The organism is Lacrimispora sp. 210928-DFI.3.58, from assembly GCF_020554865.1.
In the GTDB taxonomy this organism is placed as follows: domain Bacteria; phylum Bacillota; class Clostridia; order Lachnospirales; family Lachnospiraceae; genus Enterocloster.
In genome coordinates, this window is record NZ_JAJCIC010000015.1 from 1 (window position 1) to 57,671 (window position 57,671).

The 57,671-nt window shown below is 51.1% G+C and carries 56 protein-coding genes and 1 other annotated feature (1 of these 57 running past the window's edge); of the genes, 48 read left to right on the forward strand and 8 right to left on the reverse strand.

Translation table 11 applies throughout. The annotated features are described in order from the left end of the window. The first annotated feature begins 183 nt into the window (after positions 1-183). The gene (locus LIZ87_RS10760) at positions 184-615 is read left to right on the forward strand and encodes an Hsp20/alpha crystallin family protein (RefSeq protein WP_227146929.1); all 432 of its coding nucleotides are present in this window, start codon (positions 184-186) and stop codon (positions 613-615) included. A 155-nt stretch (positions 616-770) separates the two neighbouring features. On the opposite strand, the gene LIZ87_RS10765 is transcribed toward LIZ87_RS10760, so the two are convergent. After that, positions 771-1,607, reverse strand: a complete 837-nt coding sequence (locus LIZ87_RS10765; RefSeq protein WP_227146932.1) for a metallophosphoesterase — start codon at positions 1,605-1,607, stop codon at positions 771-773. Between the two features lie 267 nt (positions 1,608-1,874). On the opposite strand from LIZ87_RS10765, the gene LIZ87_RS10770 reads away from it, so the two are divergent. Further along, positions 1,875-2,294 carry a YjdF family protein gene (locus tag LIZ87_RS10770; protein ID WP_178316799.1) on the forward strand — a complete coding sequence of 140 codons (420 nt, stop codon included), beginning with the start codon at positions 1,875-1,877 and terminating at the stop codon, positions 2,292-2,294. Positions 2,295-2,402: 108 nt separating this feature from the next. On the opposite strand, the gene LIZ87_RS10775 is transcribed toward LIZ87_RS10770, so the two are convergent. Then, complete coding sequence (locus tag LIZ87_RS10775) at positions 2,403-3,893, reverse strand: alanine/glycine:cation symporter family protein (protein WP_178316798.1); 1,491 nt, start codon at positions 3,891-3,893, stop codon at positions 2,403-2,405. Between the two features lie 335 nt (positions 3,894-4,228). After that, positions 4,229-4,474, forward strand: a binding site (T-box leader). A gap of 210 nt (positions 4,475-4,684) precedes the next feature. Here LIZ87_RS10775 and LIZ87_RS10780 point away from each other — a divergent pair. From LIZ87_RS10780 to LIZ87_RS10840, 13 genes are all read left to right on the forward strand, one after another. Beyond that, positions 4,685-6,055 carry a TrpB-like pyridoxal phosphate-dependent enzyme gene (locus tag LIZ87_RS10780; protein ID WP_178316797.1) on the forward strand — a complete coding sequence of 457 codons (1,371 nt, stop codon included), beginning with the start codon at positions 4,685-4,687 and terminating at the stop codon, positions 6,053-6,055. A gap of 30 nt (positions 6,056-6,085) precedes the next feature. Continuing rightward, positions 6,086-6,532 carry a GNAT family N-acetyltransferase gene (locus LIZ87_RS10785; RefSeq protein ID WP_227146936.1) on the forward strand — a complete coding sequence of 149 codons (447 nt, stop codon included), beginning with the start codon at positions 6,086-6,088 and terminating at the stop codon, positions 6,530-6,532. 235 nt (positions 6,533-6,767) lie between these two features. After that, entirely contained in the window at positions 6,768-7,556 is a 789-nt protein-coding gene (locus LIZ87_RS10790) for an electron transfer flavoprotein subunit beta/FixA family protein (protein WP_178316796.1), read from the forward strand. A 12-nt stretch (positions 7,557-7,568) separates the two neighbouring features. Then, on the forward strand, positions 7,569-8,756 hold the full coding sequence (locus tag LIZ87_RS10795) for an electron transfer flavoprotein subunit alpha (protein ID WP_178316795.1): 1,188 nt from the start codon (positions 7,569-7,571) through the stop codon (positions 8,754-8,756). A gap of 22 nt (positions 8,757-8,778) precedes the next feature. Continuing rightward, on the forward strand, positions 8,779-10,179 hold the full coding sequence (locus LIZ87_RS10800) for an FAD-binding oxidoreductase (protein WP_227146939.1): 1,401 nt from the start codon (positions 8,779-8,781) through the stop codon (positions 10,177-10,179). An 8-nt stretch (positions 10,180-10,187) separates the two neighbouring features. Next, positions 10,188-10,490, forward strand: coding sequence for a hypothetical protein (locus LIZ87_RS10805; RefSeq protein WP_227146942.1), 303 nt, complete (start codon positions 10,188-10,190; stop codon positions 10,488-10,490). 294 nt (positions 10,491-10,784) lie between these two features. Further along, on the forward strand, positions 10,785-11,153 hold the full coding sequence (locus tag LIZ87_RS10810) for a hypothetical protein (protein ID WP_178316791.1): 369 nt from the start codon (positions 10,785-10,787) through the stop codon (positions 11,151-11,153). Positions 11,154-11,312: 159 nt separating this feature from the next. Next, on the forward strand, positions 11,313-11,633 hold the full coding sequence (locus LIZ87_RS10815) for a cyclic-di-AMP receptor (protein ID WP_178316792.1): 321 nt from the start codon (positions 11,313-11,315) through the stop codon (positions 11,631-11,633). Between the two features lie 161 nt (positions 11,634-11,794). Beyond that, entirely contained in the window at positions 11,795-12,868 is a 1,074-nt protein-coding gene (locus LIZ87_RS10820; RefSeq protein WP_227146944.1) for a Gfo/Idh/MocA family protein, read from the forward strand. Beyond that, positions 12,868-13,461: a sce7726 family protein gene (locus tag LIZ87_RS10825; RefSeq protein ID WP_178316457.1), complete on the forward strand. Its 594-nt coding sequence runs from the start codon at positions 12,868-12,870 to the stop codon at positions 13,459-13,461. Before LIZ87_RS10820 ends, LIZ87_RS10825 begins: the two co-directional genes overlap by 1 nt. Before the next feature lie 75 nt (positions 13,462-13,536). Next, complete coding sequence (locus LIZ87_RS10830) at positions 13,537-14,016, forward strand: hypothetical protein (protein ID WP_178316456.1); 480 nt, start codon at positions 13,537-13,539, stop codon at positions 14,014-14,016. 205 nt (positions 14,017-14,221) lie between these two features. Next, a complete protein-coding gene (locus tag LIZ87_RS10835; RefSeq protein WP_178316455.1) occupies positions 14,222-14,464 on the forward strand; it encodes a PD-(D/E)XK nuclease domain-containing protein in 243 nt (80 codons plus the stop codon). A 15-nt stretch (positions 14,465-14,479) separates the two neighbouring features. Beyond that, positions 14,480-14,767 (forward strand): hypothetical protein, encoded by a 288-nt coding sequence (locus LIZ87_RS10840; RefSeq protein WP_227146947.1) that lies wholly within the window; start codon positions 14,480-14,482, stop codon positions 14,765-14,767. A 59-nt stretch (positions 14,768-14,826) separates the two neighbouring features. Here LIZ87_RS10840 and LIZ87_RS10845 read toward each other — a convergent pair whose 3' ends face one another. After that, entirely contained in the window at positions 14,827-15,660 is an 834-nt protein-coding gene (locus LIZ87_RS10845) for a DUF305 domain-containing protein (RefSeq protein ID WP_227146950.1), read from the reverse strand. 185 nt (positions 15,661-15,845) lie between these two features. Further along, positions 15,846-15,977, reverse strand: coding sequence for a hypothetical protein (locus LIZ87_RS22405; RefSeq protein ID WP_264467967.1), 132 nt, complete (start codon positions 15,975-15,977; stop codon positions 15,846-15,848). Between the two features lie 191 nt (positions 15,978-16,168). Between LIZ87_RS22405 and LIZ87_RS10850 the strand changes: the two genes are divergently transcribed. The 11 genes from LIZ87_RS10850 to LIZ87_RS10900 all read left to right on the forward strand — a co-directional run bounded on the left by LIZ87_RS10850 (position 16,169) and on the right by LIZ87_RS10900 (position 26,978). After that, positions 16,169-16,465 carry a 4Fe-4S dicluster domain-containing protein gene (locus LIZ87_RS10850; protein WP_330664589.1) on the forward strand — a complete coding sequence of 99 codons (297 nt, stop codon included), beginning with the start codon at positions 16,169-16,171 and terminating at the stop codon, positions 16,463-16,465. Positions 16,466-16,578: 113 nt separating this feature from the next. After that, a complete protein-coding gene (locus tag LIZ87_RS10855) occupies positions 16,579-16,905 on the forward strand; it encodes a TfoX/Sxy family protein (RefSeq protein WP_178316582.1) in 327 nt (108 codons plus the stop codon). Between the two features lie 141 nt (positions 16,906-17,046). Continuing rightward, positions 17,047-18,237 carry a coenzyme F420-0:L-glutamate ligase gene (locus LIZ87_RS10860; protein ID WP_178316583.1) on the forward strand — a complete coding sequence of 397 codons (1,191 nt, stop codon included), beginning with the start codon at positions 17,047-17,049 and terminating at the stop codon, positions 18,235-18,237. Between the two features lie 43 nt (positions 18,238-18,280). Further along, positions 18,281-19,078, forward strand: coding sequence for an aspartate dehydrogenase domain-containing protein (locus LIZ87_RS10865; protein WP_227146953.1), 798 nt, complete (start codon positions 18,281-18,283; stop codon positions 19,076-19,078). A 15-nt stretch (positions 19,079-19,093) separates the two neighbouring features. Next, positions 19,094-19,996: a D-isomer specific 2-hydroxyacid dehydrogenase family protein gene (locus tag LIZ87_RS10870; RefSeq protein WP_178316585.1), complete on the forward strand. Its 903-nt coding sequence runs from the start codon at positions 19,094-19,096 to the stop codon at positions 19,994-19,996. A 162-nt stretch (positions 19,997-20,158) separates the two neighbouring features. Next, the gene (locus LIZ87_RS10875; RefSeq protein WP_227146955.1) at positions 20,159-21,499 is read left to right on the forward strand and encodes an MATE family efflux transporter; all 1,341 of its coding nucleotides are present in this window, start codon (positions 20,159-20,161) and stop codon (positions 21,497-21,499) included. Between the two features lie 71 nt (positions 21,500-21,570). Continuing rightward, complete coding sequence (locus LIZ87_RS10880) at positions 21,571-23,850, forward strand: DNA topoisomerase III (protein ID WP_178316587.1); 2,280 nt, start codon at positions 21,571-21,573, stop codon at positions 23,848-23,850. Positions 23,851-23,868: 18 nt separating this feature from the next. After that, a complete protein-coding gene (locus LIZ87_RS22720; protein ID WP_227146957.1) occupies positions 23,869-24,675 on the forward strand; it encodes a L,D-transpeptidase family protein in 807 nt (268 codons plus the stop codon). 19 nt (positions 24,676-24,694) lie between these two features. Further along, positions 24,695-25,387, forward strand: a complete 693-nt coding sequence (locus LIZ87_RS10890) for a YkgJ family cysteine cluster protein (protein ID WP_227146960.1) — start codon at positions 24,695-24,697, stop codon at positions 25,385-25,387. A gap of 46 nt (positions 25,388-25,433) precedes the next feature. Then, entirely contained in the window at positions 25,434-25,973 is a 540-nt protein-coding gene (locus LIZ87_RS10895) for a nitroreductase family protein (RefSeq protein ID WP_227146963.1), read from the forward strand. A 60-nt stretch (positions 25,974-26,033) separates the two neighbouring features. After that, positions 26,034-26,978 carry a ketopantoate reductase family protein gene (locus LIZ87_RS10900; RefSeq protein ID WP_178316590.1) on the forward strand — a complete coding sequence of 315 codons (945 nt, stop codon included), beginning with the start codon at positions 26,034-26,036 and terminating at the stop codon, positions 26,976-26,978. 44 nt (positions 26,979-27,022) lie between these two features. Here LIZ87_RS10900 and LIZ87_RS10905 read toward each other — a convergent pair whose 3' ends face one another. After that, complete coding sequence (locus LIZ87_RS10905) at positions 27,023-27,658, reverse strand: SGNH/GDSL hydrolase family protein (protein ID WP_227146965.1); 636 nt, start codon at positions 27,656-27,658, stop codon at positions 27,023-27,025. 184 nt (positions 27,659-27,842) lie between these two features. Between LIZ87_RS10905 and LIZ87_RS10910 the strand changes: the two genes are divergently transcribed. From LIZ87_RS10910 to LIZ87_RS10935, 6 genes are all read left to right on the forward strand, one after another. After that, complete coding sequence (locus LIZ87_RS10910; RefSeq protein WP_178316592.1) at positions 27,843-28,832, forward strand: LacI family DNA-binding transcriptional regulator; 990 nt, start codon at positions 27,843-27,845, stop codon at positions 28,830-28,832. 351 nt (positions 28,833-29,183) lie between these two features. Further along, complete coding sequence (locus tag LIZ87_RS10915; RefSeq protein WP_227146968.1) at positions 29,184-30,536, forward strand: citrate transporter; 1,353 nt, start codon at positions 29,184-29,186, stop codon at positions 30,534-30,536. Positions 30,537-30,549: 13 nt separating this feature from the next. Beyond that, positions 30,550-32,676, forward strand: a complete 2,127-nt coding sequence (locus LIZ87_RS10920; protein WP_227146971.1) for a hydantoinase/oxoprolinase family protein — start codon at positions 30,550-30,552, stop codon at positions 32,674-32,676. Between the two features lie 33 nt (positions 32,677-32,709). Then, positions 32,710-33,456 (forward strand): hypothetical protein, encoded by a 747-nt coding sequence (locus LIZ87_RS10925; protein ID WP_227146973.1) that lies wholly within the window; start codon positions 32,710-32,712, stop codon positions 33,454-33,456. Positions 33,457-33,489: 33 nt separating this feature from the next. Then, a complete protein-coding gene (locus LIZ87_RS10930) occupies positions 33,490-33,948 on the forward strand; it encodes a YhcH/YjgK/YiaL family protein (RefSeq protein WP_227146975.1) in 459 nt (152 codons plus the stop codon). Positions 33,949-34,228: 280 nt separating this feature from the next. Continuing rightward, on the forward strand, positions 34,229-34,591 hold the full coding sequence (locus LIZ87_RS10935) for an arsenate reductase family protein (RefSeq protein ID WP_178313259.1): 363 nt from the start codon (positions 34,229-34,231) through the stop codon (positions 34,589-34,591). Here LIZ87_RS10935 and pdaA read toward each other — a convergent pair. Then, entirely contained in the window at positions 34,578-35,408 is an 831-nt protein-coding gene (gene pdaA, locus LIZ87_RS10940) for a delta-lactam-biosynthetic de-N-acetylase (protein WP_178313258.1), read from the reverse strand. The genes LIZ87_RS10935 and pdaA overlap by 14 nt on opposite strands. Positions 35,409-35,776: 368 nt before the next feature. On the opposite strand from pdaA, the gene recQ reads away from it, so the two are divergent. From recQ to LIZ87_RS10960, 4 genes are all read left to right on the forward strand, one after another. Then, positions 35,777-37,780, forward strand: a complete 2,004-nt coding sequence (recQ, locus tag LIZ87_RS10945; RefSeq protein WP_227146977.1) for a DNA helicase RecQ — start codon at positions 35,777-35,779, stop codon at positions 37,778-37,780. Between the two features lie 101 nt (positions 37,781-37,881). Next, complete coding sequence (locus tag LIZ87_RS10950; RefSeq protein ID WP_227146980.1) at positions 37,882-39,318, forward strand: sensor histidine kinase; 1,437 nt, start codon at positions 37,882-37,884, stop codon at positions 39,316-39,318. A 12-nt stretch (positions 39,319-39,330) separates the two neighbouring features. Next, complete coding sequence (locus LIZ87_RS10955) at positions 39,331-40,560, forward strand: response regulator (RefSeq protein ID WP_178313255.1); 1,230 nt, start codon at positions 39,331-39,333, stop codon at positions 40,558-40,560. A gap of 25 nt (positions 40,561-40,585) precedes the next feature. Next, entirely contained in the window at positions 40,586-41,605 is a 1,020-nt protein-coding gene (locus tag LIZ87_RS10960; RefSeq protein WP_227146983.1) for a TRAP transporter substrate-binding protein, read from the forward strand. A gap of 62 nt (positions 41,606-41,667) precedes the next feature. On the opposite strand, the gene LIZ87_RS10965 is transcribed toward LIZ87_RS10960, so the two are convergent. Continuing rightward, a complete protein-coding gene (locus LIZ87_RS10965) occupies positions 41,668-42,678 on the reverse strand; it encodes a LacI family DNA-binding transcriptional regulator (RefSeq protein WP_178315780.1) in 1,011 nt (336 codons plus the stop codon). Positions 42,679-42,847: 169 nt separating this feature from the next. On the opposite strand from LIZ87_RS10965, the gene rsmH reads away from it, so the two are divergent. Continuing rightward, on the forward strand, positions 42,848-43,903 hold the full coding sequence (gene rsmH / locus LIZ87_RS10970) for a 16S rRNA (cytosine(1402)-N(4))-methyltransferase RsmH (protein ID WP_178315782.1): 1,056 nt from the start codon (positions 42,848-42,850) through the stop codon (positions 43,901-43,903). Here rsmH and LIZ87_RS10975 read toward each other — a convergent pair. Continuing rightward, positions 43,900-44,910, reverse strand: a complete 1,011-nt coding sequence (locus LIZ87_RS10975; RefSeq protein ID WP_178315784.1) for an AraC family transcriptional regulator — start codon at positions 44,908-44,910, stop codon at positions 43,900-43,902. The two genes, rsmH and LIZ87_RS10975, sit on opposite strands and share 4 nt — an antisense overlap. A gap of 135 nt (positions 44,911-45,045) precedes the next feature. Between LIZ87_RS10975 and LIZ87_RS10980 the strand changes: the two genes are divergently transcribed. The 11 genes from LIZ87_RS10980 to LIZ87_RS11030 all read left to right on the forward strand — a co-directional run. After that, positions 45,046-46,467: an alpha-glucosidase/alpha-galactosidase gene (locus tag LIZ87_RS10980; RefSeq protein ID WP_178315786.1), complete on the forward strand. Its 1,422-nt coding sequence runs from the start codon at positions 45,046-45,048 to the stop codon at positions 46,465-46,467. A 125-nt stretch (positions 46,468-46,592) separates the two neighbouring features. Continuing rightward, positions 46,593-47,381, forward strand: a complete 789-nt coding sequence (locus LIZ87_RS10985) for an SIMPL domain-containing protein (protein WP_178315787.1) — start codon at positions 46,593-46,595, stop codon at positions 47,379-47,381. A 610-nt stretch (positions 47,382-47,991) separates the two neighbouring features. Then, a complete protein-coding gene (locus LIZ87_RS10990; protein WP_178315789.1) occupies positions 47,992-49,023 on the forward strand; it encodes a Gfo/Idh/MocA family protein in 1,032 nt (343 codons plus the stop codon). Positions 49,024-49,108: 85 nt separating this feature from the next. After that, positions 49,109-50,107: a LacI family DNA-binding transcriptional regulator gene (locus LIZ87_RS10995; RefSeq protein ID WP_178315791.1), complete on the forward strand. Its 999-nt coding sequence runs from the start codon at positions 49,109-49,111 to the stop codon at positions 50,105-50,107. Between the two features lie 71 nt (positions 50,108-50,178). Further along, positions 50,179-51,345, forward strand: coding sequence for a hypothetical protein (locus LIZ87_RS11000; protein ID WP_227146986.1), 1,167 nt, complete (start codon positions 50,179-50,181; stop codon positions 51,343-51,345). Positions 51,346-51,381: 36 nt separating this feature from the next. After that, complete coding sequence (locus tag LIZ87_RS11005) at positions 51,382-52,572, forward strand: M20 metallopeptidase family protein (protein WP_227146989.1); 1,191 nt, start codon at positions 51,382-51,384, stop codon at positions 52,570-52,572. Between the two features lie 73 nt (positions 52,573-52,645). Then, the gene (locus LIZ87_RS11010; protein ID WP_227146991.1) at positions 52,646-53,719 is read left to right on the forward strand and encodes a uroporphyrinogen decarboxylase family protein; all 1,074 of its coding nucleotides are present in this window, start codon (positions 52,646-52,648) and stop codon (positions 53,717-53,719) included. A gap of 222 nt (positions 53,720-53,941) precedes the next feature. Further along, on the forward strand, positions 53,942-54,634 hold the full coding sequence (locus tag LIZ87_RS11015) for an N-acetylmannosamine-6-phosphate 2-epimerase (RefSeq protein WP_227146994.1): 693 nt from the start codon (positions 53,942-53,944) through the stop codon (positions 54,632-54,634). Between the two features lie 72 nt (positions 54,635-54,706). After that, the gene (locus LIZ87_RS11020) at positions 54,707-55,588 is read left to right on the forward strand and encodes a carbohydrate ABC transporter permease (RefSeq protein ID WP_178315633.1); all 882 of its coding nucleotides are present in this window, start codon (positions 54,707-54,709) and stop codon (positions 55,586-55,588) included. Positions 55,589-55,609: 21 nt separating this feature from the next. Beyond that, on the forward strand, positions 55,610-56,440 hold the full coding sequence (locus LIZ87_RS11025) for a carbohydrate ABC transporter permease (protein WP_178315635.1): 831 nt from the start codon (positions 55,610-55,612) through the stop codon (positions 56,438-56,440). A 53-nt stretch (positions 56,441-56,493) separates the two neighbouring features. Beyond that, a protein-coding gene (locus LIZ87_RS11030; RefSeq protein WP_227146997.1) for an ABC transporter substrate-binding protein crosses the window boundary here: on the forward strand, positions 56,494-57,671 show its 5' portion. The gene runs 166 nt beyond the window's last position; only the first 1,178 of its 1,344 coding nucleotides appear in the window; the start codon lies at positions 56,494-56,496; its stop codon lies beyond the right edge, outside the window.

Genomic DNA, 57,671 nt, shown 5'->3' on the forward strand with positions numbered 1-57,671 from the left:
CGCAATAGAAGGGGCTTATTGATGGCAAAACTTGCAATTACTTTTTCATTTAACCTAAATTCTAAACTATTTATAAAATTAGCACTCAACCATTGACAGTGCTAACAATATGTGTTATATTACAGATAGAACAAAGAGAAAACAAAGATTTGTTCCATATGAATGAAAAAGGAGAGATGATATATGTTGATGCCAAGTATTTTTAGAGAGAATTTATTAGATGACTTTTTCGGATATCCATTTAAGGGATATGGCTATGAAGACAAGTTCAATGAGATGATGAAAACAGATGTAAAGGATACAGACCAGGGCTATGAGGTGGTTATGAATCTGCCTGGCGTGAAGAAGGAGGATGTGAAGGCAGAGCTGAAAGAAGGTTATCTGACCATCAGCGCTTCCTCTAATTCCGGGAATGATGAGAAGGATAAGAATGGCAAATATATCCGGAGAGAGCGCTACAGCGGTTCCTGCAGCAGAAGCTTCTATGTTGGCAAGGATGTGAAGCAGGAGGACATCAAGGCAAAGTTTGAGGATGGAACCTTAAAGCTTCTGATTCCGAAGAAGGAGGAGAAGCCAGCCGTAGAAGAAAAGAATTATATCGCGATCGAAGGCTGATGACAAGGATTGCGAATGAGAAACAGCCGGAGGCTGACGGCTGTTTAGAGCGAAGGAAGATCAGGTTGCCGGAATGCAAAAGGGCCTGTTGACAGATAAACGGAAGGGCTATTTCACCGATGAAGTTTTCGGTGTATAGCCCTTTTTTGATGCAATTATTTTGTGGGCTCCAGCCGGATCACCACCAGCTCAGGGGGATTAAAAACGCGGGGCAGGCGGTTAAGGCAGAGGCCGCGGCTGACGATCATGGATGTATGGCCCAGCGTATAGCATCCCCCGGCATAGCGGGGAAACAGGCCTTGGTGAGGGGCGAAAAGTCCGTTGCAAAGGCCTGGGATACGCACCTGTCCGCCGTGGGCATGGCCGGCAACGACCAGATCAAAGCCGCTTTTTTTGTAAAAGCCTGTAAGCTCAGGACGATGGGAGAGCAGGATAGAGTAGAGCTCCGGGCTGACACCGGCGCAGCAGGCGCTAAATTGTTTCCTCCAGCCATCACAGAGCCGGATGGCATGGTGGGAGTTTGTAAAGCGGTGGGGATCGTCTACTCCGCCCACCTGGAGAAGCTGTCCGGCGATAGTCACTGTCCTTGTAGTTCCGTCCAGCACAATGATGCCGCGGGTATGGAGCCACCGCTTCAGCGCCTCCATTTTCCCGGTCCAGTGCTCATGATTGCCGGAAACATAGAAGCAGGGATAAGCGGCTGCCAGCTGTGTGAAAAGGAGTTTCGCCCCTTCAAAGGGGACCTTGTGGTCAGCAATATCTCCGGCCAAGAGGATCAAATCCGGGCGGCATGCTTTTATGGCATCCAGAAGGATTCCCTGATCTGATCCGAACTTTGTGCTGTGCAGGTCAGTGATAAGCAGAAGACGGAGGGGAGAGGTGATCTTTGATGTTGATAGCTTGTAATGCCGTATGGCCAGCTCTCGGCTGAGGGGACTGCAGGGCATGTCCCCGCCGCCCGGAACGGAAAGATGTTGGAAGGTTTGTGCCATTGCTGCCTCCTTGAAGTTGTTAGAGTGATTATAGCATATTTGAGAGAGTTTGCGGCGGAAAAATGGGGTGTGGCGCAGAATGCGGAAACAGTCTCAAGAAAACATGCCTTGCAAAATCATTCTGTCAGGTTTAAAATAAACATACAACATGATAACGCAAAGATAAAAACACAGTCCCGGCTGGTAGTCCGGGCGCAGTAACGCATCTGTCAGTAACCTGCCTCCTCGGTTGTCCCTTCTTTGCTGCAAAAGCGAGGAGTATTTTCTATGCAGAAAAATGAGAGCAGGCTGACAGTGTTTTTTGAGGATCCCTTCTGGGTGGGGATCTATGAGCGGATCTCAGAGGGCAGGCTGGAGGCCTGTAAGATCACCTTTGGGGCAGAGCCAAAGGATTATGAGGTATATGGATTCCTTCTGAAAAATTGGGGAAAGCTGCGCTTTTCTCCGAAGGTAGAGGCCGGGGAGAGGCAGGCAGAGAAGGTGAACCCAAAGCGCATGAAGCGGATAATAAAAAAGCAGCTGGAGGGCCGGGGAGCCGGTACGAAATCTCAGCAGGCGCTGAAGCTTTTAAGGGAGGAAAATAACATCGTCCGAAGGGAAAAGAGCCGCGCGCAAAAAGAGGAAGAAAAGCAGCAGAGGTTTGAGCGGAGACAACAGAAGAAGAAGGAAAAGCACAGGGGAAGATAGGCAGGGAAAAGTCAGACATAACGGCGCCGAAAAAGGGCGGAGAACAAGCTGGATAGCATATCACAGTGTTCCGAACGCCCTTTTTTGTTGTTCTATATCACGTTTCTATCAGTCACTTTCGTCCAGATCCTTCACCTGAACCTCCTGAATATCAGGAAATGCAGAGAGCATTGGCATGGTATCCATCCTGCGGATCTTGCGGTCAACGTAGTTCTTTGTAATGCGGCAGACCACCGGGGACAGGGAGAGAACGCCGATCAGGTTGGGGATCGCCATCAGCCCGTTGAAGGTATCGGAGAGATCCCAGGCCAGATCCAGGCTCATGGTAGCGCCGCCAAGGATAAATACAATGAAGATCACGCGGTAAACAACGATCGCTCTGGAGCCAAACAGATACTCAAAAGCCTTTGTTCCATAGTGGCTCCATCCCAATACGGTGGAGAAGGCAAAGAGCAGGATGGCAACAGCGATAAATGCAGGGCCGGCAGCGCCAAAGACAGTTGCGAAGGCCTCGCCCACCAGGGCAGAGCCTTCAGCGGTGCTGATGACAGCGCCTGTGTCCAGGTCCACCAGGCCGGAGGAGAGCACTGTAAAGGCAGTCAGGCTGCACACAACGATGGTGTCGGCAAATACCTCAAAGATCCCCCACATTCCCTGACGGACAGGCTCCTTTACATTGGAACTGGAGTGGACCATAACAGAGGAGCCAAGACCAGCCTCATTGGAGAACACGCCGCGCTTCATGCCCCAGGTAAGGGCCAGCTTTACGCCGGAGCCAACGATTCCGCCGCCTACAGCCTTCATTGCAAAAGCCCCCTTGAAGATGGATGACATGGCAGGTCCCATCTGGTCAGCATTGGCAATGCATACGATCAAAGCGCCGATAATGTAGAAGATAGCCATAAAGGGGACCAGCTTTTCCGTTACAGAGGCAATGCGCTTGATGCCGCCTAAGATTACCAGGCCTGCAAGGAGCATCAGGACAATGCCGGTGGCAATGTTGGGAATGCCGAAGGCTGCCTTCATATTGCCTGCAATGGAGTTGATCTGGCTCATATTTCCGATTCCAAAGGAGGCCAGAAGGCAGAAGACGGAGAAGAGCATTGCCAAGAGAGCCCCAATCTGCTTCATGCCATGTTTGGAACCGAGGCCGTCACGGAGATAGTACATGGCGCCTCCGCACCATTCTCCCTTTATATTTTTTCTTCTATAGTAGATGCCCAGAACATTTTCCGAATAGTTGGTCATCATGCCAAAAAATGCCACGATCCACATCCAGAAGATGGAGCCTGGACCGCCGAACAGCAGTGCAGAGGCAACGCCCACAATGTTGCCAGTGCCGATAGTGGCGGCCAGCGCTGTACAGAGGGACTGGAACTGGGAAATGGACTGGTCATTCTCGTCCGTGTGCTTTGTTATGTGTTTGTCCGTGAAAATGCTGCCTAAGGTATGCTTCATCCAGTAGCCGAAGTGGGATATCTGGAATACCTTTGTCAGCATGGTCATGAGGATTCCTGTGCCCACCAACAGCACCAGCATGGGAATGCCCCAGACAAAACCATTGATCTTGCCATTAATACTTGTGATCATTTCAATCATACTCATATCTCCTTTTGTACCTGTGAAATGCTGTACAGAGGCTGATAAAAAATAGTTGAGCGCCAGAGCGCGAGCGTAATAAAAAAGATATCTGCATATAGGAAAAATACCCAATACAAAAGGAATATTTACTCCATTGCAAATATCTGTTTCATCAGCCGCCGGAATGTACACGCAGGCACATTCAGCCTCTATTCACGTTATTTTAATAAATTAACACAGTACCAAAAGCTTGTCAAGATAGAAAAAATCGTTAAATAAATAATTAAATACATTATTTTATAAATTGTATTGACATTTTTTATAAATTCGTATAACCTAAATATAGGTTTAAATGAAAACCATTGATCGGGACGAGTAACCTTTTGGAACATGCGCAGAGAGCTGCAGGCGGTGGGATTGCAGTCATGGGAAGGATGGCGAATGGACCCGTGAGGGCGACCTGAAACCACAAGGCCGGGGAGTAGGGAAGACGTGTCTGCACGTTACAGCAGGAAGTGTATGTCAGTACACGGTAATGAGAGCATTCGCGAGAATGAAGTTAGGTGGCACCGCAGAAGCACACAGCTCCTGTCCTATATAATTGTAGGACAGGGGCTTTTTTGTTACGAAGTATCCGGCAAAACACGCCAGTGACACGTTTGGCCGGATTGCATAGGAAACTCCTCCGGAGCCTCCTATATAACAAAAAGCCCGACCAGCGGGATGTACATGCCGCACGAAGGAGGCAAGCCCTGCAGAAGAACCTCTATCGTCCTTAAGGCCAAAATCAGATCAGGAGGAAGAAGAATATGGAAACAAAGATCCCGTACAAAATTTATCTGGAAGAACAGGAAATGCCAAAGCAGTGGTACAATGTGCGAGCAGACATGAAGAAAAAACCAGCTCCCATTTTAAACCCCGGCACCTTAAAGCCGGTGACGCTGGAGGAGCTGTCCGGTATTTTCTGCACAGAGCTGGCAAAGCAGGAGCTGGATGATACAACACCGTATTTTGATATCCCGGAGGAGATCAGGAACTTCTATAAGATGTACCGTCCGTCTCCCCTTGTGAGAGCCTACTGCTTAGAGGAAAAGCTGGGAACACCTGCCCATATCTACTACAAATTCGAGGGAAACAACACCTCCGGAAGCCATAAGCTGAACTCCGCCATTGCCCAGGCTTATTACGCAAAGAAGCAGGGACTGAAGGGCGTTACCACGGAGACAGGCGCAGGACAATGGGGAACGGCTCTTTCCATGGCCTGCTCCTATCTGGATCTGGACTGCCAGGTCTATATGGTAAAATGCTCCTATGAGCAGAAGCCCTTCCGCCGTGAGGTGATGCGCACCTATGGTGCAAGGGTGACCCCTTCCCCTTCCATGAACACAGAGATCGGACGGAAGATCAATGCAGAATTTCCGGGAACCACGGGAAGCTTAGGCTGTGCTATCTCAGAGGCAGTGGAGGCCGCTGTTACCCAGGAGGGCTACCGCTACGTACTGGGTTCTGTGCTGGCTCAGGTGCTCCTCCATCAGTCAGTGATCGGACTGGAGACAAAGGCTGCTCTTGACAAGTACGGCATCAAGGCAGATATGATCATAGGCTGTGCAGGCGGCGGCTCCAACCTGGGCGGGCTGATTTCACCATTTGCAGGGGAGATGCTGCGGGGAGAGGCAGAATATGAGATGATCGCTGTGGAACCGGCTTCCTGCCCAAGTCTGACAAGAGGCGTTTACGCTTACGATTTCTGCGATACAGGAAAGGTGTGTCCATTGGCAAAGATGTACACCCTGGGAAGCGGCTTTATCCCGTCTGCCAACCACGCAGGGGGCCTGCGCTACCACGGCATGAGCTCCACTGTCTCTGAGCTCTATGACCAGGGACTTCTGACTGCAAGATCCGTGGAGCAGACCGCCGTATTCCAGGCTGCCCAGACCTTTGCAAGGGTAGAGGGCATCCTTCCTGCTCCGGAGAGCAGCCACGCTATCAAGGTTGCCATTGATGAGGCATTGAAGTGTAAGGAGACAGGAGAAGCAAAGAACATCGTGTTTGGCCTGACAGGCACAGGATATTTTGATATGATCGCTTACCAGAAGTTTAATGACGGTGAGATGTCTGATTATATCCCCAGCGATGAGGAACTGGCAAGATCCTTTGCAACACTTCCAAAGACAGAGTAAGAGGCAGGTAAAAGTGCAGGAGAGAAAAGCTTGATAAAGACAATGGCAACAGAGGATTACCAGAGCCTCTTTCAAATGTGGAAGAGCACGCCTAATATGGGACTTCGCAGCTTAGATGACTCAGAGGAAGGGATATCCGCCTTTTTAAAAAGGAATCCCAAAACATGCTTTGTCTCCTATGAGGATGGACAGCTGGTGGGCGCGATCCTGTGCGGGCATGACGGAAGACGGGGATATATTTACCATACCGTTGTCCTGCCAGAATACAGAAACCGCGGGATTGCCACTTCCTTAGTGGATATGGCAGTGGAGGCGCTGAAGGAAGAGGGCATTACCAGGGTCTGCCTGAATGTAATGGAATCCAACGAAGAAGGAAAACGCTTCTGGCTGAGCAGGGGCTGGGAGAAAAAGGATTTTTTGGGATTTTACAGCAGGTCCATAACAGACAGGGAAAATCTTCCGCTGTTTAAAGCTTAATATTGTGAGATAACAGACAGGCGGCATGCAGGCCATGATGGAAGCATGCCGCCTGTTTTTGGCAGGGCTGCCCCTGAATTCTTGTATACAACATACAATTTTGAACATTTATGTGATTTCTTGTGATAAATGCAGATAAAATTTCCCCCTTTTCTGAATTTTCATATCGACTTTGCCAATTTAAAGTGCTATAATAAACATGGTTTTATGAAAAATGTAGAAAGGCAGTTGGATTATGAAGATTTTTGTATGTATGAAGCAGGTTCCGGCCACCACGAAGGTGGATATTGATCCGGAGACCGGCAACCTGAAGCGGGCTGGCTTAAGCTCCAGAACCAACCCATATGATCTGTATGCCCTGGAATGTGCGCTGCGCATAAGGGAACAGGTGGGCGGAACAGTGACGATCCTTACCATGGGCCCCTCCCAGGCAGAGGAGATGATACGTGATGCCTACAGCATGGGAGCTGACGAGGGCGTTATTATGAGCGACCGGAAATTTGCAGGCTCCGATGTCCTGGCAACCTCCTATACTCTTTCCCAGGGGATCAGGCTTTTAGGAAAGGCGGATCTGATCATATGCGGGCGCCAGACAACAGACGGAGATACGGCCCAGATCGGACCGGCTATTGCAGAGCATCTGCATATTCCACACTGTGCATGGGTAGAAGCGATCGAGGCTGTGGATGGGGAACAGATCACATTGAAGCAGAACTTTGGAAGCGTGACCCAGGTATCGAGGATGCATTATCCCTGTCTGGTGACCGTGGACAAGGATATCTGTGTGCCAAGGCTGCCCTCCTACCGCCTGATGCAGAAGACAAAGGACAAGGCTGTGCGCATTGTCACCTATGAGGATCTGCCTAAGAAGGATCTGAGCCGTTATGGTGTGGTGGGTTCCCCAACCAGGGTGGAGCGCATCTTTGCGCCGGATGTGATGGCCTCCAATGTGTATGTGGAGGGAACGCCCGCAGAGAAGGCAGGCCGGCTTGTCACAATGCTACAGGAGAGGAAATACATATAAAGGGGAGCAGCTATGGAATTTTTAAAATTTGATCCAAAGCTCTGCAGTCTTTGCGGAGAATGTATAAAGAAGTGTCCTTTCGGCGCCATTTCCATGGACAAGGAAGGCATCACCATGAATGAAAACTGCCGTATGTGCGGCATCTGTGTGCGCGAATGTCCTCACCAGGCCCTGCATTTTGAACAGAAGGCAGGCGGAGAGGATAAGAGTAAATGGAAGGGGATCCTGGTCTACGCCGAGTTAGAGCGGGGGCAGATCCATCCTGTTGTGTATGAGCTGATCGGCGAGGCGAGAAAGCTGGCTGCTAAGGTGGGCTACAGCGTGTACGGCGTTATGGTCGGTTCCGAGGGCACAAAGGAAAAGGCGAAAAGGCTTCTGGAGTACGGCGTGGATGAGGTATTTGTCTATGAGCACAAGGGCTTTGAAGGCTTTCGGGCTGACTGCTATGCGGACGCAGTGGCAGACTGCATTTCCCATTTAAAGCCCTCGGTGGTACTCATAGGAGGAACCTCCTTAGGACGTTCCCTGGCTCCCAGGCTTTCCACCCGCTTCCACACAGGACTGACGGCTGACTGTACAAAGCTGGAGATGAAGGACAATACGGATCTGGTTCAGATCCGCCCGGCATTTGGAGGCAACATTATGGCCCAGATCCTGATCACGGAGTCCAGGCCACAGTTTGCTACCGTGCGCTATAAGGTTATGGACAAGGCGGAAAAGGTGGCAAACCCCACAGGCAAGGTGACCATGTGCCCGGTGACGGATATCATGGTGAAATCCCGTATTGAGGTTCTTTCCGCCCAGGTGCTTGAGCATGTGAAATCCATTGAGGAGGAGGACGTGCTGGTGGTAGCAGGCCGCGGCGCCCAAAAGGCTGTGGAGGAGCTCTCTGAGCTGGCAGGCCTTCTGGGAGGACAGCTGTGCTTTACAAGGCCCATGGTGGAGGCCGGCTACGGCGATACGGCCCACCAGATCGGACTGTCAGGCCGTACAGTGAAGCCAAAGCTGATCCTGACCTTCGGCGTGTCGGGAGCCATCCAGTTTACCGCCTGCATGAACGGCTCTGAGTGCATCGTGGCAGTGAACCAGGATGAGGAAGCCCCCATTTTCAAGATTGCCAGCATCTGCATCAAGGATGACCTATACCAGGTGCTGCCTGCTCTGATCACAGAACTTAAGAACAGAAAGGATGGTGAGTAAAATGCCATTTCCTTATAAAAAAATGACCGAAGAGGATTTCGCATATATCCGCCAGGTAACAGCTACAGAGCGCGTCTGGATAGGAGATGCGATCGCAAAGGAATATTATCACGATGAGATGCCGGAGTACGGCGTATTTCAGCCGGAGCTCTACGTGGAGGTATTGGACAAAGAAGAAATCTGCGCTATTATGAAGTATGCCTACGAGCAGAACATCCCCGTGGTAGTGAGAGGCGCAGGCACCGGCCTGGCCGGAGGAGCAAACTGCAAATACGGCGGCATCCTGCTGTCTGTGATGAAGATGAACAAGCTGATCTGCCTGGACAAGGCCAATATGACCATCACAGTCCAGCCGGGCATGCTGCTGGCAGATGTGGCTGCGGCCGCAGCGGCAGAGGGACTGTTCTACCCGCCTGATCCGGGTGAACGGACAGCGTCCATCGGAGGAAATGTTATCACAAATGCAGGCGGCATGAGGGCTGTGCGCTACGGCCTCACGAGGGATTTCGTGCGCTGCATTGAGGCCGTTCTTCCTGACGGCTCCCTGGTGCAGTTCTCCTCCAACGTGGTGAAGAATACAACGGGCTATGATATCAAGGATCTGGTGATCGGCTCCGAGGGAACGCTCTGTATCCTGACAGAGGTGACCTTAAAGCTCCTTCCGGCTCCGAAGTTCAGCCGTACCATGGTAATGCCCTTTGAAAACCTGGAGACCTGCATTGACATGGTCCCTCATCTGCTTCAGATGTCAGCAGTGCCAACTGCCATTGAATTTTTGGAGAGAGAGCTGATCGATATTGTGGAGCGCAACCTGCACAAGATGCTTCCGGTCAAGGAGGGCGAGGCTGTGCTGATCGTCATGTATGATGCAGGCAGCGAACAGGAGCTTTTGAGCGCCTGCAATGAGGCGGCAGATGCTGCCCTGGAGGCTGGGGTCATTGACGTGTATATTGCGGATACGCCGGAGCGGGCTGCCTCTGTGTGGTCTGTGCGCGGCGGTATCTTAGAGGGCATGAAGGCAGAGAGCGTTGCCCAGGAGGAGTGCGATGTGGTAGTACCGCGCTCCAGGATCGCAGAGTATGTGCGCATCGCAAAGGCCATTGGGCAAAAGTACGGCATCCGGGTAGAACCCTGCGGCCATGCGGGAGACGGAAACATCCACACGGAAATGCTCCGGGGACCGGAAATGAGCGACGAGGCCTGGATAAGCGGCACTCAGGCCTGCTTAAAGGAGCTTTACGCCACCTCCAAGGAATTTGGCGGTCAGCTCTCCGGCGAGCATGGAATCGGAAACGGACGTCTTACCTATCTGAAGCCCTTTGTGGGAGACAGGATGTACAAGCTGTACCAGTCCATCAAGCTGGCCTTTGATGAGAAGCTGATCCTGAATCCGGGAAAGATCATTGTGTTTGATGAGGACTAGAGCGGGGAGTGCATTTGACCAGGCTTTCCGGCACAACGGGGATTAGTTTCTGGGGCGAGGACAGGGCTTTCCGCCGCATTCTGACAGTTATTGTGGAGGAAGGCCGGAGAAATGGCCAGATACGCTGTGATGTGGACACCCGTGAGCTGGTGGCAGACATTATCGCAGAGGAGAGGAGTCAGCTGATCTCCTGGTGCCTGGAAAAAGGCGCCTATCCTCTGGCAGAGGTGAGCATGCCGAAGCTGGAACGTTCCTATATTGGATTTGAAAAGGCATCAGAAAAAAGTAGAGCAGATGGTAAAGATTCTTAAGCAATAGGAAGAAAGCTACAAAAAAAACAGACCTGAATACTTAAAAAGGAAGGCGCTTGAAAGAATCGGCTGCGTCTTCCTTTTCTTATGATTACAATAAGACTATAGTCTAAAAAAGAAAGCAAAGTTTGTCTGCAGCAGAAGGGGGAAGCAGCCAAAAGGGAAGAACTGAGGGAGGAAGAATGGTATGACAGAAGTATCGGAAAAGAGAAAGGGAGGAAAGTCAGAAAGTTAGAGACTGCCATTGGAAGAGCAGAGACCGGTGCTGGGAGATCAGATGCTGGCAGCGGGAAAATGGAGCACGGATGGATCCGGAAGGAGCAGGACGGAACGGATCTCTCGTTTTCATCGGACAGGAAATGGGCCTTACTCATCAGAAATCATAATTCTGGTACTGAGGGAAAATGCCTCTTTGAAGGAACAGCAGCTGACAGGCGGGAAAAGGACAACCTGTGCAGCCAATACCCGGAGGGACGTTTGGAAGACGATGTGCTGGGGAGTACAGAGGAATCCATGATCGTGCAGAAGATCCTAAAGGCGGATGTGTCTGCCTGGAAGCGCGACCTGATGAAGGATGAAAAAGCGCTGCTTGACTGTGCTTTTGTAATGAAGGAGGGTATCTGTTATCCCGTGGAAAGCTGCCTGGAGCCGGATGAAGCCTGAGCCCGAGGCGGAGGAGGCTTCAGAAAATCTTAATCGGTTCTTAACTTGAAGAAGGGCATGACTGGTTCTATAATATTGACAGCATAATAAGATAGAGAGACAGCTGCCATTTCCCATGATTTGTGAAGAAGGGAATCCGGGCAGAGGAAGGAGTTTATAATGGAATTGCTGATCATTATTATACAGGAGCAGGATTATCCGGGGCTTTCAAAAGCCTTTATAAGGAGCAAAATACATGCGACGAAAATTGCCACCGAGGGGCTGTATCTGAACAAGAAGAATATTACTCTTTTCATGTGCATTGAAAAAGAGAGGGAGGAGGAGGTTCTGGGATATATCAGGGAGAATTGCAAGGAGCGGGTTGAAGAACGCCAGGTTTCCGAGTATAATGGAATGATGATGGTAGACGTTGTCCGCAGTGTAAAGATCGGAGGCGCTACCGTGATCGTGTTGGATGCAAAGAACATGTTGAAATTTTAATGTCAGGAGCCCGGCAGGTACAAGAAGTAGAAATAGGGCGTACCCGCTGGGCTTTTGTTGTCAAGCATGCCGAAAGCCGCCAGCGGCGGGTTTTCTGGTTACGAAGTATCCAGTAAAACGCGCCAGTGACGTGTTTTATCGGATCGGAAAGGAGCTGGCATATGGCACCTATTCGTTTTATTGTTGTAGGCTCCGGATGGAGGTCCCTGTTTTACTGGCGCATTGCCCGGGCCTATCCGGAACTGTTTGAGATGGCTGCCATGGTCTGCCGGACAGAGGAAAAGGCAAGCCGCATGAGCAGGGAATACGGTATTCCTGCTGTTTTTTCCGAGAAGGCAGGGGAGGAGAGGCAGCCGGAATTTGTTGTTGTGGCAGTGAATAAAGCTGCCATATTTGAGGTTACAAAAAGGTGGGCATTGAAGGGTTATCCCGTGCTGTGTGAGACCCCGGCAGCCCTTACCCTGGAAAATGTAAGGGAGCTGTGGCGGCTTCGGCAGGAGGCCGGGGTGAGGATACAGACAGCAGAGCAGTACTTTCTGTATCCCTCCTTCTGTGCCGGGATAGAGGCAGTGAAAAGAGGGTATCTGGGGGATCCCTACGCCATTGACATTTCAGCTGCCCATGATTACCATGCAGTCAGTCTGATACGCCGGTATCTGAATATTGGATACCAAAATATGATAATATCAGGAAAAAGATATCATTTCCCTGTAGAAGAGACAGATTCCAGGTACGGGGCTATCACAGACGGACGGGTGTCTCAGAGGGAGCGGGTACGCCTGACCTTTGAGTTTGAAGGAGGGAAAACTGCCTTTTACGATTTTGACGGAATCCAGTACCACAGCTTCATCCGAAGCCGCCACATTAAAGTACAGGGGCAGTTGGGAGAATTGGACGATGGGACTCTCCGGTATGTAGATAAGGAGCACAAGCCGCACAGGGAGAATATGCAGACAGAATACGGAGATCAGGGCGGGATCAGCCGTATCAGACTGGGAGGCCAGCTCTTGTACGAGAATCCCTTCATCAAACGCGGGCAGCAGATCCTGCCTTCCCAGGATGAAACAGCCATAGCGGAATTTTTGTTTGGGATGAGAGAATATATCAGCAAAGGGATAGAAGTCTATCCGCTGGCCGAGGCTCTGCAGGACGCTTACGTGCGTGTGCTTATGGAGGAGATGCTTGAGACGGGACAGGCTGTAAGGTCAGAGCGGCAGGAGTGGGCGGAAAATTGATCATGCATGATAAAGATATCCGGGAGCCCTTGTTTGACTTCCTGGAGGAGACGTATGGTAAGGTCAGGATCATAGAGGAAAAGCAGATGGGCAGGTCGCGGGCGGATATTGTGATGGTGCTGCCTGAGGCTTTGGCGGGCATTGAGATCAAAAGTGACGCAGATACCTATGCCCGTTTGGGGAGGCAGGTGAAGGATTATGACCTGTATTTTGATAAGAATATTGTAGTGGCTGGTTCTGTCCACGGTATGCATATTGAGGAGCATGTGCCTGAGTGGTGGGGGATCATCACGGTGGAATGGATCAATGGGGCGGCTGATTTTTATGTGCTGCGGGAAGCAAAGGAGAATCCAAAGCGCAGATGGAAACGGAAACTGAGCCTCCTTTGGAGGCCGGAGCTGGCCTGTATACAGGAAATGAACGGAATGCCGAAGTATAAGGAGAAGAGCAAGGCCTTTGTCATTGATAAGATATTGGAGATGGTTCCAGAGGAAAAACTTGCAGAGCAGGTGAGTGATCTGTTGTTTGAGAGGGATTATAATGAAATTGAGGAGATAATTCGTTCTTTTAAAAGGAAAAGATGGATGAAATGAATGAAAAACATTGACATGAGAAGGAAGGTGTGATTTAATAATGATATAATGATGATAGACTCGGAGGGTGAAGGCATGAGAGATTCTATAAGCGCCAGAGTAAGCAGGGCAGTGACGGAAAACATGAGTGATGGGGCGGAACGGAGCATTTCCGAGATTAAAGATCTGATAGAATTAACGGATGGGCTGAAGCATGGTATTGATTACCAGGAGAGTCATTTGACAGGGGTAATAGGGCGTCTGAAGCGTCAGGGTATATTGGAGCCTGCAGGCAGAGGAATTTACAAGGCAAAGAGAGAAGCAGAAGAAAAGGATGGTAAGTACAGAGAGGAAGAAGGCGAGAAGGCAGCTGCTCCCGATGGATCTTTGAGACAAATGAAATGGGATATTATGAAGGAATTTGAGAAGAATTATCAGCAGCTTGTAAAAAGGATTGATAGTATCTCAGTAGGGCCGTTATCGAAACTGTCATTGAGAGACGTAGCGGATTTGCAGCAGCTTCTGGAGATGAAGGAAGATATCAGGAAGATACTGGGAAAATACATGAAGATGTAGGAAGGCTGGAGGATGAAAGATGAATGGATATTCTTACTTCCTGAACCGGAAGAATAGTGCAGATGGATTTGAAGAATCCATTAACGGCCACATTTTTGTTGATAAGTCTCTTTTGATCGATTTCATTAACAATAGAATATCTAATGAACATACTTTAAAATGCGTCATCCATCTGGCCTACTAAGCTGCTGCTGATACTTATGAAATGAAGTTTGAATATCCCGGAGGGAAAGGGTATGCGGACTGCCTGCTGATTCCGAAAAAGCCTGGAAAGCCGGGGATCATATTAGAATTAAAATATAATGATACAGCAGAGAACGCTCTCCGGCAGATAAAGGAACGAATTTATGTAAAAGCATTTCCTGGATATGTAAAAAATGTTATTTTAGTTGCAATTAATTATGATAAAAAGACGAAACATCATCAATGTGTGATGGAAAAGAGGTAGAAAGGAGCTGGTAGCATGACCGTGTCCGCAATGCTGGACGAACTACAGGCCAAAGCAATCCATGATGGGGAGATCCGCAGGAGGCTCTTGGCTACCAGAGAGGAGGAGAATCCATTGTCGGCATTTTGCAGAGAGTGCAGGGAGCTGGGATATCCGGTGTATGAGATGGATCTGCTCCTGGAGGGAGAGGAGTTTTATGCGGCGATGAAGCGCAGCACCAATGGAGGAGGGGAAAATTCTCCGGTGCTCAAGGGAGAGGATGATTTCTATGGGTTGTTCTTTGCCGGGCTTCAGGAAGTGTGAGAAGCAGGAGAGAGTATGAGAATCAGGGCCGCCGGCTAAGCCGGCGGTCTGATTTTGGTCTACCGCACCAGTTTTTTCATATCCTCGATCTCTTTTTCCTGTGTGTCAACGATATCCTGGGCCAGCTTTCGGATCTCTTCGTAGTCTGTGTATTCCAGGATATCCTTTGCCATGTCTACAGCCATCTGATGGTGGAGGATCATCCCCTCGCCGAAGGCCTGATCGATGGTGTCCACGCTGCTGGGATCCAGATGGTGGGACATGGGGCCTTCGGAGAACATGCTGCTGTATTTTTTCAGATATTCTTCCTCCTTTTTGGAATCTGTTTTTCCATCCTCCTCATACTGTTTCATGAGTTCATTCATCTGCTTTAATTCATCCTTTTGTGCAGAGATGATATCCTTTGCAATGTTCTCTAATTCCGTGCTTTCCCCTCCGTATTTTAAATAGCTTTCTGCCATATCAATGGCTGCCTCATGATGAGGGATCATGCCCTTTAAAAAGTCAAGGGAGGCATTGCCGGAGTTCTCCCGTATCACCATTTCATCCATCATCCCCATCATGATGGAATCCTGCTCTGTGAGGTATTTTCCCAGGGAATCATTGCCGTTGAGCATATCGTTTATCTGACTGTTTTTGGTATCGGAGCTGCTGCCGTCATTGTGGCCGCTGTGACTGTCATGGCCGCTGCCTGTATCTGTCCCGCTGCTGCCGGAAGCTGCTGCCCCGGAAGATGGTTGGGAATCGGAGCTGTCAGATTGCGCGGAGACTTGTCCGTTTTCCTTCTTTTGGTCATTTCTGGCACAGCCGCCTGTGGATGCAGCGACTACTGCAAGAATGACAACAACTGCAATACAGATACCGATGATCCAGGTACGTTTATTCTTCTCCATTTGATTCGCTCCTTTGATGAATTTGATCAGTGTTAGTATCTGCTGGGATTGCCGGAAATATGTATTGGCTTTTTGAGACATGTTTTTCACATAATGAAATATGATCGAAAGAACTCAAAAGAAAAAGGCTTTTGCAGGTATAGGGGAGACTGCAAAAGCCTAAAGGAGGTATATAAGAATATAAGTTAATTGGTTTCTTCCTGCTCTGTGCCCAGCCAGATGCTGCTCTCACGGTACAGCTTTGCTACGGTCTCAGGCATGTCCTCACCGGCACAGGACTGGTCGGGATGGCCGCCGTATTTGATCCTGCGGTACATCAGATTGGCATAGGAGGGGCGGAGAGCGTCTAATTCCTCGCGGTTTGGACGGAAGGTATTGTTTTACTCTGTTGTTCCTCACTGAGAGAAGAGTTTAAGGTATATCCGGGAGACTATGGAGTCTATACAGAGTCTGTGATCGAGCCTCTTTATGAGTCAAAATCAGATACAGATATCCTATAACCTGCCCGGTGGGCTGCCTGTTTAAGTCAAACGCAACAGGAATGACAGTCTATGACAATACCAACTGCATCGGATGCAGGAGCTGCGGCATGGCCTGTCCCTTCGGCGCACCCAGATACCGGGTCTCTGACGGAAAGATGGCGAAATGCGACGGCTGCCATATCCGGGTGGAGTACGGCATGGAGCCAGCCTGTGTGCGGGCCTGTGCATTTGGGGCCCTGAGGCTGGTGACAGAGGAGGAATATGAAAGGATCATAAGCGGAAGGGCAAAGGACGCCATGCTGCAGGCCATGGGAATGGCATAGGGTATGGAACATGAAAAAAATGGAAGAATGAATAAAACATGACATACAGCTGTCCTGTTCTCTGTGCTATAATAGAAAAAAACGGCGGTCCAGGCCGTAAAAAGGAGAAGCGTATGGCGTCTACCCCGGAATACATGGAATACATCGCAGGCCAGCTAAAGGAGGCCGGCGGCGTCACCTATAAAAAGCTGTTTGGCGAATATGGTCTCTGGAGGGAGGGGAAATTCTTCGGAACCGTGGAGGACAACCAGCTTTACATCAAGGTGACAAAGGCCTCCCACGCCCTTCTTCCGGAGGCTGTACCTGTAGCTCCCCACGGAGGCACTCCAGGGATGTACCTGGTGGAAGAGCTGGAGGATAAGGAGTTCCTTGCAAAGCTGGTGAGAGAGACCTGCAGGGAGTTAGCGGAGTCAAAGAAAATAAGAAAAAAGAAAGAGTGAGAAAATGCAGCAGCGCAGTATGCCGAAGAGGCAGAGGCGGCTGCATTTTTCTTTTTATAGAAACTTCTCTACGAAAAATAATATATCTGTGATATAATACCTCATGCAGCAAAAAATATATCGATAAGCGAGGGTTTACACATGGAAAGAAAAGTTGGAACTATATCAAGAGGAATCCGCTGCCCGATCATCCGGGAAGGTGACGATCTGGCGAAGATCGTTGTAGATAGTGTGCTGGAGGCAGCACAGAGCGAGAATTTTTCAATCCACGATAGAGACGTGATATCAGTGACGGAATCCGTGGTGGCGAGAGCACAGGGAAATTATGCGTCTGTCAGCGCCATTTCGAAGGATGTGCGGGAAAAGCTGGGCGGGGAGACCATCGGCGTTATCTTCCCGATCCTGTCAAGAAACCGTTTCTCCATCTGCCTAAAGGGCATTGCAGGGGGAGCAAAAAAGGTGGTGCTCATGCTGAGCTATCCCAGTGATGAGGTAGGCAATGCGCTCGTATCCTTAGACCAGCTGGATGAGTCCGGCGTGAATCCTTACAGCGATGTGCTGGATCTGAAGACCTACCGGGAGAAGTTTGGAGAGAACAAGCATCCATTTACGGGGGTGGACTATGTGGATTATTACTGCCGGCTGATCAGGCAAGCAGGGGCAGAGGCAGAGGTCATTTTTGCAAATAATCCCAGAGAGATCTTAAACTATACAAAGCGCGTCCTGACCTGTGACATCCATACCAGAATGCGCACAAAGCGTATCCTGAAGGAGAACGGCGCAGAGATCGTCTGCGGCCTGGATGATATTCTGGATCAGCCGGTGGACGGAAGCGGATGCAATGAAAAGTATGGACTGCTGGGCTCCAATAAGTCCACAGAGGAGACGGTCAAGCTGTTCCCCAGGGAGTGCACTGATCTGGTGGAGGAGATCCAGAGGCAGGTCCTGGAGCGCACCGGGAAGCATGTAGAGGTCATGGTGTACGGAGACGGCGCATTTAAGGATCCTGTTGGGAAGATCTGGGAGCTGGCTGACCCCTGCGTGTCCGTGGCAAACACACCGGGACTGGAGGGCACGCCCAATGAGATCAAGCTGAAATATCTGGCTGACAATGATTTTAAGGATCTGTCCGGCGAGGCCTTAAAGGAGGCGATCTCTAAGAGGATCAAAGAGAAGAAGTCCAACCTGGTAGGAGATATGGCTTCCCAGGGAACCACGCCCAGAAGGCTTACGGATCTGATCGGCTCTCTCTGTGACCTGACCAGCGGTTCCGGGGACAAGGGAACGCCTGTTATCCTGGTGCAGGGATACTTTGACAATTATACCAGCTAGTACACAAATACAACTTATAAATGACCGGAGGATAGAAAACGCCATGAATAATCATACAGAAAAACAGAAATTAGCCATTATAGGAAATGGATATCTGGCTGAGATCATCGTGGACGCCTGGCTGCAGGGATTGCTGGAGGAATATGAGCTGACAGCCATTCTGGGGCGGACCAGGGAGAAGACAGAAAAGATCGCTGCAAAAGCAGGCTGCAGAGCCTGCTGCACCATAGAGGAGCTTCTGGAGACAAAGCCCTCCTATGTGGCAGAGGCCGCCTCTGTCCAGGCGGTAAAGTCCTATGCAGCAAAGGTACTTTCCAGCCCTGCAAGCCTTATCGTCCTGTCTATCGGGGCTTTTGCAGATAAGGCGTTTTATGAGGAGGTAAGAACCTGTGCGTCGGAGAATGGGACAAAGGTCCACATTGCCTCCGGCGCAGTGGGAGGCTTCGACGTGCTGCGCACCATTTCCCTTATGGGACAGGTGAAGGCAGGGATCAGGACGAAGAAAGGGCCGAGATCTCTTATGGGAACGCCGCTGTTTAAAGAGGAACTTCTGACAGATACAGAAGAGAGCCGGGTATTCTCCGGCAATGCAAAGGAGGCCATCGGACTTCTGCCAACAAAGGTGAATGTGGCAGTAGCCTCTTCCCTTGCCACAGCAGGGCCGGATGAGACCAGCGTGAACATTTACAGCGTGCCGGGTATGACGGGGGATGACCACAAGATAACAGCTGAGATCGAGGGCGTGAAGGCGGTTGTGGATATTTACTCCAGTACCAGCGCCATCGCAGGATGGAGCGTGGTGGCTGTCTTGAGGAATCTGGTATCGCCCATCGTTTTTTAAGAAAGGAAAAGGAAAATGAAAACATTTAAAAAATTAGTTGCAATTGAACCAGTAAGCCTGGTTCCTGAGTATGAGAAGGAGCTTTTTCAGTATGCCGGGGAGGTGAAGCTCTATGAGGATATTCCTGGAGATGACGAGGAGATCATAAGACGTATTGGAGATGCGGATGGAGTGCTGGTGAGCTATACCTCCAGGATCAACCGCTATGTCATTGAGCATTGTCCTTCCATCCGCTACATCGGCATGTGCTGCAGCCTTTATTCCGAAGCGAGTGCCAATGTGGATATTGCCTGTGCAAGAGAAAGGGGCATTGTGGTGCTGGGGATCAGAGATTATGGAGACAGAGGCGTGGTGGAGTTTGCCCTCAGCGAGCTGGTACGCTTCCTCCACGGATTTGACAGGCCCATGTTCAGGGAAATGCCTGTTGAGATCACCGGACTGAAGGCAGGGGTCGTGGGCTTTGGCACCTCCGGCGGGATGATCGCAGATGCCTTAAAGTTCATGGGAGCAGAGGTGTCCTACTACAGCCGCACACGCAAGCCGGAGAGGGAGGCGGAGGGCTTTACATACCGTCCCTTAAAGGAGCTCCTTTCTGAGAGTGAGGTTGTGTTTACCTGCCTGAATAAAAATGTGATCCTGCTCCATGAGGAAGAGTTTGAGGCTCTGGGACAGGGAAAGCTCCTGTTCAATACCTCCATTGGCCCCTCCCATGATGTGGATGCTCTGGGAAAATGGCTGGATGGGGAAGGAAATTATTTTATCTGTGATACGGAAGGGGCACTGGGAGATGGGACAGGAACGCTTCTTGCGCATCCTCACGTGTTCTGCGCTCACGTGTCTGTGGGACGGACAAAGCAGGCCTTTGTACTCCTTAGTCAGAAGGTGCTGGCAAATATACGCACATTTCTTATATCATAGGAAACTCCTTCGGAGCCTCCTATGATAAAAAAGCCCGACCGGCAGGATCGCAACCCTAAAGGGGGAGAATGTAACATCAGGGGAGATCTGCAATTTCAACTGGATTTTGGGGGACGTTCACAGCGTTTAGAGATTCCAATATAGAGAGGCAGATGACATCTTATGACAAATGATATGACGGTTGGGAGCCCGGCGAAGCTGATCATCCAATTTATGATCCCAACCTGTCTGGGAAATGTATTTCAGCAATTTTATAACCTGGCGGATTCCATTATCGCAGGGCGCTATATCGGCGTGGAGGCATTGGCAGCTATCGGGAGCACCACATCTCTGATCTTTCTGGTGATCGGATGGCTCAACGGCCTTACCAGCGGCTTTGCCATTCTTGTGGCCCAGCAGTTCGGTGCAAAGCGGTATGAGAAAATGCGCCACAGCATTGCCATGTCCATTTACCTGTGCCTGGCTTTTGTGACAGTGATGACCATTTTTTTGGAGCTGCTCAATTACCCGATCCTCCGGCTGATGAATGCGCCGGAGGAGATCATCGGGGATACGGGAGGCTATATGGCGGTTATCTATGCGGGCCTTTTTGTGACGGCTGCCTATAATGCGCTGGCGGCAGTCCTGAGGGCGCTGGGAGACAGCCGTTCGCCCCTGTATTTTCTGATCACCTCGGCGGTCATCAATGTATTTCTGGATGTGGCCTTTATTGTGAGGCTGGGCATGGGAGTGAGGGGCTGCGCCTATGCCACTGTGATCGCCCAGGGGATATCTGCAGCCCTCTGCCTGGTATATATTATCAGGAAATTTGATATATTAAAGCTTAAGAGAGAGGATTTTAGGCTGTCTTTCAAGACGATGGGCAGACTTTTAGGCATGGGGATTCCCATGGGGCTCCAGTTCTCTATCACAGCAGTGGGGACGATCATTGTCCAGGGGGCAGTAAATGCCTTTGGCGCTGTGTACATAGCCGGGTTTTCTGCCGCCGGGAAGATCCAGAGCACCGTGTCTACCGTATTTGTGGCCTTTGGTGCAACGGTGGCCACCTTCGTGGGACAGAACCGCGGGGCGGGACGTATGGACAGGGTGCGCCAGGGAGTGAAGATTACCCAGATCATGGTGTTTGTCTGGAGCGCGTTCATGATACTTTTTATTCATTTTCTGGGAGAAACTCTGATCGGCATTTTCATTGATCCGTCGGAGAAGGAAGTGATGGAGGCGGCAAAGACCTATTTTAAGGCCGTGTCCTGGTGCTACCCCTTCCTGGGAAGCATTTTCCTTTACAGAAACGCCCTTCAGGGGCTGGGCTATGGCCTGGTGCCTATGATGGGCGGTATCTTTGAGCTGGCGGCCAGGGCAGCTATCGTAAGCAGCCTGGCAGGTTTGGCAGGCTATGTGGGAGTGTGCCTGGCGGATCCCGCAGCCTGGCTGGCGGCATTGATCCCCATTGTGCCCTATTATTTTTACCGGATTAAGCACTTGGGGCCTGTCCGTAGACCTTAAGTGCCATGGGCAGCCGGGTTCTTTTTATAAAGTTGTAACAGTTCAGACGGCAGGGAAGGAGAAACATCCGTATGAAATCACTTGTAATCGCAGAAAAGCCTTCTGTGGCCAGGGACATTGCCCGTGTCTTACAATGCGGGAAAAATATAAATGGCGCCATTGAGGGCGGGAAGTACGTTGTGACCTGGGGACTGGGCCATCTGGTGACACTGGCAGACCCGGAGGATTATGACGGAAAGTATAAGGAGTGGAGGATGGAGGACCTTCCCATGCTTCCAAAGGAATTTAAGCTGGAGGTCATCAAGCAGACCGGAAAGCAGTACCAGGCTGTGAAGGCACAGCTTCACAGAAAGGATATCGGGGAGGTCATCATTGCCACGGACGCAGGGCGGGAAGGAGAGCTGGTGGCGAGACTGATCCTGAAGAAGGCGGGAAATGACAAGCCTTTAAAGCGTCTCTGGATCTCTTCTGTGACAGACAAGGCCATCCGGGAGGGCTTTGGAGCCTTAAAGGACGGGAAGGAGTATGAAAACCTGTACGATGCAGCGATGTCCAGGGCGGAGGCGGACTGGCTGGTAGGCATCAATGCCACCAGAGCATTGACCTGCAAGTACAATGCCCAGCTCTCCTGCGGCCGGGTGCAGACGCCCACCCTGGCAATGATCGCGAAGCGGGAGGAGGAGATCCGCCGCTTTGTGCCAAAGCCCTACTATGGCATCCAGGCAAGGGGGAAGGGGATCACGCTCACCTGGCAGGATGGAAGATCGGGAAGCGGGCGCACCTTTGAGCGGGAAAAAGCAGAAGGGATCATGGAGAAGGCTGCCCGGGGGAAAATGCCGGTTTCCGGCAAGGTCATCCAGGTAAAGCGCACGCCAAAGAAGAAGCAGGCACCCCTTCTCTATGACCTGACGGAGCTTCAGCGGGATGCCAATAAGCAGTTTGACTATTCCGCAAAGGAAACTTTGAATATCATGCAGAGGCTTTATGAAAACCATAAGGTACTCACCTATCCCAGAACGGATTCCAGGTATCTGAGTGCAGATATTGTGCCGACATTAAAGGAACGGCTGAAGGCCTGCTCCATAGGACCCTATAAGCAGTTAGCCGGACGCCTGATAAACAGGCCGCTGCCGGAAAAGCTGTTCTTTGTGGATAACGGCCGGGTGTCGGACCACCATGCCATTATTCCCACAGAGCAGTTTGTACAGCTGGACCATATGACCGTTGATGAGCGCAGGATCTATGATCTTGTGGTGCGCCGTTTTCTGGCGGTCATGTATCCTCCCTGTGAATACGAGCAGACCAGCCTTGCTGTGGAGGTCGGAGGAGAGCGCTTTACAGCCAGCGGAAATATTGTGAAGGATCAGGGCTGGAGGGCGGTTTACGAAGGGGTTTCCTGGAAAGGGAGCAAAGAAGAGGAGGAGAGCAGAGAAGCTGGAGATGGCTTATACGGCGAAGAAGATGGCAGGGCGGAAGGCGCTGACACAGAAGGGGCCGGGGCAAAGGACCAGCAGCTTCCTGATGTCAGGGAGGGAGACGTTTTGGAGGGCTTAAGCCTTGTTCTCACAGAGGGAAAGACAAAGCCGCCTGCTCCTTTTAATGAGGCAGCACTTCTGTCTGCCATGGAGCATCCGGCGGCATTTATGGAGTCTGGCGACAAGGCGATGGCAAAGACCCTGGGGGAGACCGGCGGACTTGGGACTGTGGCAACCAGGGCAGATATCATAGAGAAGCTCTTTGCCAGCTTCCTGCTGGAAAAGCGGGGAAAGGACATTTTCCTCACATCAAAGGCAAAGCAGCTCTTAGAGCTGGTGCCGGAGGATCTGAAAAAGCCGGAGCTGACAGCTGACTGGGAGATGAAGCTTTCAGGCATTGCCCAGGGAAGCCTGAAGCGCAGCGCGTTTATGAAGGATATCAGGGGCTATTCGGAAGAATTGATACAGCAGATCAAATCAGGACAGGGACAGTTCCGCCACGATAACCTTACCAACACAAGATGCCCTCAGTGCGGAAAACGGATGCTCCTTGTGAAGGGCAAGAACAGCGAAATGCTGGTCTGCCAGGACAGAGAATGCGGCTGCCGGGAGACCATTTCCCGCACCTCCAACGCACGCTGCCCTGTGTGCCATAAAAAAATGGAGCTTAGGGGAAAGGGCGACGGACAGATCTTTGTGTGCAGATGCGGCTATAAGGAAAAGCTGAAGGCTTTTAAGGAGCGCAGGGCAAAGGAGGGGGCAGGCGTGTCAAAGAAGGATGTGGCAAAGTATTTAAGCCGCCAGAAAAAGGAGGCCAAAGAGCCTATTAACAATGCCTTTGCGGCTGCATTGTCCGGCATTAAGCTGGATGATTGACGGAAAAGGAGAGTGGACATGAAAAGAAAGATGAAAGTATTATGTGCAGGCCTTTTGGCAGCGCTGCTGGCAGCGGCCGCAGCCACCGTTTCCTGGGCAGAGCAGACAGGTGCGGCAGAAGCGGTGGTGGTTCCTGTAGGCGCTGTGGAGGCGGCGGGAGGAGCGGCTGCGGCATATGAGTCAGGAGGGCAGTCGGCTGGAATCACTGGAGCAGCCGACGGCCAGGCAGATGCGCCGGCTGATCAGGCCGTGAGCAGCGCGGCAGATGTCCAGGCATCCGTGTCTACCGGCGCAGCTTCCACCCAAACCACCGTCTCTGCTCCCGCGGTCTCCGGCCCCGGCGCCAAAACACGTCCGCCCATCAACGGAGTCAGCATCTACGTGAGCAAGCGGGGCAATACCCTGACATTGAAACAATACGGCAGGGAGATCGGCACATGGCCTGCAAAGCTGGGACGGCAGTCCTCCTCCGGTGATAAGGTACAGGAGGGAGACGAGATCACCCCCTCCGGCAGCTTCTACGTGTGTACCAGAAATGATAAGAGCCTTTATTACCTGGCTCTGGGGCTGTCCTATCCGTCAGCCGAGGATGCAGAGCGCGGCCTGGAGGCGGGAATCATCACTCAGGAGCAGTATCAGGCCATCATAGATGCAAACAAGGCAAAGGAAAAGCCGCCCTGGGACACACCCTTAGGCGGAGCCATTGAGATCCACGGAAACCAGGGAGACCGGGGGACTGCAGGATGTATTGCCATGACAAATGATGTAATGGACATTTTGTGGAACTACTGTAATCTGGGAGTTCCCGTCACAGTAGGTCCATAAGAGAGACAGGGGAAGCGATATGGAACGAAACATCGATTTAAACGAAATATCAGATGGAAGGCTGTATGGCAGCAATGATATGGTAAAGGCGGACTGCGGCAGCTGCGAGGGCTGCTCGGCCTGCTGCCGCGGCATGGGCTCCTCTGTGGTCTTGGATCCCTTCGACGTTTACCGGCTTACCACAGGCCTTCAGACTACTTTTCAGAGCCTGCTTTCCCGGGCATTGGAGCTGAATGCGGTGGACGGCATCATCCTTCCCAATCTCAAGATGGCAGAGGAGGAAGAGGTCTGTCCATTTCTGAATGAAAAGGGGCGGTGCAGCATCCATCCTCTGCGTCCGGGCTTTTGCAGGCTGTTTCCGCTGGGCCGTCTTTATGAGGACGGAAGCTTCCGGTATTTCCTTCAGGTGAAGGAATGCAAAAAGGAGAACAGGAGCAAGGTAAAGGTCCGCAAATGGATCGATACGCCGGATATCAAGCAGTATGAGGAGTTTGTCTGCAAATGGCATTATTTCCTGAAGGACTTAAGCAATGCCTTTGGAAATGGCAGGGATGGGAAGGCCCTTTCTCTTGCCAAAACAGTCAGCCTGTACATACTGAATCAGTTTTATATCACACCCTATGACAGCGGAGAGGATTTTTATTCCCAATTCTACCGAAGATTCAGGGAAGGACAGGAATTTGCAGCTTCTATTTTGGAAAAAGCAAAGTAGAGAGAGCAGAGACACGAAAACAGCATGGACAAGAAGGAGGAAAATCATGGAATTGAATCAGGTGATCATGGAACGCAGAAGCCTTCGGGCCTATAAGGAGGGCCAAAAGGTGGAGAAGGAGCTCATCGAAGAAATGCTTCGTGCCGCTCAGGCAGCACCCTCCTGGAAGAACTCTCAGACAGCACGCTACTATGTAGCCATGTCAGAGGAGATGGTGGAGAGCATCCGGGAAACCTGTCTTCCTGAGTTTAACAGGAACAATTGTGCAGGGGCTCCTGTGCTGATCGTCACAGCATTTGTGAAGTCCCGCTCCGGCTTTGACCGCGAAGGCAATGCGGTGAATGAGCTGGGAGATGGCTGGGGCTGCTATGATCTGGGCCTTGCCAATGAAAATCTGGTGTTAAAGGCAAAGGATCTGGGGCTTGACACCCTGATCATGGGGCTCCGCGATGGAGAAGGCTTAAGGAAGCTTCTTCATATCCCGGAAAACCAGGAGATCGTATCTGTGATCGCAGTGGGCCGGGGTGCAGCAGAGCCTGAGATGCCAAAGCGCAGGGAGCTGGAGCAGATCGCAGTATTTTATTAGGAGCTATTCAACCAGCATGAGAAAAATGATGGCGGCAAAGAGGAAAGGAACGCAAAGCAAATGAAGAGGATCGAGCGTGTTTCCATTATAGGAATGGGAGCTCTGGGAATATTATACGGAAGCTTTTTCGCAGAAAGGCTGGGAAAGGATCATGTGACTTTTCTGGTGGATAAGGAAAGGCTCAAACGCTATGAAGGAGTGGAAGTGACCTGTAACGGTAAGCCCTGGAGCTTCCGGGTAAAGGACGGGGCGCTTCCCTCCGAGAAAGGCCCGGCTCAGCTTCTGATATTTGCGGTAAAGGCAACAGCCCTTTCCTCCGCCATAGAGACTGCCAGAAAGCAGGTTGGCAGGGATACCATTATCCTGTCTGTGCTCAATGGTATATCCAGCGAGGAGATCATCGGAGATGCGCTGGGGAAGGAGCATGTGCTTTACTGCGTTGCCCAGGGGATGGATGCGGTGAAGCTTGGCAATGACCTGACTTATTCCCAAATGGGCCAGCTTTGTATTGGTATCCCGGAGGATCAGCCGGAGAAGGAGCCGCTGTTAAAGGCGGTCACGGATCTCTTTGACGCCACAGGCCTTGCCTACACGAAGGAGCCGGATATCCTGCGGCGGCTGTGGTGCAAATGGATGCTGAATGTGGGAGTGAACCAGGCTGTGATGGTGGAGGAAGGTACATACGGCACTATTCAGAAGCAGGGAGAGGCCAGGCAGCTCATGATAGCGGCCATGAGAGAGGTGATCGTCCTGGCTGAAAAGGAGCATATCCGTGTGACAGAGGAGGACCTTCAGGGCTATGTGGACCTGATGGACACCCTGAGTCCGGAGGGAATGCCCTCCATGCGCCAGGACGGCCTTGCAAAGCGCCCGTCAGAGGTGGAGCTGTTTGCAGGGACCGTCATAAGGAAGGCAGAGCAGTACGGGGTGGAGGTCCCGGTAAACAGGGAACTGTACCGGAGAGTGAAGGAAATGGAAGCAGGGTACGAGACAGCTGCCGTATAGGAGTGCAGCCGCTACGGATCAGGCCGGAGGCATTGGCATACGTATCAGGCCTCAAAATAGGTTTTTACGATATCGGCTACAGCCTCAGCCAGGGCACGGTGATCGTCTTTGTCCATGTGGAGCTGGTCTATAGGGCTCGCCTTTGCCACGGCAGATCCGTCTAAAAACAGGCAGTCCTGTTCCGAAGCCACATTCCGGTAAAGGGGAGCCAGCAGCCTGGACTTTTCCGGAGAGGTTTTGTCAAAGCTGGCAAAGGGAGAGTGCTCTACATCCTCCAAAATGTGGATGGGGGATATGATAAGGATTTTAGGGACAGGATAGCTGGGGCCATAGTTAAAGGAGCGCACCTCCTTGCAGAGGCATTCCATGCCCTTGGCAATGATCCTGGGCGTTGCGTGAAAATGGGCCTTGCAGTCATTTGTTCCCAGAGAGAGGATCACCATGTCGAGAGGCTTGTGGCTCTGCAGTGCCACCGGAAGAGCTGAAAGCCCGCAGCGGTTGGGTTCTAAGGGGTCGTCCCACACCGTAGTGCGCCCGCCCATTCCCTCCTCGATGATATAGTATTCCTTTCCCAAAAGCTGCTGCAGCCGTCCGGGCCAGCGCACATTCCAGCTGTGCCTTCCGCCTTTTGGATTTGTCCCAAATGTATTGGAGTCACCAAAGCAAAGTATATTGAACATAACATCCTCCTTTATCTGTTTTATCTGTAAGATCATTCTGGCGTTTCATCATATATCATAGCATAAGCTATAATAAAATCCAGTAAAAAAAGCATATTTGCAATGTTCTTGACAAAACCGCGGTCTATCCCTTATTCTTTTATAAAAGCCCTTTCATAAGAATAGAGCAGAAAAGAGAGACATTATGAATATTTATGATATAGCAAAGGAAGCAGGCGTTTCCATATCCACCGTTTCACGTGTGATGAACAATAAGGGAAATGTGAATCCGGCTACCAGGGAAAAGGTGGAGGAGATCCTGGCCAGGAACAGCTACGTCCCCAGTGCCATCGCAAGGGGGATGATGAGCAAATCCCTGAACAAGGTGGCTGTCCTGACAGTGGACATACGGGTGCCTCACTATGCCAGGACGGCCTACACGATCGAACGGGAATTCAGCCGCCGCGGATATGAGGTCAGCCTCTGCAATACGGGAGGAGAGCTTCAGGAAACTGTGAAATATCTGCGGGCAGCACTGGAAAAGCAGGTGGATGGCATTGTCCTGGTGGGTTCTGTCTTTAATACTATCTGCAGAGATCCGGAGATCGAAGGCCTTCTGCGCACAACGCCCACCGTGCTGGCCAATGGAAAGCTGGAGCTGCCAAATTCGTATTCTGTTCTGGTAGATGACAAGTACGGCATTGGACTGGCAGTGGATCATCTGGTGCGGAAGGGCCACCGCGAAATCTATTATCTAAAGGATATGGATACGGTCAGCGCAAGGCTCAAGTGCGAAGGCTTTTTGAACAGCCTGGGACGGTATGGCATAAAGGATGCCAAAAAGCGCGTGGTGAATACTGCCATGAGCATTGAGGGAGGTATGAAAGCCGTGGAGCAGCTGCTGCGGAAAGGGAATACCTTTACAGCGGTTGTCTGCGGAGAGGATGTGACAGCGGCAGGCGCTGTGAAAGCGCTTTTACACGCAGGACTCCGCGTGCCGGAGGATGTGGCTGTCACCGGCTACAACAATTCCGAATATGCGAGAATATGCGAACCCCGGCTCACCACCATAGACAATAAGCCGGAGCTGGTAGCCATGCTCTGCGTCCAGCTGCTGACAAGCCTGATCGAAAAAACAGAGGCCTATTCCTCCTGTACCATCCAGCCGGAGCTGGTGGAGGGGCAGACCACGTAAAGGGCAGGCGGCATAAAGGACAGGCAGCATAAATGGCGGCCGCATCAAGAAAGACAAAGCACAGCTCATTCCAGCTTTGACGAAAAAATATTTCAGGGATATCTTTCAAGGATAAAAGGAAAGATATCCCTTTTTTTACGATATTGAGAAAGCGCTAACATGTTGTTAAAAAATAACCGTCATTTTGACGAGAATTAGATGGAAAAATTAAACATAATGACGAAATATAAAAAAGAAAACAAGAAAACTATTGACAAAAATAGTGAAAGATTTATAATAAACTCAAAGAAAGCGCTTTCTCAAACTTGCAAAATATTTTCACAAAACAAAAAGAAAACAGGAGGAAACATTATGGAATATGTTATAGGGATCCTGCTGCTCATCTCCTTCGTGGGCCTGGCAGTCTACGCTGTGCGGGGCGGAAATTTAATGATGGGCATGCTGATCATGGGTATCATCTGGACGGCTCTTCCGCTTATCGGCAATACATTTGCCACAAATCCGGAGTTTATCGCTGCCTATCCCGGCGTCACCGATATCTCCTTTGTCGCTGCCATCACAAAGGTCTTCCAGTCAGGTCCTGAGGGATGGGGAAGCGTGCTGGTAAACGTTGTATTCGGTGCATGGTTCGGCCGTGTGCTCCTGCAGACAGGCATTGCGGACACCCTGATCCGTAAAACCGTAGAGCTTGGAGGAGATAAGCCAGTCATCATCTGCGTGCTGCTCTCCATTGTCACCACTGCCATCTTCTCCACCTTATTCGGAGCAGGTGCTGTTGTGGCTATCGGTGTTATCATTCTTCCGATCCTTATGAGCCTGGGCATTCCGAAGACGCTGTCTGTTGGCTCCTTTATGATGAGCGTCGGAGCAGGCATGTATTTAAACCCGGTCCTTTCCGGACAGTTCCTGGCCTTTTTCCTGGATGAGAACGGCAAGCAGCTGATCACCTATGACGATCCTGCCCGCCTGCGCTGGGCAATGACCGGTGTGGCCGTACAGCTGATCCTGGTGATCCTGATGTGCGCCTTCTCCTTGAGAAAAAAGAAGACCGTACATGCATGGAGTGCATCCTCTGCCAGAAAGTTACGCCCCGGATATGTTCCTTCCATCGCCCTGATCGCCCCGATCCTTCCGGTTGTGCTGCTGGTGGTATTCAATATTCCGATCATCCTGGGCTTCACCATTGGAAGCTTTTACGCCCTGGCTGTGTGCGGGAAGCTGAAGTCCTTCCGCGGCGCCTGCCGTGTGCTCAACAAGGATTTCTTTGACGGTGTGGTAGACACAGCTCCTCTTGTGGGCTTCCTGCTGATGATCCCGATGTTCAACAAGGCTGCGGAGCTCTGCGTACCGTATTTTAACGCACTCCTCGGCAATGTGATCCCCCACAATACCCTTGTCATCAGCATTGCCTTTGCCCTGTTAGCACCCCTGGGAATGTTCCGCGGCCCCTTCACTCTATTTGGCTGTGGAGCTGCCACGCTGGGAATCCTAAAGGGTATCGGATTCTCCACCCCATACCTGTATGCCCTGATGGTCATCCCATCCATCACCATGAACGTATCCATCTGTATGACCCAGAGCTGGATCGCATGGGGCATCAGCTATGCGAAGGTATCCACGAGAGAGCATTTGAAGAAGACACTGCCTGTTGCATGGATCATCTGTGCAGTGATGCAGGCGATCACCTATGTCATGTTCGGTTAAGGAGGAGCCAGAAATGAGTGATAGAAAAGTACGTATGGGAATTGATGTGGGCGGAACACATACAAAAGCCGTTGCCATTGATAATGCGACACATGAAATTATCGGAAAATCTTCTGTGAAGACAACACACGATGACAAGGCCGGAGTTGCCGCCGGAGTGGTGCAGGCCTTTCAGAACTGCCTGAAGGAAAACAACATTAACCCGAAGGATGTCATCTTTGTGGCACACTCCACCACCCAGGCTACTAATGCCCTGATCGAGGGCGATGTTGCCCGTGTGGGAGTCATCGGCGTTGGACCGAAGGGACCGGGCGGATGGATCGCAAAGGCACAGACCAATATGAAGGATATCGACCTGGGCTCCGGCCGCTTTATCCGTCTCCACAACCGTTTTATCTGTGATGAGAAGCTGTCAGACCAGCTGGTAACGGACACCATCAAGTCCCTGACTGAGGAAGGAGCCCAGGTGGTGGTTGCCAGCGAATCCTACGGTGTGGACGATATGGAAAATGAGACCGGCATCTGTAAGATCGCCAAGGACATGGGCCTTGAGGCAACGGCTGCCAGCGAGATCACAAAGCTTTACGGCCTGACCCGCCGCACCCGCACAGCAGCCATCAATGCCTCTATCTTGCCGAAGATGTTAAATACCGCCAATTCCACGGAGCAGAGCGTGCGCAGCGCCGGTGTGGAGGTACCCCTTATGATCATGAGAGGTGACGGCGGCGTTATGGAGATCAGCGAGATGAAGAAGCGTCCGGTGCTCACCATGCTGTCCGGCCCTGCTGCCTCTGTTATGGGAAGCCTGATGTATCTGCGCGCTTCCAACGGCGTGTACTTTGAGGTTGGCGGCACCACCACCAATATCGGCGTGATCAAGGACGGACGTCCTGCCATTGACTACTCTGTGGTAGGAGGACACCGTACATATATCAGCAGCCTGGATGTGCGCGTGCTGGGCGTTGCCGGAGGCAGCATGGTGCGGGCGGACAAGAACGGAGTCAAGGATGTAGGCCCCCGTTCCGCCCACATTGCAGGCATGGACTATGCCGTATTTACGCCGGAGGAGGAGATCGTAGACCCGAAGGTGGTATTTTTCAGCCCGAAGGAGGGGGATCCTGCAGACTATGTGGCCATCGAGCTAAAGAGCGGAAAGCGGATCACCATCACCAACACCTGTGCGGCCAATGTGCTGGGCCTCATCAAGCCGGAGTATTTTGCATACGGCAATGCCAATGCAGCCCGCAAGGCAATGCAGCCTCTGGCTGACTATATGGGCAAGACTGTGGAGGAGGTTGCCACACAGATCCTGACAAGAGCCTATGAGAAGATCGAGCCAATCATCATGGACCTGGCTGAAAAATACCGTCTGGAGAAGGATCAGATCAGCCTGGTGGGAGTTGGCGGAGGCGCAGCTTCCCTGATCGGCTTCTGTTCTGACAAGATGGGCCTGCGCTACTCCATCCCCGATAATGCAGAGGTCATCTCCTCTATCGGAGTTGCCCTGGCTATGGTCCGCGATGTGGTAGAGCGCGTGGTTCCCAACCCCACTCCGGAGGATATCCGTTCCATCAAGGCTGAGGCCATTGACAAGGCTGTGGAGAGCGGTGCGGCGCCTGACAGCGTGGAGGTGCACATTGAGATCGATCCTCAGACTTCAAAGCTGACGGCCATTGCCCTGGGCTCCACGGAGGTAAAGACCACCGATCTTTTAAAGGAGTGCACAGCAGAGGAGGCATGCCAGCTGGCAGCGGAGGACTTAAAGGCACAGCCCTCAGAGATCAGTCAGGAATGTGCCACAAAGAACTTTTATGTATTTGGCATGGACAAAAAGGGCAGGCACCCGGTACGCATCCTGGATAAGAAGGGCTTCATCAAGGTGCAGCGCAATGACGGAAAGGCCATCCTGTGCAAGGCAGGAAGCTACCGCAATATGGTCTCCCAGCTGTGGGAAGAGCTGGCGATCTACCAGCAGGATGCGATCCTGCGCCCGGATTACTATATCTGTGCCGGAGCCCGCGTGATGGATTTTGCCGGATCCACGGATCTGGATAAGATCATGATGCTGATGGAAGTGGAGATGCAGATGATCAACCCTGCCGATGATATCATTATCGTCGGCGCAAAGAACAGCCTGTAGCGGATGGATGTGCAGACAGAAAGGAGCGTTTTTATGGGAAAGGCAGAAAAATGGAGCAGGCTTGCAGAAGCCTTTGCCGGAAGGGGCGCTCTGTCTGCCAATCAGGAATACCCGGAGGTTTCCCTGGAAGAAATGGCAGGCACCTTAGCCGGCTTTACAGAGGAAATGTGGGGAAGGTACGCCTTCAGCCGGGAGCCTTTGGAAGGAAAATTCACAGAGGAGCAGAAGGACAGCTACACGGTGAAGGCCAATGCCTGCGGCCGTGAATGGGCCAGGCGGATGGCAGCACAATACGGCACCCGCAGTCCCTGGCTTCTGGCAGAGAAAATGGGCATGAAGGTGAAGCTGGAGGAAAGGCCCACAGGAGGCGGGCTCGTTCTCTTTGCACAGTTTGTCCAGCCGGATGAGATCACTATATTTACGGACTGTATTGACAGGGCGGCAGCCCTTCAGGTAGAATGGAAATGCCCGCTTCTGGAAGGAGAAGCGCTGAAGGGGACGCTGCTGGCCCATGAGCTGTTCCACGCAGTGGAAGAGCAGCATGCAGAGGAGATCTTTACACGGACAGAAAAGGTGGAATTATGGAGAAAGCCGTTTTCCAACCGCTCCGCCATTGCCTGTCTGTCGGAGATCGCCGCCATGGCATTTGCGGCCGAGCTCATGGAGCTTGAGGCATCGCCGTATATGCTGGATGTGCTTCTCGTCTATTCCTATGACAGGAACGCAGCCTGGGGGCTCTATGATGAGATCTGCTGCATGAATCACATAAAAAATAATTGAGCGCCAAAGCGCGGAATAATAAAGGAGATCAATATGTTAACAACAAACATGTTACTGGCTGAGAAATACGATTACCTCAGCGGCAAATTCAAAAAGGCATTTGCATTTTTAAGAGAAACCGATCTTGCCGCCCTGCCTGTAGGCAATGTGCCGATCGATGGTGAGGAAGTATTTGCCAATGTGCAGAGCTACACCACAATGGACGTGAAGGAATGTCCTTTTGAGAGCCACCGCGCCTATTTTGATGTGCAGTATGTGGCAGAGGGGGAGGAGTGCTTTGGCTATGAGCCTGTTGCAAATCTCACTCCATCCATGGAATATGACAAGGAGAAGGACCTGATCTTCTATAAAGAGCCAGCCCAGAGCGGCTGTGTGGTCTTAAAGGCCGGAGATTTTGCCATCGTTCCACCGGAGGATGGACATGCGCCCAGACGCATGACAGCAAACGGACCGTGTGCAGTCAAAAAGATCGTAGTGAAAGTAAGGGTATAAAACAGGCATGTAAATGACAAAGTGAAAAGGAAGGCGTTAAGAGCGCACAGACATAAGATAGTAGACTGCTGAGAATATTTTGCATGAGAAAGCCGCCGGAGCACAGGAGACTCCGGCGGCTTTTTGGGCAGTATTATGTTTCTGCATCCTGCACCGCATGAGCGATCTCCCGGAAGCTGAGGTACAAAGTGAAAAAACCAGGTGGCAGAACCTTGCCAATCCTGTCAGAGGGAAGTATAATACAGTTATCTTAGGAGCATTGATACCCAGGAGGATACGTATGGACATGACAGTCTTATGCTATAAAAAATGCAGCACCTGCCAGAAGGCCTTAAAATGGCTGGATGCAAATGGGATCCCCTATAAGGAAAGGCCCATCAAGGAGGAGAATCCCACCAGGGCGGAGCTGGAGGCGTGGTATAAAAAGAGCGGTCTTCCCTTAAAGAGATTCTTTAATACCAGCGGGAACCTGTACAAGGAGATGAACTTAAAGGAGAAGCTCCCAAAGATGAGCGAGGAGGAGCAGCTGGATCTTCTTGCCACAGACGGAATGCTGGTAAAACGGCCCCTTGCAGTGGCAGCAGACTATGTGCTGCCAGGCTTCAAGGAGGCAGAGTGGAAGGAAAAGATCAAGGCAGATTAACAAGCTCATCCAAAGAGGCAAAATGATAGCCCATTTCTTCCCATTTTGTCAGCAGTTCATCCAGGATCTCCCCATTGGTTTTTGAGGTGCTGTGAAGGAGGACGATGGCTCCCGGATGGATGCGGCCCAGCAGCTTTTTAAAGGCCTCCTCCTTTGTGGGCTGTTTATCCTCGTACCAGTCTACATAGGCCAGGCTCCAGAAAAAGGTACGGTAGCCCATGTCCCTTGCCATCTCAAGGTTGCTTTCACTGTACTTTCCCTGGGGAGGCCGGTAATATTTTTTCATAGGCTGGCCCGTGGTCTGCTGGTACAGGGCCTCCAGACTGCCCAGTTCTTTTTCAAAGCTTTCTTTCGTGGAGATCTTTGACATGTCCGGGTGATGGAAGGTGTGGTTTCCCACGGTGTGGCCTTCTGCCACCATCCGTTTTACCAGATCCGGGCTGGTTTCCAAGTAGTTGCCTACCAGGAAAAAAGTGGCGGGGACCTGGTGCTTTTTTAAGGCATCCAGGATCTTTTCCGTGTTGCCGTTCTCATATCCGGCATCAAAGGTCAGGTAGATGACCTTATCCTGTGTATCCTGGACATAGTAGGCGTTGTACTGCTTCAGATAATCTGCGGTGGCATTTCCCACAGGCATCTGTCCCTCGCCGGGAAAGCTAAGGCCCCAGTTCCCCTCTGCCGAGGCTGCCACAGCCCTTGAGGCTTCGTTATACTCTGTCACCTGGGCAGCCAGGCGTCCCGCAAAGAAGGCAAGGGTGAAAAGCAGGGTGGTCTGAAGGAGCTTTCTTTTAGGGAGACATTTCAGCTTATCAAACATAGAGGCATCCGATCAATGAAGGCTTTTCTCTAAATATATGCGCTGGTCTTCGGTTTATGCTCTTCTGTCTGCGGCGTCTGCCGTATCCTTGGCCTAATTGAATCTGAACAGCATTTCTCCGATTTTTGGCTGCAATTCCCATTTCCATGAAAATACGGATGATTTTTTGGAATTCCGCAAACGTAAAATTTCCTGAAGTTTCGGATCCTTTAAGATGGGTCATCACAGACCACAGGGATCCTTGTAAAATGAATGAAAGATAGTACAAGTCCTTTTCTGCCTGTGCCTGGCACGATCGGGAAGAACATGATATGATAGGTGAAGGCACAGCTGCAGAAGGAAAATTGACACAAAGGAGAAGAGGCCTTATGGATAAAAATAAAATATTAAAGCAGTATTTTGGCTACGACCAGTTCAGGGAGGGCCAGGAGCTGCTGATCGACAGTATATTGGCCGGGAGGGATGTGCTGGGCATCATGCCTACAGGAGCAGGAAAATCCCTGTGCTATCAGATCCCCGCCCTGCTCATGGATGGGATCACCCTGGTGATCTCTCCCCTCATTTCCCTTATGAAGGATCAGGTCAGCAATCTGAATCAAGTGGGGATCCATGCAGCCTATCTCAACAGCTCCCTGACAGCTGCCCAGTATTACAAGGCTCTGGAGTTTGCCAGAAATGGACGTTATCCGATCATCTATGTGGCTCCGGAGCGCTTGATGACAGAGGAATTTCTCCGCTTTGCCCTGGATCCAAAGATAAAGATATCCATGGTGGCTGTGGATGAAGCCCACTGCGTATCCCAGTGGGGACAGGATTTCAGGCCCAGCTATTTAAAGATCGTGGAGTTTATCAGGCGGCTTCCGGTGCGCCCTGTGGTCAGTGCCTTTACGGCGACTGCCACAGCGGAGGTAAGAGATGATATTATCGATATCTTGATGCTGCAGAGCCCCCAGATGCTCACCACAGGCTTTGACCGCTCCAACCTGTATTTTGCAGTTCAGTCTCCAAAGGATAAGTACCAGACCATGAAAAATTACCTGGAGCGCCATAAGGGAGAGAGCGGCATTGTCTACTGCCTTACAAGAAAGGTGGTGGAGGAGGTATGCCAGAATCTGTTAAAGGACGGCTTTTCCGTCACCCGCTACCACGCAGGCTTAAGCGATGGGGAGAGAAAGCACAACCAGGAGGATTTTATCTACGACAGGGCTCAGATCATGGTGGCTACCAATGCCTTTGGCATGGGGATCGACAAGTCCAATGTCCGGTTTGTGGTCCATTACAATATGCCGAAGAATATGGAAAGCTACTACCAGGAGGCCGGAAGGGCAGGCCGTGACGGAGAACCTGCAGAGTGTATCCTGCTCTACGGAGGCCAGGATGTGATAACCAACCAGTTTTTCATTGATCACAACCGGGATAACGAGGAGCTGGACCCGGTGACGCGGCAGATCGTGATGGAGCGGGACCGGGAGCGCCTGCGCAGGATGACATTTTACTGCTTTACAAATGAATGCCTGCGGGATTATATCCTGCGGTATTTCGGGGAATATGGCAGCAATTACTGCGGCAACTGTTCAAACTGTTTAAGCCAGTTTGAAGAGGTGGATGTGACAGAGACTGCCAGAGGTCTTTTAGGCTGTGTGAAGAGCAGCAGGCAGCGGTATGGGGTCAATGTCATTATCGATACAGTCCATGGAGCCAATACGGCGAAGATACGGGGCTACCGGATGAATGAGAATCCGTTTTATGGGATGCTGGCAAAGGCTCCGGTCTATAAGCTGCGCCAGGTGATGAACCATCTCCAGCTAGAGGAATATCTGACAGTCACCAATGACGAGTATGCCATTGTAAAGCTTGGGAAAAGGGCAAAAGCAGTGTTGGAGGATGGGGAGCAGGTCATCATGAAGATGGCAAAGGAGACGGACCGCCAGGCAAAGGAGGACAAGGCAAAGGCTTCCAGAGGAAAGAAGGGGAAAAAGGGACTGGCCGCAGTCTCAGGCGCAGCGGGAGCCGGCTTTACAGAGGCGGAGGAATCCCTGTTTGAGAGCCTGCGCAGCCTCCGGGCAGAGATCGCAAAGGAAGAGAAGGTGCCGCCCTATATCGTATTTTCCGACAAGACCCTGGCTCATATGTGCATCCTGAAGCCGAAGACAAAGGAGGAGATGCTGTCGGTATCCGGAGTGGGAGAATTTAAATACGAAAAGTATGGGAAGAGGTTTCTTTCCTGTCTGAAGAAGCAGGCGGTATCCTCCGGTGAGCCGCAGGGAGATCCCTGTTATGAGGAGGAGGATCTGTATTTTGCCGGCGACAGCGACGAGCTTCAGGATTGGAACTTAGACGATGCCTTGTCTGCCTGGGAAAAGGCCAGATAGTTTTTCTTGTCATTCCCTTTTTGGCGATGTAGAATAGGATTTACAGAGAAAATTGCAGACAGAAAAGCGAGAAGAGATCGATGAAATCCATACGACAAGAATTGAAGCGGAATCAATTCATCCTGATGACAGTGGCCGTTATGTTCATCACGGCTATTGTATTTGTCAATGTGAAATCTTCCCATCAGTACAACGGGCTTTTGCAGAACTACCAGCAGGTAAATGACCTGCTGGTGATCAACAACCGGCGCAGCACCTTTTTTAAGCTGTACAGCAAGAGCCATGACAGCGGAACCTTAAGCCAGTATTATGACGAATGCGAGCAGTTTGACAGTCAGCTGCAGGAATTGAATGAGAAGATGCAGAATGACCGGAAATGTAAGATGACATACCGCATTGTATGCCAGGTGACGGAGCACCGGAGGGAGATGGCAGAGTCCTATATCTGGCCCGGGGAGAATTATTATCCCAGCCTGACAGCGGATCTGGATGAGGTGGATCTGGAGATCGAGCGGTGCTTAAACCAGCTGATGAGCTATTATCTGGACTATCTGAACATTGTCTTTGCGGGCTACAGCCACAGAATGCAGGTCATGAATATTGCGATCATCCTGTTTTTTATGACCGTATTCCTGGTATATATCGTGCTGGAATACCAGATGAGCTCCAGGATCCTGCAGTCCATAGAGCGGCTTACGAGCGCCGCAAGAGAGATCATGAACAATAATCTGGAGGCAGAGGACATTGAGGAAACGCCCTACTGCGAGCTGAATCAGGTGTCCAGGACCTTTGATCAGATGAAGCGGCAGATCAGGACCATGATCACAGAGCTGGAGGAGACCCACCGGATGAAGGAGCATCTGGCAGAGATGAAGATCCGGGAGCTGCAGATGCAGATGAATCCCCATTTTCTGTTTAACAGCCTGAGTCTGGTGATACGCAGCATCCAGCTGGGAGAACGGGATACCTCCATCCAGCTGGTGAAGGCCATTTCCAAGATCCTGCGGAGCAGCATTGAGATCAAGACCACAGCCATTCCCCTTGATGCGGAGATCGAGCTGGTGCAGTCCTATCTCTATATACAGAAGCTTCATCTGAAGGGGCGGGTCACTTTCTGCCTGGATGTGCGCAAGTCCTTTTCCAGTGATCATGTGATGATCCCGCCCCTTACCATCCAGCCCCTGGTGGAAAACAGCATCCAGCATGGGTTAAAGGACCGGGTAAATGGTGGAAGGGTGGATATCCTGATCACAGAAAAGCCGGATTATATTGAGGCAGTGGTGGCAGATAATGGCGTTGGCTTCCCGGCTGCGGCAGAGCGCGGCAAAGAGGGCAGCGTCAGCACGCCCGGCCGGCAGGGAGCAGCGATCCCGAAGACCTCCATTGGCCTTCATAATGTGAAGGAACGGCTGAAGCTGTACTACCGGAGAGAGGATGTGCTGCAGATCGAGCGGCTGGACGGAATCACCAGGATAACATTAAAGCTATATAAGAAGCAATCGAGCAAAGAAGCAATGGAATACAAGGACGATCTGTAGGAGGAAACAGGTATGTTGCGTGTGATATTGGCAGATGATGAAGCCTATGAGCGGGAGTATTTGGAAAAAATATTAAGGGAAAGCTATCCGAGTCTCTTGGAGATCGTCTATAAGGCGGTGGATGGCGTGGATTTGATGGAAAAGCTTAAGGAGTGCAAGCCCCAGATCGTGCTGCTGGATATCAAAATGCCGAGAATGGACGGGCTCGCAGCAGCGGAGGAGATCAGGAAAAAATATCCGGATATCCAGATGGTGATCATCTCAGCCTACAGCGATTTTGCCTTTGCAAAGCAGGCGATCAAGCTGGGAGTGACGGACTACCTGTTAAAGCCCTATCTGGACTCAGAGCTGCGCGAGACCATGGACAAGGTGATCGTCAGGACCAGAGAGAAGGAGGATTCCCTGGCGCTGCTGTCCTATGCCAACCCGCTGACAGATGACAATAAAAGGGAATTTGATTTTTACCGTGATCTGGAGAAGGATCTTTTGTGGTCCCTGTTCTTTGGGAGGTACGGGGCGGAGAAGATCGAGAAGGAATTTGCCATGTGGAATGTGGGCCAGGAATGGTTTAAGGTGGTCCTGATCTCCAGTCCGGCGCTGATCAATATGGGAAGCTTTTCACAGGAGGTGTTCAAGAATTACTTCCACATGGAGGGAGTGACTGTGCTCAACAGTATCTGGATGGATCAGATGACGATCTGCCTGTTTTCTGCAGAGCAGGATGCATTTACAGAGCTGACAGGGTGCATCAACAGGGCGAGGAATTACCTGGCAGAGGAGAAAAGGATCCCTGTGGCCTGCGGCGTCAGCGGCGCATACTTTGGGTTAGAGAAGCTGCCGGAGGCTTACAGGGAGGCGGCGTCCTTTATCAGGGAGTATGCTCCGGAGGATGAGAGGAAGGCTTTTGTCAGCATGACCGGCGGCATGCAGAGGCTTTCTGAACTGGAGGATGAGATCATCCAGTCGCTGGTCCGTGAGGACAGGGAGGAGAGCAGTGAACGCCTGATGGAGATGATCGAAGAGCTGGAAGGCTGTCTGGGCTATCAGGATATGCCGGTAAAGATGAATTTTGGCCGGAGCCTGATGACGATCATCCGCGGTATTAACCGGATCCCAGGGTTCAGGATCAAGACCTCGGAGGCGATCGGCCGTTTTGAAAAGCTGGGAGAGCTGAACTTTAATGGTGACAGCTTGAAATACCATGTAGAGTATTTCTCAGAGATGGAGATACAAAAGGGCTGATCTTAGAAGGTCAGGGAGGAGCATTTTGAAAAATACCATGTTGATAGGGGCTGCGGCTGCTTTTGTGATGGCTGGCTTCGTGGCCGGATATATATTGCTGGGGAGAAAGACAGAGATAAAGGATGAGATAGAACCGGAGATCGTCCTCTGCTATGGGGAGGTGAACACGGAAGGCCATATTATGATCGATTCGGCCAATTTTTTTGCTGACAGGGTAAAGGAACTCACCGGCGGCAAGGTGGTGGTGGATATCTACCCATCAGGCCAGCTGGGAGATGATACAAGGTGCTACCGGTCCATGGAAATGGGAGCCCTGGATCTTTACCGGGGAAATGGTGCATCCCTTGTGGAGTGTGGAAATCCCATGATCTCTGTGCTGGCCCTGCCCTATATTTTCCGGGACAGGGAGCATTTCTGGACCGTGTGCAACAGCGAGTTGGGAGAGGAGATCCTGGATAATATCGGGGAATGTACCGGGATGATAGGGCTGGCCTATCTGGACGAGGGAGCGAGAAATTTTTTTACCACAAAAAAACCTGTCAGGAAGCTGGAGGATATGAAGGGCTTAAAGATCCGTGTACAGATGACCAGCATGATGGAGGATACGGTGGATGCTCTGGGGGCGGAGGCGCTGCCCATTGCCTATGTGGAGCTGTATACGGCGCTGGAGTCGGGGATCGTGGACGGTGCGGAAAATCCTCCGGTGAGTTATTATTACAACAAATTTTATGAAGCCGCACCCTATTATGTGAAGGATGGCCATACCTATACGCCGGGAGTGATCCTGGTGAGCAAGCTTACCTGGGGCAACCTGAAAAAGGAGTACCAGGATGCGCTTTTGCAGGCAGCCAAGGAGACTCAGGAGTATAACAGGAAGGCCATTGATACGGCAGACAGGAAGGCCTATGCAGCCCTGGAGAGGGCAGGAGTAACGATCCTGGAGCCGGAAGATCCGGAAGAGTGGGGAAAGGCGATGGGGCCTGTCTATGAAAAGTACAGTGCCCAGTATCTGGATCTGATCGAAGAGGTCCGGCAGATGAAATAGATTTTTAAATACCGCCATGCGGGAGCGAAAACCTCCTGCATGGCGGTATTTGACAGATTGGATCAATCCAGATTCCGATTGCGTACAGAGTTGCGTATCATGAGAGAAGCTTTGAGTATTGGCATCTCCTGCCCCTCTCCTGTTTCAATATAGTGGTGGATGAAGGCTACAGCCTGGGAAGCGATCTGCTTGACGGGAACACTGACCGTAGAAAGGGGAGGCGTCACAAAGTTTGCCATCACGCAGTCATCGTAGCCAAAGACAGACAAATGCTCCGGTATCCGCAGGCCCAGAATGTAGCAGGCGCGGTAGATGTTGAAGGCTGTCATATCGTTGCAGGCAAAGATGGCCTCCGGGCGGCCCGGCTTTTGCAGGAACTGAAGGATGCGGGCGGGCGTCCTTCCTGTATCCTCAGGATTGACATCAAACATCACATTGCCGGGATCGCAGTCAAGCCCGTGTTCCTCCATGGCTGCCAGCATCCCTTCGTAGCGGTCGCGGTAGGTGGAGTTGTCAAAGCTCTGGAAAATGCCGCCAATGTGCTTGTGACCCAGCTTTATCATGTAATCCACTGCATCGTGGGCAGCTGTTTTATTGTCCATCTGGAGGCAGTGCTCCACATCGTCCTCAAAATACCGGTTTAAATACACATAAGGGATGTTGTATTCAGCCAGCTTCATGATATGTGCGTGTTCGCCGCTGGTGGGAGTGATGATGACCCCGGCAATGTCCATACCGATCAGATTGTCAACGATCTGCTTCTCCTTCTCCAGGTTATATTCCGTATTGTTCAGATAGATGATGTAGCCTTTTTCCGTGGCATAGGCTTCCAGATATTTTTCCAGCTTTGGGTAATAGATATTTGTCAGGGAAGGCAGGATCAGGGCAAGAGTCTGGCGGCGTCCTGTTTTCAAGTTGACAGCCAGGGCATTGGGCCGGTAGCCCAGCTCTTCCACAGCAGCCATGATCTTCTGCTTTGTCTCTTCCTTCAGATACCCTTTTCCAGAAAGAGCGCGGGAAACGGTACACACAGAGTAACCGCATTTTTTTGCAACATCCTTGATCGTTGCCACAGCCCGCTCACCTCCTTGAAAAAATTTGCCAAAAAGACAATTATATCTATTGTAAAGGTTTTTTATAGTAAAGTCAAAATGAAAACGGAAAAATAGCGTAGAAAAATAAGAAGGAAAATGATATGATAAAACCCAGAACATTTTCCCTGAAAGAAAAGGAGGATTTTCCATGGAACAGCAGGAAAAGCAGGAGCAGCACAAGCGGCGGGTCAGGTATAAGGGAACCCACCCAAAGACCTATAAGGAAAAGTATAAGGAGCTCCAGCCGGAGAAGTACGCAGATACCGTTGAGCATGTGATCAAAAAAGGCAGCACGCCGGCGGGAATGCATCTGTCCATCTGTGTGAAGGAGATCCTGGAATTCCTTCAGATAAAGCCGGGCCAGGTGGGCCTGGACGCCACTCTGGGATATGGGGGCCACACGAAGGAAATGTTAAAATGCCTGGAGGGCAGGGGACATCTCTATGCCCTGGATGTGGATACCATTGAAATGGAAAAGACGAGAAAGCGCCTTCTGGAGCAGGGCTTTGGCCCGGAGATCCTGACCATACGCCATCTGAACTTTGCAGATATGGACCAGGTGGCAGAGGAGGCAGGCGGCTTTGACTTTGTGCTGGCTGACCTGGGGGTGTCCTCCATGCAGATCGATAACCCGGACAGGGGATTTACCTATAAGTTTGAGGGACCTTTGGATCTGCGGCTGGATCCGTCCAGGGGAGTGACTGCGGCGGAGCGCTTAAAGGAGGTGTCCTTTGAGGAGCTTACGGGCATGCTGGTTGAAAATTCAGATGAGCCCTATGCAGAGGAGATCGCCAGGGCAGTCCTGAAAGAGCAGAAGGACGGCAGGGATATTTCCACCACCACAAGGCTGAAAGAGGTGATCGAGAAAGCCCTTTCCTTCCTTCCGGCTTCCGAGCAGAAGGAGGCAGTGAAGAAGTCCTGCCAGAGGACCTTCCAGGCCCTGCGCATTGATGTGAACAGCGAGTTCGAGGTGCTCTATGCTTTCCTGGAAAAGCTTCCCGGAGTGTTAAAGCCAGGGGGACGGGCAGCTATCCTCACCTTTCATTCCGGGGAGGACAGGCTGGTGAAAAAATCTTTTAAGCAGCTGAAGAAGGAGGGCCTTTACAGCGAAGTGGCGGAGGATGTTATCCGCCCCTCCGCAGAGGAGTGCGCGAGGAACAGCAGGGCAAAGTCAACGAAGATGAGGTGGGCTGTGAAGGCCTAAATATCTGGTTCCATTGGGCTTGTGAGGCTGCGCCCGGACAGAGCAAAGCTGTGCCGTTTACGCGGAGCTTTGATGGCAGGAAGGCCTGGACGGCAGTATCCGGATTCAGGAACATTATCAGAGGGCAGTACAGAAACAGGCTCCAGCCTGTGGCTGTACTGCTTTCTGAATTGTAAGGGGGAGGTCTGGGTGTAGGACCGGAATACGCGTTCAAAATAGGTAATGGTGTCGTAGCCTACCAGGCCGGAGATCTCCGTAATGCTCTTGCCGTCTGACAGGAGCAGGCGGCGGGCCTCCCGTATACGGCAGAGGTTCATGTACTCCACCACGGTAAAGCCGGTGGCCTCCTTGAAGATGCGGCTTAAATAGGATTTATTTACAAAAAAACGATCTGCCAGAGCTGCCAGGGATATGTCCTCGCTGTAATGGCTGGTGATGTAGGAGGCGACCTCGTCCACCTTGCGGTGCTTTGGGGAGGAGGATAAGGGGGCATGGACAGAGGGAGAACCCTGAGAGGACAGGCTGCGTTCAAGGTAGATGAACAGCTGTGAGAGAAGGCATAGGGCCATGTGGAAATAGCCGGTCTTCTTTCCTGAGAGCTCCCCTGCCAGCTCACGGAGCAATCCCTCGATCAGATCCTGTCCCTCTTCATCCAGCTGGACAACGCCCCGGTGCTCTTTGAAGAAGTCCTCCAGGGAAAGCTCTCCTGTAAAGGCAAGAAAGCTGTTTAGTGCTTCCTCAGTGAGCCCGATGAGAATACGGTCATGGGCTGCCGAGCCAGCCTGGCTGGTCTTATGTATCTGGTTCTTGTCAATGAGCACAAGGCCGCCCTTCCGCACATGGTAGGTCCGGCTGTCAATAAAATAATACCGCTCCCCCTCTGCCAGATAATAGATCTCATATTCGCTGTGGAGGTGCTTGACCGCCATGGTAAAGCCTGCTTCCCGGCGGATACGATCAATGGTAATGCCGGGAGCCCTTTCGCTGTAGATGATATTTTCTAACATTTTCCTAAATAGTTCCTCTCAGATAAAAAGTCAAAATCGTTTGAAATTCTCAAAAATAAATCAAGATATTATAAGACAATTATACAATATTAAGCTACAATGTCCAGTAGATAGAACATAAAAGGAGATGGCAAGATGAAGTATGAGAGTGAACATATCACAGATTCAGTGATCGCCTATATCGGCGGAGGCTCCAGGGGCTGGGCCTGGACATTTATGACGGATCTGGCGCTGGAGCCCTCTATGGGAGGTGTGATCCGTCTTTATGATATTGACCGAAAGGCCGCAGAGGTCAATGAGGTCATCGGAAACCATATAAAGGAGCGCCGTGAGGCAGTGGGAAAATGGAGTTACGAGACTGCAGGGAGCCTGAAGGAGGCCCTTACCGGAGCGGATTTTGTAGTGATCTCCATCCTGCCTGGAACCTTTGATGAGATGGCGGTGGATGTCCATATGCCGGAGCGTCTGGGCATTTACCAGTCCGTGGGTGATACATCGGGGCCGGGAGGAATGATGAGGGGGCTGCGCACAGTGCCCATGTTTGTGGAGATCGCAAAGGCCATAAGGGAGTATGCGCCAAAGGCCTGGGTCATCAACTATACAAACCCCATGTCCCTGTGTGTGAAGACCTTATATCATGTATATCCGGAGATCAAGGCCTTTGGCTGCTGCCATGAAGTATTTGGAACACAGAAAGTGCTAAAGGGCATACTGGAGGATACCACGGGACTTCATGAGGTAAACAGAAGAGATATCCATGTAAATGTACTGGGGATCAATCATTTTACATGGTTTGATGAGGCGTCCTACAAGGGGATCGATCTCTTCCCCATTTACAGGGCCTACATAGAGGAGCATTTTGAGGAGGGCTATGCAGAGAGGGATACCAACTGGGCCAATGCCTGCTTTGCTTGCGCTCACAGAGTCAAATTTGACCTGTTTTGCCGCTATGGGCTGATCGCCGCAGCAGGTGACAGGCACCTGGCGGAGTTCATGCCGGGGGATGAGTATCTGAAGGATGAGGAGACTGTAAATAGCTGGAAATTCGGCCTTACCTCTGTGGACTGGCGCAAGGAGGACTTAAAACGCCGCCTGGAAAAGAGCAGAAGGCTGCTTACAGGCGAAGAGGAGGTAGAGCTTAAGCCCACAGGAGAGGAAGGCATCCTTCTCATCAAGGCGCTCTGCGGCCTGGGGCGTGAGGTGAGCAATGTGAACATCCCCAATACCTGGCTTCAGATCCCGAACCTTCCTGAGGATGCGGTGGTGGAGACAAACGCTGTCTTTGACAGAGATTCCATCCGCCCCGTGATAGCAGGAAGGCTGCCGGAGAACATCCGTGCCCTCGTGCTGCCCCATGTGGAAAATCATGAGCGGATCTTAAGGGCTGCCCTCACAGGAGACAGGGAGCTGGCGGCAGAGGCATTTATGGAGGATCCGCAGGTGAAGGCCAGGGGATGCAGCAGAGAAGAGGTGGAGAGCCTGGTCTGCGATATGCTTGAGGGCACCAGGGCTTACCTGCCGGAGTATTGGTGGAGCCAGGCCGCCCTTGTCCGCTGAGGGGAAGTAAGAAAGAAGCAATAAATATTAAGAATTACGTCCATTGTCTTTCCTATACATCCTTGTTATACTGGGAGATAAAGAAGACCCGGTGAGTAAGCATTACCAGTCAAAGGAGGAACGGTATGGAAGAGAGACAAAAGGGGCCGGAGCAGGGCGGAGGACTTAGCGGGCTGCGTCCCATTCTGATCGCGCTGATCGCAGGCATAAGCGCCATTATCTGCGTCAGCATTTTTATTCAGGGGATCGTGAGCTATAAGAAGACAGGAGGCGGCAGCGGCATCACAGCCACAGGCTCAGCCAGCTGTGATTTTGAGTCGGATCTGATCGTATGGAGGGGAAGCTTTTCCGTTCATGGAAGCACTCCGAAGGAGGCCTACGAGGTCATCAAGAAGGATGCGGAGCTGGTGCGCCAGTACCTGGCTGAGAATAAGGTCGGGGAGGATGAGATGGTATTCAGCTCTGTGAGCATTTACCAGAATTATACTTCACGCTATGACGATGAGGGAAAATATCTGGGAGAGGAGCCGGATGGCTATGACCTGACACAGAGCCTTACGGTTTCCTCCTACGATGTAGATAAGGTGGAAAATATTTCCAGGGATATCACAAAGCTGATTGAGTCCGGTGTAGAGTTTGAGTCCTCTCAGCCGGAGTATTACTATACAAAGCTGGATGAGATGAAGCTGGACCTGATCGAGAAGGCCACAGCCAATGCAAAGGAGCGCATTGATATTGTGGCTGAGGGCTCCGGGGCAAAGGCAGGGAAGCTTTTGACCGCCAGCCTGGGTGTGTTCCAGATCACTGCAACCAATTCAGGCACAGAATCCTACAGCTACGGAGGCGCCTTCAACACCAGTTCCAGGTATAAGACGGCTTCCATCACGGTAAAGCTGAATTTTACAGCGGAGTAGGGAGAAAAGCTGCTCGCAATTTGAGCTTCCGCATTTTGCGCTGCGGCTGCCGGGAGAACGGCTGACGCTCCGGTTTCGGACATAAGAAGCACTAAGACATCTGTTTTTTCCTATAAGCCAGAGCCACATCAAAGCAACTCGCTGCGCTCAAACAATCATTGATGTGGCTCTGAACGGAAAAACCAGCTGTCTAAGAGCTTCTAATGTCCTGCAAAGTCGCTCCAGCCGTTCTCCCGGCAGCCGCGGCGCAAAATGCGGAAACTCAAGGCTCCGAAGGATTGCATGTCAGTAAAAAATCATATATAATAAAATCACCATACCGGTTCTGGGAGGAGTGGGGCAATGAGCCCTATAGCTGGTGTCTAAGCGCAAACACATACAACATCCCTTAGGAACACGCAGCTGCCGGTATGGTATTTTTATGCCCTCAGGATGGACGGCCTGAAGAGGTGTAAAATTTTTCAGAAAGTGATTGACAAACCGCAGAAATGTGATAGAATAAAAAACAAGAGTTACACGCGTAACTCCAATATTTTAGACAGTTGGTTACACGCGTAACCGTGACGAGCAAGGAAGGGCAGGTTAAGAGAAAAATAGGAGGTAAGAAAGGATGGAAAAAAAGGAAAAGGTCCGCATCGGGATCATTGGATGCGGGCAGATCGTAAGGCTGCGCCATGCACCGGAGATGGCAGCCTTAAGTGACGGGGAGATCGCAGGCTTTTACGACTTTGTCCCGGAGCATGCAAGGGAACTGGCAGAGAAGTACGGCGGCAAAGTATATGACAGCTATGAGGACATGTTAAAGGATGAGACAGTGGATGGAGTGATCATCTGCACCTCCAACAACAGCCATGCCCCCATATCGGTAGAGGCTCTCAAGCATGACAAGTGCGTTCTCTGTGAGAAGCCCATGTGCGTTTCCCTTGAGGAGGCAGAGGAGATCCTGAAGGCAGAGAAGGAGAGCAAGGGCTTTTACATGGCTGCCCACAACCAGCGTTTCAGTCTGGGCCACAGAAAGGCAAGGGAGATCATTGAGAGCGGGATCATGGGAAAGGTGCTGTCCTTTAAATGCACCCTGGCTCATCCGGGCCCGGAGCGCTACAGCATCAACCGCTCCAGCTCCACCTGGTATCTGAAAAAGTCCGCATCGGGCCTGGGCTGTATATCTGATCTGGGAATACATAAATGCGATGTGTTAAGCTACATGCTTGGGGAGCGTTTTGTGAGCGTGGGAGCATTTGCAGGCACCAGGGATAAGAAGGATGAGAACGGGAACTACGTGGATATCAAGGACAACGCTGTCTGCATCTTAAAGACAGAGAGCGGCATTCTGGGATCCCTGCTCCTCTCCTACACCAACTACGGCGGAAGGATGGAGAACGGAGAAGTGATCTACTGTGAAAAAGGCGTCATAAGAGCACAGTACTACCCGGATTGTGTTCTGGAGGTAAAGTTTGATGAGGGAGAAACCATCCGTTACATGAATAAAGAGAACCCCACATCAGGCGTGCCGGAGGCCTTTGTAAAGGCCATTGCTGCCGGAGGAGAGTCACCGGTGAAGTCAGAGGCAGCACAGGAAGCTATGAAGGTGGTCTGCGCCATCGCAGAGTCAGCCGATACAGGAAAAATCATTGAGCTGTAGTGACCTCCTCCTTTCCTTTTAGGCAGGCCGGTGATAAAATATCCTTAAAGAGCAGAGCGCTCAGAGATGAAACGGAGGAAGCTGGATGTCAAAAAGGAAGGAAGTGGCCCTGGCTGCAGGCGTATCCGAGGCCACTGTATCACATGTAATAAATGGAACAAAATATGTCAGCCCGGAGCTCACCATGAGGGTGAGAAAGGCTATCGAGGAAAAGGGCTACCGCTTAAATCAGGCTGCCCGCTGCCTGGCAACGAACCGCAGCGGCCACCTGGCCCTGATCGTCAACAACCTGAAGAACCCCCGGTATGCGGAGGTGGCCGAGGCCATGCAGGAGGAGGCCAGGGCAAAGGGCTACATTGTTTCCACCATAGATATCAACCTGTTCAATTTTACGGAGGACGCTGTCTTTGACCTGATCTCCAGAAATGTTGACGGCCTGTTTTTGGCCACCTATATTGACAGCATGGAGCCGGCCATAAAGAGGGCCTGCGAAGGCGGAATCAAGGTCATTTCAGGCAATCCTGAGTTCGGGCACATCCTGGACGTGAGCTACAGGAAGGCCATTGTGGATATGGTGAAATGCCTGGCAGAGCTGGGACATGAGCGGATCGCGTTCCTAAGCGGCTATTCCACAAAGGAGAGTAAGCACACAAAGTACGGAGATTTCTGCGAAGCCCTTAGGGTCCAGGGACTTCCTTTAATCCGGGAGCTGATCGTAGAGGGAGAGCCGCCCTATATCGCTGATTTGGATGCGGGCTATCACAGCATGAAAGAGCTTCTTGGCCGCACCAGGGACTTTACAGCCGTATTTGCGGTGAATGACCTGGTTGCCATTGGAGCCATGAAGGCCCTGAGGGAGCAGGGACTCCGGATACCGGAGGATATATCCGTGGTGGGCTGTGATGATATCCAGTTTGCGTCCTATATGGAGCCGGCCCTGGCCACCATCCGCATTCCCAAAGGGGAGATGGGAATGCTGGCAACGGATATGCTGTATGACATATTGAACGGGAATACATGTGAGGATACGGTACTGACCGCTGCCTTTCAGACAGGGGCAAGTATTGCGAAGCATCCGGCATAAACATGCCAGCGGCGCGTTTGCCGGATCAGAAAAAGAGGGAGGTTGCTGCAAGAGAATAGGAGGAAAATGGAATGAAGCCCATTTATGCAGCAACGATTGTTTTATTAGCATTTGCAGTTGGTGAATACGTAAACGTAAAGTCAAAGGCCAGACTTTCTGCGATCCTGACGACGACCATCGTTCTGGTGGCCATGTTCTGGCTGGGGATGCCCAGGGAGATCATGACAGTCACCGGTTTTGCCACAGTAGCAAATACATTGTACGGACTTACCATGGTAAACATGGGAACCATGGTGAAAATTGATGATATGATCAGCCAGTGGAAGACACTGCTTATCGGCTTTGCCTCTGTCTGCGCCATCTGTTTCCTGGTGGTGTTTGCGGGCCCGCTGGTGATCGACAGGAGATTCGCTGTCTGCGGCGCTCCTGTAGTAGCAGGAGGCATGCCTGTTTACCTGATGGTGAAGGAGATCGCAGAGGCCAATGACTTTGTGGAAGGAGGCATTTTCGGATTGTTAGTGCTTCTCACACAGTCTCTTGTGGGCCTGCCTATCAGCTCCATCATTTTGAGAAAGCTCTGTAAGGATCTCCTTGACCAGCCGGAGCTCTTAAACGGACCTGCCCAGGATTTTGACTTCAAGAAAAAGGAGAGCAAGCCAATTTTCCGTCCAATGCCTCAGGAGCTGTGCAAGCCTGTGGTATTCCTGGCAAAGGGAGCGCTGCTCACCAGCCTTGCAACCTTTTTGTCCTCTCTCACAGGGGGAGCGATCCACTATATGATCTTCTGCCTGCTTTTAGGCATCATATTCGGACAGCTGGGCTTTATTGAGAAGGAGTATTTCCAGAAGGCAAACGGCTTTGGCCTTATGATGTTCATGGTACTGGCAATGTGCTTTGGATCCCTTCCGGATCTCACTCCGCAGATGCTGCTATCCCTGATCGTTCCGTGGTTTGTGGTGTTCGGCCTGGGACTGGTAGCCATTGCGATCATCACCTTTGTGCTGAGCAAGGTGCTCAAAATGCCTTATCCCATGGCCTTTGTCATTGGCCTTACTGCCCTTTACGGCTTCCCAGGAACCTACGTTATCTCCAATGAGGTATCAGAGGCAGTGGGACGCACGGACGAGGAGAGAAAAGCGCTTTTGGATTACCTGCTGCCAAAGATGCTGGTAGCCGGATTCTCCACCATCACCATTTCCTCTCTGCTGGTAGTGGGCTTCGTCCTTCCCTTCTTTTAAAATGGGAAAGAACACAGGGAAGGAGGCTGTGAGACAGTGGAAGATTACGTATTAGAAGCAGAGAAGATCGAAGAACAGATCATAGGATGGTACCGTCATTTTCATGAGAATCCTGAGCTGGGTTTTCACGAAAAGGATACGGCGGACACCATTGCAGATATCCTGTCGGGCTTTGAAGGGATAACCGTGACAAGGCCCTGTAAAACAGGCGTTATGGGCGTCTTAAAGGGCAGTTTTCCGGGGCGGACAGTGGCCTTTCGGGCAGATATCGATGCCCTTCCCATTGAGGAGCAGGCAGATGTGCCCTATAGGTCCAAAAGGCCGGGAGTCATGCATGCCTGCGGCCATGACGGTCACGCAGCAATGCTCTTAGGTGCGGCAAAGCTGCTGTCAGAGAGAAAAGACATATTGGCGGGCGAGGTGCGCTTTTTGTTCCAGCCTGCGGAGGAGGTCCTTCCCGGCGGAGCCGCAGATATGGTAAAGGGCGGAGTATTGGAGGGAGTGGATCTGATCCTGGGAGCTCATCTGGATGTGCTCTACCCGGTCAATTCCTTTGGCCTTCACGGGGGCGCGCTCATGGCCTCCAGCTCTACTTTTCAGATCGAAATAGAGGGAAAAGGCGGCCATGCAGCCTTTCCGTATCAGACAGTGGATACGGTCTACATTGCAGCTAAGATCATTGAGGCTGTCCAGGGCGTGGTGACAAGGAATGTAAGCGCCACCGACAGGGCTATTGTCACCATCACCCAGCTTCAGGGAAGCAGCGCTCCCAATATCATTCCCCAGAAGGTAGTTCTGGGAGGCACCATACGGGTGCTGGATAAGGGATGCGAGGAGATCTTAAAAAAACGCCTGAAGGAAGTGGTGGAGGGCTGCTGCGCCACCTGGGGAGCAGTGGGAAGGATCGAGATATCCACCGGCACCCTTGTCCTTGAAAACCCGGCGGAGCTGGTGGAAAAGGTCAAGGAGTCTATTAAGAAATGCCGGGGGGCAGAGATCTATGAGGACACCCCTGTGCTGGGAGGAGAGGATTTCTCCGTCTATCTCCAGCACGTGCCGGGCTTCTATTATAAGGTAGGGGCAAGGCCGGAGAATGGGGAGGTCTATCCACACCACCATGCCTGCTTCCATATCAGCCTAAAGGCTCTGGCAAAGGGAACGGCAGCCTGCGCAGCGCTTATCACAGATGCCCTGAAAAACTGGGAGGAAAACGTAAAAAGTAAATAAATTGCGTACATAGAACCTTAATAACTCCGCAGTCTGCGGGAATATTATTATAAATGAAAAGGAGATTTCTATCATGACACATAAGGAAAGATTACAAGCAGTAGTAGAAGGAAAGAAGACAGACAGGCCTGCATTTGCAGCTTGGGGCCCCCATATGAACCTGATCGACCGCAATGCAAAGGACTTTGCAGAGGCCACCATCCAGTACCAGAATACATACCAGTTTGATTTCATCAAGCTGATGCCAAACGGCATGTACTTCACAGAAGATTTTGGCCAGCAGTTAAAGCCCGCAGAGCACATTTTTGACGATACCTGGATGAATGTGGAGAAAAGTGCAATAAAAGATCCTCATGAGTGGGCAAAGCTTAAAATGCCTGATATCAAAAAGGGTGCCCTGGCAAGAGAGATCGAGGTCTGCAAGCGGGTAAATGATTATTTCCAGGGAGAGGTGCCGGTGCTGGCAACCGTATTCAGCCCCTATATCTGGATGGGAGAGATGACAGGAGGATTTTTCCACCCGGAGACCATCATTGCCCATTTCACCTACTCTGAAAAGTATACACGCCCGGCTCTTGAGATGATCGCTGAGACAAATGCCCGCCTGATGGAGGCCTTTGTGGACGCCGGAGCAGCAGGCTTCTTCCTGGGCTATCAGTGCGGCATGGCAAAGCTCATGGGCAAGGAGATGTTTGACGAGTATGCAAGAAAGTATGATGTGATGAATATTGAGGCAGTGAAGGACAGGACCTGGTTCAATATGGCTCACATCTGCCACGGCGATGCAGAGACCAGCGAATGGTTCTTAGATTATCCGGTAGATGCCTTTAACTGGGCAGACCAGGAGGAGGGACAGCACTCCATCGCCGAGATGAGAAAGCTGACAGACAAGGTTCTGGTAGGCGGACTGAACCACGCCAACGGCCGCAGCTACCACGACCTGGCAGGAAGATACCTTCCATCCTCTGACTTTGCAGGTTCTAACAGAGAGGTGATCAAGGCACGCATTACCAGAAAGGTAAAAGCAGCCTTAGAGGCCGGCGGCCCGAAGACCGTGATCTCCGGCGGCTGCGGCTGGTCCGAGGGCTCCCTTCCGAGATTCGGACTGTGGAGAGAGGTTATGGAGGAGATCGGCCAGGAGGCATAAGTGCAGAGCGTAAGCTTGAAACTAGAATAAATTTCAAAAATAGCATTGATAAATTAAAATAATTTCAAAAAAGTAAATAGTTTAACTAAAATAGCCATATATAAGATGTGATATATGGCTATTTTTGACAATATTTTTGAAAAAATTTTATAAATATATAATTTATATTGAAAAAGTATTCAAAACGGTGTATGCTTTGGATAAGAAAAGGAGAGAGCGCATATGAAAGCAAACATTGAAGGATTAAAAGGAGAACTGATCGTCTCCTGCCAGGCACTTCCACACGAGCCCCTTCATTCCTCTTACATCATGAGCAGAATGGCGGTTGCTGCCATGGAAGGAGGGGCAAAGGGAATCAGGGCCAACACGAAGGAGGACATCAAGGCAATCCAGGAGGAGACAGACCTTCCGATCATTGGGATTGTAAAGCGAGATTATGATGACAGCAGAGTGTATATCACTCCCACCATGAAGGAGGTGGATGAACTCATGGAGGTAAAGCCGGAGATCATTGCACTGGACGCCACAGGAGCCTTAAGGCCTGGCGGAGTGGAGTTAAAGACCTTTGTGGAGCAGATCCGCAGCGCATATCCCGGACAGCTTTTGATGGCCGACTGCTCCACCGTAGAGCAGGCACAGTACGCAGATCAGATCGGATTTGATTTTATTGGGACTACGCTGGTAGGATATACGGAGGAAAGCCGGGGAGACAGGATCGAGGAAGATGATTTTAAGATCATAAGGGAGATCTTAAGCACAGTAAAGCATCCTGTGATCGCGGAAGGGAACATCGACACACCTGCAAAAGCAAAACGGGTGAAGGAGCTGGGGGTATTCAGCATTGTTGTGGGTTCGATCATCACGCGTCCGCAGCTGATTACAAAGGCCTTTGTGAATGCGATCGAAGAAGGATAGAAAACTGCCGCCTGCCATCGGCAGCAGTTTTACGGAAATAAGGGCGAAGACAAATTGAGAGGGGAGGATCCTATGTTAAATGAAAAGAGGGAGAACAGATTTGCTTATCTTGTAAATGCTCCCATGATGGTATACCTGTGCTGCGTTCTGGTGTTTCCCATGATCTGGGGGCTCTATATGAGCTTTACGAATAAGACCATCGGAAATCCGGCAGAATTTATTGGGTTCAGCAACTATATCAAGTTGCTGGGAGATCCGGAGTACAGAAGGTCGATCCTGAACACGATTTTCTTTACGGCTGTATCCATCGGGGTGAAAACAGTGCTGGGAATGCTCATGGCCCTGGCTTTAAACCAGCCCTTTGGGGGAAGAAATCTTGTGCGGGCATTGCTCATGATCCCCTGGACTCTCCCGAATATTGTAGTCGTTTACAACTGGCGGTGGATCTTCAATTCTACAGGAGGGATCGCTAATCATATTTTGAAATCCCTGAACCTGATATCCTCCAATATCATTTGGTTCGGCTCCGCCGGGCTTGCCATGTTTACGATCATTGTGGCAAATGTGTGGAGGGGAACGCCGTTTTTCGGAATCTCCATTTTGGCAAAGCTGCAGACAATACCGAAGGATTACTATGAGGCTGCTGAGATCGACGGAGCGGGAATGTGGCAGAAGTTCCGCCACATTACTCTGCCGGAAGTAAAGGATGTCACCATCCTGTCTGCCCTGATGAGTACCATCTGGACTATCAATGAGTTTGAGACCGTATGGCTTCTGACCGGAGGCGGACCAAATGGAACAACACAGGTCATGAATGTGTACAGCTATAAAACAGCAATGCGCAGCATGATGCTGGGAAGAGGTATTGCGGTGGCGGTTCTGGCTATGCCCGTTTTAATGATCATTATCAGTATGCTAACACGCCGGATGCTTCCGGGGGACGATAAAAACTAAATGGAAGGGAGGAATCGTTGTATGAAATCAAAAATCAAAACAGGACTGATAGCAAAAGCGTACATTGCCCTCTGCCTGGTCTCTGCGCTGTTTCCGATCTACTGGATGCTCAATACATCCTTTAAAACGGATGCAGAGATCTACGGGAAGGTGCCTACCCTGATTCCCCATGTGCCTACATTATCCGCATACGCATACCTGTTTACAAAGACGACCTTTCTGCCCAGCATGAAGAACAGCTTGGTGATTGCAGTATCTGTTTCTGTATTTTCCGTGCTGCTTGCCTATCCGGTTGCGTATACTCTGGCACGGTTAAAGTTTAAGGGGCGGAAATTCTTTTCAAAGTCCGTATTGTTTATGTATCTGTTGCCCACGACTGTACTATATATCCCGCTCTACATGCTGGTATCGAAGCTGCATCTGACAAATACCATCTGGGGACTGATCGTGATTTATCCTACATTTACTCTGCCCTATGTGGCGTGGATCCTGATCCCTCATGTTGCCTCTGTTCCCCAGGAGTTAGAGGAAGCGGCAAGGGTGGACGGCTGTTCCAGATTTGGGATCATGTACCAGATCGTTCTGCCGCTGGTGCTTCCGGGGCTCATCTCCACAACGATCTTTGCTTTTGCCATGTGTTGGGGCGAATACATGTACGCACTGGTAAATCTGACCTCCAGCAGGGTACAGACCTTCCCACTTGTGATCTCTGGCCTGATCTATGGAGATATGCCGCCGTGGAACCAGCTCATGGCAGGAGGCGTGCTGGCGGGGATACCGGTCATCCTCATCTATATGATCGCATCCAGCAGGCTTGTGGGCGGAGCCACAGACGGCGGCGTGAAAGGGTAACAACAGAAAAGAACAAAGCGGTTATTTATATTAATAAAAGAGGAGGACATAACATGAAGAAATGGTTTTTGACGGCACTTGCAGGAACAGTAGCGCTCTCTCTGGCAGCATGCGGCAGCCCTGGAACAACATCAGGCGGCGAGGGGGCTTCCCAGGCTGCGGGAGAAAATGGGGAGAAATCCATCACCATATGGGTGGAAAAGATCTTCAGCGATGAAGCCAATGCCAAGATGGAGGAACGTCTGAAGCAATATGAGCAGGAAAAGAATGTGAAGGTCAATTGCGAGATGGTTCCTGCCACGGATTTTGTCACAAAGCTGAATGCAGCCATTGAAGCTGGCCAGAATGTGCCGGATATCATCTCAGCAGATACCACAAAGGTGTTGAATTATTATCCCAACATCCCCTGTGTGGATGTGACAGACTTGGTAAATGAGATCCATGGAAGCCGCCCCTATCTGGAAGCCAGCTATGAGGGCACAAAGATCGAAGGAAACTATTATTACGTTCCCTTCTACAGTTCATCCTCGCTGATGTTTGTGCGAAAGGATAAGCTGGAGGCAGCAGGCATCACGGAAATGCCTGATACCTGGGAGAAGGTATTTGCAGCGGCAGAGAAAGTCAGTGATCCTGACAATGATTTCTACGGATTGGCCATCGGCTGCGGTGAGAACGACGATGATGATGAGAATACCTTCCGGCAGTACATGTGGAATGAAGGAGGCTATCTCTTTGACGAGGAGGGAAATATTACCGCAGATGTAAAGGTCCAGGCAGCCTTTGACAAATATGCTGAGCTCTATGCGGCAAAGGTTGTTCCTCCGGATGCTACGACCTGGGATGCAGGCGGAAACAATTCCTCCTATCTGGCCGGTCGCACGGCAATCTGCTTCAATGCACCTACGCTGTACAATGCCTTGCGCTCCGATGAGCAGTACGCAGAGCTGCTTGCCAATACTATTGTCATGGCTCCCCCGGCAGGAAGTGACAACAGCGTCTTTATGAACTTTAACAGAGGTTTTGCAATCATGAATACCTGCGGGGATCAGGAGCTTGCCAGTGACGTGATCTCTTATCTGACAGATAAGACCTGGTATGATTCTTATATGGAAGGAATTGCCCCCATATTTGCCCCCGTTTTTGAGGATGCAAAGGAAAATAAAACATGGACAGACGATCCTGCAAATGCAGCAGCTCTGGCATATGTACAGGATGCATCCGGCTATTACGG

Excerpts from the sequence above, each read along its gene's own strand:
- LIZ87_RS10760 (WP_227146929.1), top strand. The coding sequence starts at position 184 with ATGTTGATGCCAAGTATTTTTAGAGAGAATTTATTAGATGACTTTTTC.
- LIZ87_RS10765 (WP_227146932.1), bottom strand. The coding sequence starts at position 1,607 with ATGGCACAAACCTTCCAACATCTTTCCGTTCCGGGCGGCGGGGACATG.
- LIZ87_RS10770 (WP_178316799.1), top strand. The coding sequence starts at position 1,875 with ATGCAGAAAAATGAGAGCAGGCTGACAGTGTTTTTTGAGGATCCCTTC.
- LIZ87_RS10775 (WP_178316798.1), bottom strand. The coding sequence starts at position 3,893 with ATGATTGAAATGATCACAAGTATTAATGGCAAGATCAATGGTTTTGTC.
- LIZ87_RS10780 (WP_178316797.1), top strand. The coding sequence starts at position 4,685 with ATGGAAACAAAGATCCCGTACAAAATTTATCTGGAAGAACAGGAAATG.
- LIZ87_RS10790 (WP_178316796.1), top strand. The coding sequence starts at position 6,768 with ATGAAGATTTTTGTATGTATGAAGCAGGTTCCGGCCACCACGAAGGTG.
- LIZ87_RS10795 (WP_178316795.1), top strand. The coding sequence starts at position 7,569 with ATGGAATTTTTAAAATTTGATCCAAAGCTCTGCAGTCTTTGCGGAGAA.
- LIZ87_RS10800 (WP_227146939.1), top strand. The coding sequence starts at position 8,779 with ATGACCGAAGAGGATTTCGCATATATCCGCCAGGTAACAGCTACAGAG.
- LIZ87_RS10810 (WP_178316791.1), top strand. The coding sequence starts at position 10,785 with ATGGAGCACGGATGGATCCGGAAGGAGCAGGACGGAACGGATCTCTCG.
- LIZ87_RS10815 (WP_178316792.1), top strand. The coding sequence starts at position 11,313 with ATGGAATTGCTGATCATTATTATACAGGAGCAGGATTATCCGGGGCTT.
- LIZ87_RS10820 (WP_227146944.1), top strand. The coding sequence starts at position 11,795 with ATGGCACCTATTCGTTTTATTGTTGTAGGCTCCGGATGGAGGTCCCTG.
- LIZ87_RS10830 (WP_178316456.1), top strand. The coding sequence starts at position 13,537 with ATGAGAGATTCTATAAGCGCCAGAGTAAGCAGGGCAGTGACGGAAAAC.
- LIZ87_RS10835 (WP_178316455.1), top strand. The coding sequence starts at position 14,222 with ATGAAGTTTGAATATCCCGGAGGGAAAGGGTATGCGGACTGCCTGCTG.
- LIZ87_RS10840 (WP_227146947.1), top strand. The coding sequence starts at position 14,480 with ATGACCGTGTCCGCAATGCTGGACGAACTACAGGCCAAAGCAATCCAT.
- LIZ87_RS10845 (WP_227146950.1), bottom strand. The coding sequence starts at position 15,660 with ATGGAGAAGAATAAACGTACCTGGATCATCGGTATCTGTATTGCAGTT.
- LIZ87_RS22405 (WP_264467967.1), bottom strand. The coding sequence starts at position 15,977 with ATGTACCGCAGGATCAAATACGGCGGCCATCCCGACCAGTCCTGTGCC.
- LIZ87_RS10855 (WP_178316582.1), top strand. The coding sequence starts at position 16,579 with ATGGCGTCTACCCCGGAATACATGGAATACATCGCAGGCCAGCTAAAG.
- LIZ87_RS10860 (WP_178316583.1), top strand. The coding sequence starts at position 17,047 with ATGGAAAGAAAAGTTGGAACTATATCAAGAGGAATCCGCTGCCCGATC.
- LIZ87_RS10865 (WP_227146953.1), top strand. The coding sequence starts at position 18,281 with ATGAATAATCATACAGAAAAACAGAAATTAGCCATTATAGGAAATGGA.
- LIZ87_RS10870 (WP_178316585.1), top strand. The coding sequence starts at position 19,094 with ATGAAAACATTTAAAAAATTAGTTGCAATTGAACCAGTAAGCCTGGTT.
- LIZ87_RS10875 (WP_227146955.1), top strand. The coding sequence starts at position 20,159 with ATGACAAATGATATGACGGTTGGGAGCCCGGCGAAGCTGATCATCCAA.
- LIZ87_RS10880 (WP_178316587.1), top strand. The coding sequence starts at position 21,571 with ATGAAATCACTTGTAATCGCAGAAAAGCCTTCTGTGGCCAGGGACATT.
- LIZ87_RS22720 (WP_227146957.1), top strand. The coding sequence starts at position 23,869 with ATGAAAAGAAAGATGAAAGTATTATGTGCAGGCCTTTTGGCAGCGCTG.
- LIZ87_RS10890 (WP_227146960.1), top strand. The coding sequence starts at position 24,695 with ATGGAACGAAACATCGATTTAAACGAAATATCAGATGGAAGGCTGTAT.
- LIZ87_RS10895 (WP_227146963.1), top strand. The coding sequence starts at position 25,434 with ATGGAATTGAATCAGGTGATCATGGAACGCAGAAGCCTTCGGGCCTAT.
- LIZ87_RS10900 (WP_178316590.1), top strand. The coding sequence starts at position 26,034 with ATGAAGAGGATCGAGCGTGTTTCCATTATAGGAATGGGAGCTCTGGGA.
- LIZ87_RS10905 (WP_227146965.1), bottom strand. The coding sequence starts at position 27,658 with ATGTTCAATATACTTTGCTTTGGTGACTCCAATACATTTGGGACAAAT.
- LIZ87_RS10910 (WP_178316592.1), top strand. The coding sequence starts at position 27,843 with ATGAATATTTATGATATAGCAAAGGAAGCAGGCGTTTCCATATCCACC.
- LIZ87_RS10915 (WP_227146968.1), top strand. The coding sequence starts at position 29,184 with ATGGAATATGTTATAGGGATCCTGCTGCTCATCTCCTTCGTGGGCCTG.
- LIZ87_RS10920 (WP_227146971.1), top strand. The coding sequence starts at position 30,550 with ATGAGTGATAGAAAAGTACGTATGGGAATTGATGTGGGCGGAACACAT.
- LIZ87_RS10925 (WP_227146973.1), top strand. The coding sequence starts at position 32,710 with ATGGGAAAGGCAGAAAAATGGAGCAGGCTTGCAGAAGCCTTTGCCGGA.
- LIZ87_RS10930 (WP_227146975.1), top strand. The coding sequence starts at position 33,490 with ATGTTAACAACAAACATGTTACTGGCTGAGAAATACGATTACCTCAGC.
- LIZ87_RS10935 (WP_178313259.1), top strand. The coding sequence starts at position 34,229 with ATGGACATGACAGTCTTATGCTATAAAAAATGCAGCACCTGCCAGAAG.
- pdaA (WP_178313258.1), bottom strand. The coding sequence starts at position 35,408 with ATGTTTGATAAGCTGAAATGTCTCCCTAAAAGAAAGCTCCTTCAGACC.
- recQ (WP_227146977.1), top strand. The coding sequence starts at position 35,777 with ATGGATAAAAATAAAATATTAAAGCAGTATTTTGGCTACGACCAGTTC.
- LIZ87_RS10955 (WP_178313255.1), top strand. The coding sequence starts at position 39,331 with ATGTTGCGTGTGATATTGGCAGATGATGAAGCCTATGAGCGGGAGTAT.
- rsmH (WP_178315782.1), top strand. The coding sequence starts at position 42,848 with ATGGAACAGCAGGAAAAGCAGGAGCAGCACAAGCGGCGGGTCAGGTAT.
- LIZ87_RS10975 (WP_178315784.1), bottom strand. The coding sequence starts at position 44,910 with ATGTTAGAAAATATCATCTACAGCGAAAGGGCTCCCGGCATTACCATT.
- LIZ87_RS10980 (WP_178315786.1), top strand. The coding sequence starts at position 45,046 with ATGAAGTATGAGAGTGAACATATCACAGATTCAGTGATCGCCTATATC.
- LIZ87_RS10985 (WP_178315787.1), top strand. The coding sequence starts at position 46,593 with ATGGAAGAGAGACAAAAGGGGCCGGAGCAGGGCGGAGGACTTAGCGGG.
- LIZ87_RS10990 (WP_178315789.1), top strand. The coding sequence starts at position 47,992 with ATGGAAAAAAAGGAAAAGGTCCGCATCGGGATCATTGGATGCGGGCAG.
- LIZ87_RS10995 (WP_178315791.1), top strand. The coding sequence starts at position 49,109 with ATGTCAAAAAGGAAGGAAGTGGCCCTGGCTGCAGGCGTATCCGAGGCC.
- LIZ87_RS11000 (WP_227146986.1), top strand. The coding sequence starts at position 50,179 with ATGAAGCCCATTTATGCAGCAACGATTGTTTTATTAGCATTTGCAGTT.
- LIZ87_RS11010 (WP_227146991.1), top strand. The coding sequence starts at position 52,646 with ATGACACATAAGGAAAGATTACAAGCAGTAGTAGAAGGAAAGAAGACA.
- LIZ87_RS11015 (WP_227146994.1), top strand. The coding sequence starts at position 53,942 with ATGAAAGCAAACATTGAAGGATTAAAAGGAGAACTGATCGTCTCCTGC.
- LIZ87_RS11020 (WP_178315633.1), top strand. The coding sequence starts at position 54,707 with ATGTTAAATGAAAAGAGGGAGAACAGATTTGCTTATCTTGTAAATGCT.
- LIZ87_RS11025 (WP_178315635.1), top strand. The coding sequence starts at position 55,610 with ATGAAATCAAAAATCAAAACAGGACTGATAGCAAAAGCGTACATTGCC.